The organism is Arthrobacter sp. NPDC057259, assembly GCF_042668995.1.
Classification (GTDB): domain Bacteria; phylum Actinomycetota; class Actinomycetes; order Actinomycetales; family Micrococcaceae; genus Arthrobacter.
The window spans coordinates 339,042-392,432 of sequence record NZ_JBHUYA010000001.1 but is presented as its reverse complement, the minus strand read 5'-3'; the positions used below and the strand labels follow the sequence as shown (position 1 = coordinate 392,432).

Sequence of the window (53,391 nt, the reverse complement as noted above, 5' to 3'; positions counted from 1 at the left end):
CCTCCGCCGCCCTGGTGCTGCCGATCGTGGACTCGCTGCGCCTGGGCGGGCCGCACGTCGTTGCCATGATGGCGCAGGTGGCCATCGCCGACATCGCCTGCATCGTCGCGTTGCCGCTGGCACTGGACCCGCCGAACGCGGCCCGCGGCGCGTTGGGGGCTCTCGCCGTGGCCGCGGCCGCCGTCGTCCTCTTCTTCGGCCTGCGCGCTCTGGAGCGCAGGGGCACCCGCCAGCGCGTTCACCGGCTCTCCGAGCAGCGGAAGTTCGCCCTGGAACTGCGGATACAACTGGCGCTGCTGTTCGCCCTCGCCGGTATCGCGAACCTGGGCCGGGTGTCGGTGATGCTGGCGGGCTTCTCCTTCGGTCTGGTGGTCGCGGCCGTCGGGGAACCACGGCGTCTGGCCCGCCAGCTGTTCGCCGTCAGCGACGGGTTCCTGGGGCCGGTGTTCTTCGTCTGGCTGGGTGCCACCCTGAACCTGCGCGACCTGGCCGGCCGGCCGGAGATGGTGGCTCTCGGACTGGCGTTGGGGCTGGGGACCGTCGCGCTGCACGCCGGGCTCAGGGCGGTGGGCCTGCCGTTGCCGCTGGGGGTCATGTCCGCGGCGCAGCTGGGCATCCCGGTGGCGGCGGCCAGCATCGGCACCCAGCTGCATGTCCTGCTTCCGGGCGAAGACGCGGCCCTGCTGCTGGGCGCGTTGGTCACGATCGGGGCAAGTGCGGTGGCCGGGTCCCGGGCCGCGGGGACGTTTGGCCCGCCGCCCGGGGCCGATACCCGGTAGGCGTCCGACGCCGTCAGTCGCGGAGGGCAATGACCTGGGCGGAGTCCGGGGTGTCGGCGATGACCAGCACCCGCGGAGCGCTGATCCCGGCGAGCGCGCCGGCGAGCGACCGCGGGGCGGCAACGTCGGCGACGGCGGCGACGGCGGGCAGCACCGCGCCGGACGGGAAGACGCCGGCCCGGCGCCACACGGTGACCGGGGCCCCGGCCTGTTCCTCGAGAATCCGGCGGAGCGGTTCGGGGTCCGCGGCGGTGACCAGGATGATCCTCCCGATGCGGGTACGGGCCGCTGGTGCCTCGGAGTCCTTGAGGGTCCTGTCCTGCCGCCAGACGGAGAAGTGGTAGCCGGAGGCCAGCCCCGCTGCCACCAGCCAGCCCAGCGGGGCGCGGATCCTGTCCACCACGCTGCCGCCGGTGATGTCCGCGAGCGCCAGTTCGAAGAGCCGGTAGCCGATCACCAGCAGGGCCGCCAGCGCCACCGCCGCACTGAGCCCGAAGACGGTCACCAGGTAGACCCGCCGGCCAGGCGTCACGCCCTGCGTTTCGTGTTGCTCCCGGGGCCGCCAGGTACGCCACCAGACCAGGCCGCCCACGGCGAGCGAACTGATCCCGCCCAGCAGCAGGGTCAGGGCACTCCCGCCGCCGGGTCCCTCGCCCGGTGGCGTCTCCGCCAACGGGGACACGGCCAGGGAGAGCGCGGCGTTGAGCACCACGCCGATCCCCGATGCGGCGGCCGCCAGCGCCACCCCCGAGGTGATCAGGGTCCCGGCCCGCCCGACCCGAAGCGAACGGCCGCGTGCCGCCGCCCGGTGGTACCGCCAGACGAGGGCGCCGACGGCGGTGGCGGCGAGCGCTGCGCCGAGGGGAGACAGCAGGCCGGTCAGCGTCTCGGTCCGGTCGAACGCGAGCCGCAGCAGCACGAACAGCACCGTCCCGGCGCCCCCGAGCGCCAGCAGCCCGGCGGCGAGGACGCCCGCCAGCAGCAGGGCCACGTCGGCGAAGCCGCCCCTGAGCCTGCGGGCCCCGCCGCGGAACCAGTGCCACCACCACAACAGCGCTCCCCCGGCGGCCCACACCGTATTCCCCAGGACGGCCCGCCACCACGGGTCCGCGGCGCCGGTCAGTTCCATCGAGCCGCGCAGGGCGACGTCGAACAGCCCGGAAAGGGCCGCCACCGCCGCGCCCGCCCCGATCGCCAGCCCCGCCGTCGTTCCGATGACCCCCGGTACCTGCGCGAGCGCCAGCGGCCCCTTGGCCGGGTGCCGCCACATCCACCGGTGCCACACCCACACCAGGAACCAGGTGACCCCCACCGCGAGGGGCGGGCGCCACTGCGGCTGGGGCTCCGTGACCAGCGACGACGCCGCGGCCAGGAGTGAGGTGGTGGAGATCAGCAGCGACAGCGTATAGAGGGCGCTGACATAGAGACCCCACGACGGCGCCGCACGTTCGGCCTCCGCACCCAGGCGGCGCCACACCAGCCACCAGAGCAACGCAGCCAGCGGCCCACCCACGAGTGCGAACGCCAGGGACAGCGCCAGCCCGGCGACCCCTTCACCGGCCAGGACCTGCCCGGCGGTCAGTGCGCGTTCCAGCAGGCCGCCGGCCCCGTTGGCGGCGATCACCACCAGGGCCGCCAGCAGCACGTACACCACCAGCCGGCGGACCTTGGCCTGGGCGGTACTTCCGGCGGGAACCCGGACCGGCGTTGTGGTCATTTGACCGGTGTCCCGCCGGTGCAGGCCTGCAGACTGTAGGGAAGGTCGTCGATGGACCAGCCCGTGCCGGAGCGCACCAGCACGAATACCCCGTCCTCGGTGAATTCGGAGGGACCGAAGGGGCCTTCCCCGGCGGGGTGGACGATGGAGACCCGCACGGTGGCGGTGGGCCCCCGTTCGGTGGAGCCCACCAGCACCACCCGGGCCGCCTGAACCGTCCCGAAGTAGCCCGTGCACCGGGACTTGGCGTTCTCGGTCAAGTAGCCCTGCGCCGCCGTCAGGTCGCCCTCCACCACGGCCTTGCTGTATTGCTGGACCACGCCGGAGGGAGTGCCCGGGTCCAGCGGACGCGGCTGTCCGCGCAGCAGCACGGCCACCAGGGCCGCGACGATCAGCAGCACGATGGCCGCGGCGATGCCCACGAGGACCCGGTCCGGCTTCGGCTGGCTCATGCCGACAGTATGCGAGGACCACCCGCACCGGTCATGGTGTCTTTGGACCCTTTCAGCCCGGCCGGTCCGCCGCGAGTCTGGGACAACACGCCTTCTGCAGATGGTGGGACCGATGGGGACCTTTACCGCCAGGTTTGCCGCGTTCCTGGCCCTCGCCGCGGCCCTCGCCCTGACGCTCATCCTGGGACCCGCCGCGACCGGAGCGACGGCCGCGGCACCGGCTGCGGCGATCGTCACGGGCACCATCACCGCCGCCGTCCCCACGGGAGAAGTCCGCACAGACCTAGTCCGCACCGGCACCACGCCCACCGACGTCGTCGTCGTAGACCGGGCGGGCGTCCTGGACCTCGCCACCCTCCTGCCGGCGGTCCGGCGGATCGAGTTCTACCAGCCCACCAAGGTCGCGGTCTACACCTACAACGGCACGGCCTCGGACAACCTGAATGAGGAGGTGTTGCGCTACGCCCGGGCGGAGCACCCGGACTGGATCAGTCCCGACGGTCAGAAGTGGGCGGACGGGCTGTTCATTTTCGCGCTGGACCCGGTGGGCCGCCACGTCGGCACCTACATGGGTGAGGACCGGAAGGTCTCCCCCGGGGCACGGACGGACATCCAGGACGCGTCCAAGGACCTGCTCCGCGACGCGCAGTGGACGGACGGGACCATCGCCGGCATCCGCCGCGGCGCGGAACTGATCAACCAGCCCTGGTACCGCAGCGCCGCGTTCCTCATTTCCCTGTGGATCGGCGCGGGACTCGCCGCCGCCGGGGCCGCCGCCTGGCTCCTGGTCCGCTGGCGCACCCGGGTGGGGTGCCGCCGGGAGACCGCAAAGGGAGATGCCGCCTACGCCCGGGTGAGCATGGACCTGCCGGTCACCGAACTCAATGCCGGCACCATCCCCGCCGCCTCCCGCTACGGCGGCACGGTGCTGGAAAAGCACCGCAGTTTCCTCGGCCGGTACGATGCAGCGACGGCGCTCTCCAACCGGGTCCACGCCCTCACCCGACGGCAGCAAGGGAAACGCTCGTCCCTGGCGCTGGCCCGGCAGTTCGCGGACGCGGCCGCGGAACTGGACGCCCTGGATGACGTCATCTCCGACGCGAACGCGCTGCTGAACCGGAGCCCGCTCTGGCCCACCGCATGGGACCGCCAACTCGCTCCCTTTCGGCGGGACCTGGCCGGCATCGAGGACCTCCTCCGCAAGAGCCACGGCGCGGGCGACTCGGCGACCGCCGCCGCGCTGCGGTCCTTCCGCGACCGCAGCCAGGGCGACATGGAGGGCTGGACCGCGGACCTCGCGGGCGGCACCCTCGGCCCGGAGGATGCGCTGGACCGGCTCCGGGACGCCCGCACGGAACTGACCGAACTGCTGAACCGGCACGCGGAGACCGTGATCGAGGGTTTCGCCCGCACCGAACGGGAGGCGCGGCTGATGCGCCGGGAGATGGAAGAGGCCCGGTCCGGCACGGGCGGCAGGAAGCGGCCCGGCTACGAGCCCAGCATCCTTGGCACGGTCTACCCGTCCACCTATTTCTTCTCCGTTCCCGCGTTCTCCTCCGGCTTCACCACCGGGGTGACCAGCATCAATTCGGCCCGGGGCGGCACCACGGGGTACGGAGTCAGCGGGGGCAGCTTTTCCGGCTCCGGAAGCTCCTCCAGCTTCTAGGAAAACCGTATCGACAACCCCTGCGCAAGCGAGGATCGTAGGCCTTGTCCGTAGTTACCATTCCCTAAGGAAAGAGGCAGAGCGATGCCTGCTGTTGCTGTTTCCCAGTTGCAGGTGAAGTCCCATGACATGCCGGACGAAAAACGCCGCCCGGACAAGACCGAGGTGGATATCGTCACCCTCGACGACTACACAATCGGCCGTTTCACGTTCCAGCCGGGCTGGCGCTGGTCCGACTGCATCAAACCGGTGGTCCACACCGAAATGTGCCAGCTAAGCCACGTCGGCTTCTGTGTTTCCGGCAGACTCACCGTCGAGACCACCGACGGCAACCGGGCGGAAATCGCCGGCGGCCACTCCTACACCATCCCGCCGGGGCACGACGCGTGGGTCGAGGGCGGGGATCCGTTCGTGGGGATCGAATTCGTCAGCGCCGCGGGCTACGCGAAGCCCGGCGGATAGGATGGATCCTTGCGGAAGATCATCCTGTCCTTCCAGGTCTCCCTCGACGGCTTCATGGAGGGCCCGCACGCGGACCTCAGCTGGCACCGGGTTGATGCCGAACTGCACGAGCACTTCAACGACCAGTTGCGCACCATGGGCGCCTTCCTCGACGGCCGGGTCACCTACGAGCTGATGGCCGGGTTCTGGCCCACGGCGGACCAGGACCCGGACTGCCCGCCCGCCGTCGCGGACTTCGCCGCCATCTGGCGGGAGATGCCCAAGTACGTCTACTCCCGCACCCTGCCGGAGGCCGGCTGGAACACCACGGTGGTGCGCGACGTCGACGCCGGGCAGGTGCGGGCGCTCAAGGCCGCCCCCGGCGGCGACCTGGCCCTGGGCGGGGCGGAGCTGGCCGATTCCTTCCGCCGGCTCGGGCTGATCGACGAGTACTGGATCTACGTCCACCCCGTGCTGGTGGGCCGGGGAACGCCGCTATTCAAGGCCGCCGCCGCGCCAACCGACCTGACGCTGCTGGAGACCCGGACGTTCCGCAACGGCGTGGTCCTCCTGCGGTACGCGGCGAATCCCGACGCGGCGGACCAGAGCGCAGACGACAAAACCTCAGACAACGAAACCGGCGCCCGGCAGCCGTGAGGGGCTGCCGGGCGCCGGCCCGGTACTACTGAACGTTACTGCTGAACGCGCGGGTTAGGCCCCGGCGCGGACGAAGGTCACGCCGCCGGTGGCGGTCAGCCAGGACAGCGGGTGGACGATCGTCTGGTTGGAGCCGTTCATGCCGCCGCTGATCGCCTGGCCGTTGCCGGCGTAGATGGCGACGTGGCCGGACTGGACGATCATGTCGCCCGGCTGCGGGTCGGAGACGACCTTGCCGTAGTTGAGGAACTGCTGCGGGCCGAGGTCGCCCACCGGGATGCCTGCGGCGCCGAGCGCCTTCTCCACCATGGCGGTGCAATCCTGCGTGATGCCGATCTGGCTGTACGCGGCGGAAAGCATGGCGGCGTTGACGCCACCGGCGGGGGCGGCGGCCGGAGCCGGCGCCGGTGCGGCGGCCTGGACGGTCACCTTCGCCACCGGGGCGGCCGGGACCTGGGCCACGGGGGCCTTGACGACGGCGGGCGCGGCGGCAGGTGCCGGAGCCGGGGCCTCTACGACGGGCGCCGGGGTGGTGGCCACGGCCGGGCGGTCAAAGCTGATCTGCACGGCGGAGTCGGCGGTCACCGGGGCGGTAACCTTGCCGGCGACGTCGGCGTGCGAGACGGGTGCGGACTCCCGTTCGGCGGGGACGTTGCCGGCGGCGTTGGCCGCCATGCCGCTGGTCAGGACCAGGCCGGAGGCTGCGAGGACGACGGCGGCCTGCCGGCCCACGGTGCCGGTCGCCGCGGCGAAGGCGGCACCCCGACCGGTAGTTGCGGTGGTGCCGGGGCGCGCGTCAGTAGAGCGTGAAGTCATGATGTACCTCTCCCAAAGCCTGCGAGGTGAGCTGTCGGATTCGGATGGGAGACACCCGGCCGCGGGTCCGTCTGGGCGGACACTGCGCGGCTTCACCCCAAGACCCGCCCGTGGGCAGGTCGCGATTGGTTTCCCCGTCTCTGCCAGCTGGTTGCGAGGATGCCCTGGACCGCGGCAGAGTTAGGCAATCGGTCCGGGGGTGCCCGTCTCGGAAACCAACGGGCACCCTTCCACGGTAACGGCCATCCTCCCGAATGTCACATTAAGGTAACGGCAGAGGCGTCCCGGCGGGGCTACGATGATCCCACCATGTCCCGAGCGGAGGATCCGATGAATCCCCATTGTGTCGCGATCTGCCAGCTGAGTGATCAGCCGCAGGAAGACTTCGACGTGAACACCGAGCTGCTGGTTCTCGAGGGGAAGGAGATCCACGTCGCCACCTGGGATGCCGAGCCGCGCGACGGCGGCTTCGACCTGCACGTGCTGAACGACCGGGTGGACGCGCTGGGCTTCATGGTGGTGACGGACTGGGAGTTCCTGGACGGCAAGGCCTACGCCGTCGTTGAGCGCCGCCCCGCCTGAGTCCCGCCGCTTCGCGCACCGGATATCACTAGGCTTCGCCGCCCGCTTCCCGTTCGACGCGCTCGACGGCGTCCCTCACGATCTCCGCCGCCCCGCCGTCCGCCGTACCGTCCGCAGTGCCGTTGGCCAGGGCCAGGGCCGCCCGGCGCCGGAACCGTGCCCAGTCCCCGGCGCCCTTTCGGAGTTCCCGCAGCGGTGCCAGCAGGGCCGCGCGGCGCAGCCAGGGGTCGGGGTCGCGCAGCCACCGGTCAAGGACGGCTTCGGCGCGGGTCCTGGCCTGCCCGTCGAGCCCAGCGATGAGCGGCCCCACCACGTCAACCGCCAGTGGGTCCGCGAGGTCGGGCAGGTGCGCGCCGCGGAGGAAGCCCTCGATCCGGGTCAGGTCCGAGTTGTCCAGGTGCCGCAGGGCCGACTGTAGGAGCACGACGGCGGCCAGGCGGCGCTCGAACACGGGCACGGCCCACAGTTCCGAACTGAGCGCGGTGAGACCGTCCCGGTCCAGTTCCCGGTGCCGGCGGAGCGCATCGCGGACGGTGCCCCGGACGGCGCCAACGGAGGCGCCGTAGACAGAGAGCCCGGGCCCGAAGCGGTCCTGTCCGGCTTCGGCGCGCTGCCAGGAACTCTCACGCTGCAGTGTCGCGTCTATGAAGTCACCGGCCTCGCTCACCGTCCCATTCTTCCGCACCGGCCGTGGGCCCCATGTCCGACTAGCGGTCCGGGCTGCGGTACTCCATCAGGACGGTGTCCCGCCACTGCCCGGCGAGCGGCCCGTAGGACATGAGGCCGATCCGGCGCCGGGTTCCCACCACGGTGAAGCCCAGGCGTTCGTGCAGGGCCAGGGAGGCGGTGTTCTCCGGGAAGATGGTCGACTGGATGGTCCAGATGCCGGCCTCTTCGCAGCGGCTGATGAGCGCAGCGAGGAGCCGCGCACCGTGGCCGCGGCCCCGCGCGGCGGCGGCGAGGTAGAGCGAGTGTTCCACCACGCCGCGGTAGACGGGACGGGAGGACACCGGCGAGACGGCGGCCCAGCCGAGCACGGCGCCGTCGTCCTCCATCACCAGACGGACGTCCGGGCGGCGTCCGGCGTCGAAGCGCTCCCACGATGGAGGTTCCGATTCGAAGGTCGCGTGGCCGGTGGCGATGCCCTCGGCCCAGATCTCCCGGACGGCGGGCCAGTCCGCGGCAGTCAGGTTCCTGATTCGGAGGCCCGCCCCGGCGCTCATCCGGCGTCCGCTAGGCCGCTGCGCCCGTGCAGCAGTCCCGTGGGAAAACCGAGGAGAACCGGCTCCGGGGCGGTGCAGCAGCCGCCGCCTGCCCCGGCTGCGGCGGGCGTCCCGGCAGTGGCGGGCGCATCGCAACTGCTGCCGATGTCCGTGGAGCAAACCCCGGTCTCCGGCAGCTCCAGGTGGACGGTGTCCGCCCCCTCCCGGTCGCCGGCCAGCGCCGCGGCCACGGAACGGACCTGTTCGTAGCCGGTGGCGAGCAGGAAGGTCGGGGCGCGGCCATAGGACTTCATGCCCACGATGTAGAAGTCTTCCTCCGGATGCGCCAGCATCCGCGCCCCGTGCGGTTCCACGGTGCCGCAGGAGTGGAACTCCGGGTCGATCAGCGGCGCGAGCTGCCGCGGCGCCTCCACGCCCGGGTCAAGGTCCAACCGGAGCTCCCGCAGCACGTCCAGGTCCGGGCGGAAGCCGGTCGCGGGGACCACGACGTCGGCGCTGAGCGTGCGCCCGTCGGTGGCCGTGAGTGTGACCTGGGTGCCGTTCAGGGAGACGGCGGCGATGCCGAACCGCGTGTGCAGCTGCACGGTCCCGTCCTGGACGAGGCCGCGGAGCCGGCTGCCGAGCAGGCCCCTGGCGGCGAGGCCGTCGGCGTCTCCGCCGCCGTAGACCTTGGCGGCGGAGGCGCCGCGGATTGCCCAGAGGATCCGGGTGCCGGGCTCCTGGGCCGCCAGGTCGGCGAGGTGGATCAGGGTGTTGGCGGCGGAGTGTCCGGAACCGACCACGACGGCGCTGCGGCCGGCGAAGGTTTCACGGTCGCGGCCCCGCACGTCCGGCAGCGGCGGAGAGATCCGGGCAGTGGCGGCCGGCTCGCCGCGGGCCGGCAGGCCGGAGGTGCCGAGCGGGTTGCGGGTGGACCAGGTGCCGGAGGCGTCGATGACGGCGGCGGCCCGCACCTCGCGGGTGCCGCCCCCGGACTCCTCGATCCGGAGCAGGAACGGCGTACCGGCGCGGTTCCGGCTGTGCGTCTTGTCCAGTCCCTCACGGGTGACGGCGGTGACCCGGGCACCGGCGTGCAGGCGCCCGGCGATGGCGGGCAGCGCGGCCAGCGGCTCCAGGTACCGGTCGATGAGATCCCCGCCGGTGGGCAGACCCGACGGCTTCGGCGCTTCCCAACCGGCGGCGTCGAGCAACCGCACGGCCGCCGGGTCGGTGTTGTACTGCCACGGCGAGAACAGCCGAATGTGGCGCCACTGCCGGATGGCATCGGCCGGGGCCGCCCCGGCCTCGAAAATCACGGGTTCGAGGCCCCTCTCGAGCAGGTGCGCCGCGGCGGCGAGTCCTACCGGACCGGCGCCGATGATGGCGACGGGAAGGGATCCGGTGACGGCCATGGTCAGTCCTCCTTCAGGGATGCGATGAGTTCCTCGATGCGGGCCTTGATCTCGTCGCGGATAGGCCGGACCGACTCCACGCCCTTGCCGGCCGGGTCGGCGAGTTCCCAGTCCTCGTAGCGCTTGCCGGGGAAGATCGGGCAGGTGTCGCCGCAGCCCATGGTGATGACGACGTCGGATTCCTTGACGGCCTCGGTGGTGAGGACCTTGGGGATCTCGGCCGACATGTCGATGCCGAGTTCGGCCATGGCCTCGACGGCGGAGGGGTTGACCTTGTCCGCGGGCGCTGATCCGGCGGAACGGACCTCGATCTCGCCCTTGCCCAGGGTGGTGAGGAAGGCGGCGGCCATCTGGGAGCGTCCGGCGTTGTGGACGCAGACGAACAGGACGGAGGGCTTCTTGGCCGTTTCGGTGCTCATGCGATTCTCCTGAGTGTGCGGGGTTAGGCGGAAAGGGTGCGGGGGGTGAAGTAACGCCGGCGGGCCCAGAGGGCGGCGTAGACAAGTGCCACCAGGACGGGAACTTCGATCAGGGGCCCGACGACGCCGGCGAGCGCTTGCCCGGAGGTGACGCCGAAGGTCCCGATTGCCACGGCGATGGCGAGTTCGAAGTTGTTGCCGGCGGCCGTGAACGCGAGCGTGGTGGTCTTGCCGTATCCCAGACCGAGGCCCTTGCCGATGGCCATCCCGGCGCCGAAGATCACCAGGAAATAGACCATCAGCGGCAGGGCAATCCGGAGAACGTCCAGCGGCCGGGAGGTAATGGTGCCGCCCTGAAGTGCGAACAGCAGGGTGATGGTGAAGAGCAGGCCGTACAACGCCCAGGGGCCCAGCTTCGGCAGGAACGCCCCCTCGTACCAGTCGCGGCCCTTGGCTTTTTCGCCGATGGTGCGGGTGAGGAATCCGGCCAGCAGCGGGATTCCGAGGAACACCAGCACCGAGCCGGTGATGGCCCAGAAGGAGAAGCCGGCGCTGGTGGTCGGCAGCCCCAGCCAGGACGGCAGGAGCTGGAGGTAGAACCAGCCCAGGGTGCCGAAGGCGATGACCTGGAAAACGGAGTTGATGGCCACCAGCACGGCCGCCGCCTCCCGGTCGCCGCAGGCGAGGTCGTTCCAGATCATCACCATGGCGATGCAGCGGGCCAGACCCACAATGATCAGCCCGGTGCGGTATTCGGGAAGGTCCGGAATGAAGATCCAGGCCAGGGCGAACATGAACGCCGGCGCCAGGATCCAGTTGAGCGCCAGGGACGTGACCATGAGCTTCCGGTCGCCGATGACGCGGTGCGCCTGGTCGTAGCGGACCTTCGCCAGCACCGGGTACATCATCACCAGCAGGCCGACGGCGATCGGCAGCGAGACTTCGCCGATCTTCACGGCGTCGAGCGCGGTGTTCAGGCCAGGGATGGCGCTTCCCAGCAGCAGGCCCAGAACCATCGCGACGATGATCCATACCGGCAGGAACCTGTCCAGGGTGGAAAGCCTGCCGACGACGGCGGCCTCACCTTCACGGGTGGGCGACGGGTCAGTCTGGGTGCTCACGGGGCTCCTGGCGGGTAAGGGATTCGCGATAGAGATCGAAACTTGTCGATATGAAGTATCGGCGGCTATATCGACGAATGTCAATCTATGGGCATAATGAGGGCATGACGTCGCTGGACATTCTTGATCAGGCCTCCACCGGGAGCTGCTGCACACCCTCTGCGACCCCGGCCCTGGCGCCGGAGGAGGCCCGGCGCAGGGCGTCCGTCTTCAAGGCGCTCGCCGATCCGAACCGGCTGCGGCTGCTCTCGATCGTCAAGGGCTCCGGCGGGGGCGAGGCGTGCGTCTGCGACCTGACAGAACCCCTCGGCCTGAGCCAGCCCACCGTTTCCCACCACCTGAAAATCCTTGTCGACGCAGGCCTCCTGCACCGTGAGAAGCGGGGCACCTGGGCCTACTATTCTCTTGTCCCGGGGGCGATCGCCGGAACCGCCGGACTCGTCGAATCCCTCTAGGGACCCACCGCCGGGAAACCGGGCTCCGCAAGCGCCGAGTCATCTTGTGTATAATACCCCTAGGGGTATCATTGGAGGGCGGGTATCCATTCGAAGTCCCGGCACCACAACTTTTGAGGAGAACACCATGTGCAGTCCCGTTCGATGCAACACCTGCGGAAAGATCACCTGGGCCGGCTGCGGCGAGCACGTTGACTCCGTGATGGCCAACGTTCCCGCTGAACAGCGCTGCACCTGCAAGTGACCCCCCGGCCGGCACGGGAGCACCCTCCGCGGCAGGCGTCGCAGCGCAAGGTGCTCTCCGTGCTGGTAGGCGGCCAGGTCCTCGGCGGAGTCGGCATGGGCGCCACCTTGTCCCTGGGATCGCTGCTCGCGGCCCAGCTGTCCGGGTCCCCGGCCTGGGCCGGCACCGCGGCGACCATGAGCACCCTCGGCGCCGCCCTGGCCGCCATCCCGCTCTCGCGCCTGGCCCTGGCGCGCGGCCGCCGGGTGTCCCTCTCCACCGGCGCCCTGATCGCCTGCCTGGGCGCCGCCACGGCTATCAGCTCCGCGGCGCTCGGCATCTTCCCGTTGCTGTTGCTGGGCCTGATGCTGCTGGGCTCGGGCTCGGCCGTCAACCTTCAGGCCCGGTTCGCGGCCACCGACCTCGCCACCACGGGCACCCGCGCCCGCGACCTGTCCGTCGTCGTCTGGTCCACCACCGTCGGCGCAGTCCTCGGCCCCAACCTCTTCGGCCCCGGCGAGGCCGTGGGTGCCGCCCTCGGCTTGCCGCCCATGACCGGAGCCTTCGCCTTCTCCGTCGCCGGCCAGCTAGCCGCCGCGGCGGTCTACCTCACCGGGCTCCGGCCCGACCCGCTGCTGCAGTCCCTCCGCGCCGGCGCCCGCACCGAGGCTCCGGAGCCGCCGCAGACCGGCCGGCAGATTCTCCGGCAGAACAACCGGGCGCGGTACGCCGTCGCCGTCGTCGCCCTCAGCCATGCCACCATGGTGGCGCTGATGTCCATGACGCCTATCCACCTGCGCGAGCACGGCGCCAGCCTGACCATTGTAGGCTTCACCATCAGCCTGCACATCGCCGGCATGTATGCGCTCTCCCCCGTCTTTGGCTGGTTCGCGGACCGCGTCGGCCGCCTGCCAGTGGTCCTGGCGGGACAGGCGACGCTGCTGGCCTCGCTGCTGATCGCCGGCCTCTACTCCGACTCGCAGGCCGGCGTCACGGTCAGCCTGATCCTGCTGGGCCTGGGCTGGTCCGCCTCCGTGGTGGCCGGCTCCGCGATGGTGGCCGAGTCCGTGGCAGGCCAGGACCGGCCCGCCCTGCAGGGGATCTCGGACCTGAGCATGAACGCCGCCGGCGCCCTGGGCGGTGCGCTGGCCGGGCCCGTGCTGACCGCGGCGGGCTACTCCGGCCTGGGCTTCCTGGCGATGGTGCTGGTAGCGATCGTGCTGGCCTGGACCGGACTGAGGGCCCGCGCGGACCGCACCGCTACCCCGGCGGTGCGGTAGCGTCGTTCCCAGGTCAGCCGCACCCCGCGGCCGCACGCAAGGGAGCCCCGATGCCAGACGCCACCACCCCTCCGCAGCCGTCCGGCCCCGCCGGCAGCGCCCGGCCCGTCCGCTGGGGCATCCTCGGGACCGGCCTCATCGCCGGCCTGCAGACCTCGGACCTGGTCGACCACGGCTTCAGCGTCCAGGCGGTCGGCTCCCGCGCCGCGGACACGGCCCGCGAGTTCGCGGACCGCTTCGGCGTGGCCACGGCGCACTCGAGCTACGAGGCGCTGGCCGCCGACCCCGACGTCGACGTCGTCTATGTTTCCTCGCCGCACCCGTTCCACTATGAGCACGCGATGCTGGCCCTCGACGCCGGCAAACACGTGCTGGTGGAGAAGCCGTTCGCCATGACCGCCCGGCAGGCCCGGCACGTCACCGAGGCGGCGGCATCGAAGGGGCTGGTGGCGCTGGAGGCGATGTGGACCCGCTACCTGCCGCACATGGTCCGGATCCGGGAGCTGATCGGCTCCGGCGCGCTCGGAGAGGTCCGGACCCTGCTGGCGGACCACACCCAGAACCTGCCCAAGGACCCGGCCCACCGGCTCAACGACCCCGCCCTCGGCGGCGGCGCCCTGCTGGACCTGGGGATCTACCCGGTGTCCTTTGCCTTCGACGTGCTGGGTGTGCCGGAGCGGATCCATGCCTCGGCCAGCATGACAGCCACCGGGGTGGACCGGCAGACCGCCATGATCTTTGACTACGCCCGGGGTCAGCAGGCCGTCCTGCACTGCGCCCTGGACACCGCGGGCCCCAACCGCGCCGCGGTCCTGGGCACCGGCGGCCGGATCGAGATCGACCCGGTCTGGTACACCCCCACGGGCTTTAGCCGCTACGACGACGCCGGCGCGCTGGTGGAGCGTTTCGAGGAACCGGTCACGGGGCGCGGCATGCAGTACCAGGCGTGGGAGATGGAGCGCCTGATCGCCGCCGGCGCAACCGGAAACGACATCCTCCCGCCGGAGGAAACCGTGGGCATCATGGCGGCCCTGGACACGGTGCGGGAGCGGATCGGGCTCCGGTACGACGCCGACGGCGAGTAGGACAGGCCCACCCCCGGACAGACACCGCCTCGGGGCCGGCTGCCGGAACCACCGGTAGCCGGCGGTCAGCCCCGGAGGGACAGCTTCCCCCGGGCCAGGCTGTCCGCGGAGTGGGCCGGATCGCCGTCGTAGGGTTCGTCGGAGACATCCAGCACCGGATACGCCGTCAGGTCCAACCCGCCGGGCACGACGAAGGCCTGGCTCCCCTGCCCCAGGACGCCCAGGCTGACCATCCTGGACAGGTCCGCGGAGCCCAGCCACACCTCGCGGTAGCCCGCGAGCTGCTGCTCCGGGAGGGTGACCACAACCTGCCGCGTACCGTCGGGCAGTTGCTCCACCAAGGCGCTGCCGCGGGCGGAGTGCCCGCCCAGCGGCGTCAGGACGGCCTCACCGATCACGGCCGCGGTGGGGCCGGCGCCCGGGGCCGGAGCGGTGCTGGGAGCGGGACCGGCGGCCGGCGGGGTGGACTGGCCGAGGACGCTCCAGGCCGTCCAGGCGCCGGCGGCGCCGAGCAGGATTCCGGCCGCCGCGCCGAGGAGCCAGGGGGCCCGGCGGGGCAGCCGGCCCGCTGTACCAGTCCGGGGCGGATCCTCCGGGGCCGGCGCCTCGGGCCGCCGCCGGCTGGCTGACGGCCGCAACGGCGCCGGAGCGGGCGGAGCCGGTGCGGCCAACGGGTCGACCGCCAACGGAGCGGCCGCCGGGGGGTCGGCGGCGAGCGGATCGGCGGCGAGTGCCGGCGCCAGGCCCAGCGTCCCGTGGATCGCGGCCCAGTTGTGCCCGCCCGGCGCGACCAGCTCCGCCCCGGCGGGGTCCACCCTTGCCGCTACGACAGCCCGCCGGAACCCGTCCAGGAGGTCCCGGCATACCCCGCAGCCGTCCAGGTGGAGGGTTTCCTCCGCGGTGGCGTCCCGCTCGCCGAGAGCCAGCAGGGCCAGGAGGTCCTCGTCACAATGCGCCATGTTCCACCTCCAGCCGGGAACGAAGCCGCGCCAGGCTGCGGCGTATGTGGCTCTTGACCGTGCCGAGCGGGAGATTCAGCCGGGACGAGATCTGGTCGTGGGTCAGGTCCTCGTAGAAGGCCAGCCGCATGATCCGGGCTTGCGGGTCTCCCAGGCGGTCCAGCTCATCCTCTAGAGTGAGCCGGTCCGCTAGCGCCTCGGGAGTGGGCCTGCCGGCGACTTCGCCCGGCACCGACACCAGCTGCCGGGCAGACTGTTCGAGGTCGCGGCGGTGGGCCCGGGCCGAGAGCGCGTCGGAGATCTTGTTCCGCGTGATCCCGATCAGCCACGCCGGTAACCGGGCGGCCTCGGGGCGGTAGCTGGTCCTGGACTTCCACGCGCGGATGAAAACCTCCTGGGTGACGTCATCGGCGGCCCCGTGTTCGCACAGTGCCCGGAGCGCGAGCGTGTGGATCAGCGGTGCCAGCAGGCGGTAGGCCTCGGCGAGGGCCCACTCCTCCCCCTGCGCGAAGGCATGGTCGATGCCGGCGTCCCATTCGCGAACGGCAGTCTCCACGGTGTGCCCCTTCGAGCGACAGTGAGACCGTGGAACGTCATTATTCCGACTCGGCGGAGGCGCGGCAACGGTCTTAAGGTCCGGGCGGGCCGCTACATGCGGCCCGCCCGGCGCCTGTCTGGCCGGTCCTAGTTGTCGTGGTTCTGGGACTTGACCACCTGGACCGCCAGGGCCAGGTTGTTGTCCGCGAGGCTGCCCCAGGCGTAGACGATGGTGTTCTCTCCCGCGGTGACTGTCACGGGTGCCGGTCCGATCAGCGCCTCGGTGCTGCCGGCGGCGGCCACGGACGCCTCCACTGTTCCGGCGTCGAGCGTGAGCTTCTTCTGGTCGGGGTTCTCCAGGCCCTCGATCACTGCGGTTCCCCCGGCGAGGACGTCGACGGCGGGTGCGGCGGCCACGTGCCGGACCGTCAGTTTGCCCTTGCCCTCCGGCGCGGGCTTCGTGTCGTTCCGGAACAGCGTGGCGGTGGGTTCGCCGTCGGCGTTCAGGTGTGCCACGGCGGTGTAGTCGCGGCCGGCCTTGAGGTCGACCTTGACCGGACCGATGACGGGGTTGTCGGCGCTGGTGGCGTCCGCTCCCGTGATGGCGATCTTGTGGTCGCCGGCGCTGACGTCCAGCGGACCGGCCAGCGTACCGGGGGTGAAATTGTCCAGGGTGAGCTTGCCGTCAACCCAGACGTCCACGGTCAGGCCCGGGACGCCGTGGAGGACCGAGAGTTTCGCCGTGCCGGGGTCCGGGCAGTAGCCGCCCGCCTGGGCGGGGGCGGCGAACGCGAGGCTGCCGAGCAGTGCCATGGCACCGACGGCTGCGGAGAGTGATTTCTTGTACATGTGGAGCTCCTCATTGAGGCCCGTGCGGGCGGGTGATGCGCTGACACCTTTACTACCGGCCCAAAGGTCCGCCCGGATGCACCCGCACCAAACTTTTTTCCGCACGTGGGCCCCGAACGCAGAGCGGCCCGGCGGATGAGACCGCCGGGCCGCGCCGTGAGGATTCGAGGTACCTCTCGAAGGAGGGTCAGCCAACCTTGCCGGAGAGAGCCACCAGGACGCCCGCCGTGGCGAAGTACTTGTTGCTGCCCAGGTCCTTGAGGGTCTTGATACCCATGCCGGCCAGCAGTTCGTCGTGCTTTTCCGTCAGGCCGGCGAGGGCCGACGGGGGTGCCGCCAAAACCTCATCCAGCGTGGCATTCTCATATGCCTTATCGAGGGCCTTGCCCAATTCGATGGAAACTGCCATGGTCATTTCCTTTCATCGGTGGGGTGGAAAAATTGGTGGGAACTGCGGCGTTCAGGGCCTGCGGTCGGCCTGCAACGCGTCGCGGATTTCGGTGAGCAGGGCGATTTGCGGGTCTTCGGCCGCCTCGTCCTTGACGTCCGGGTGAATGCCGAGGCGCCGGTTGCGGCGTTCGATCATCTTGTTCATGGGGAGGACGATGATGAAGTAGATCGCGGCCGCCACCAGGAGGAAATTGACGATGGCGGTGAGGAGGACGCCGAATTTAATGTCGTTGCCGTTGAGGGTGACGACGGCAAAGCTATCGAAATTCGGCGAGCGTACGAGAGCCGCGATGAAGGGCATCAGGACGCTCTGGACGAGGGCAGTGACCACGGCGCCAAAGGCTGCGCCAATCACGACGGCGACGGCAAGGTCCACGACGTTGCCTTTGAGAATGAAATTCTTGAATCCGGTCAACATGTTTACCAAGCTACTCTCCGGAAATACACCAGCAGATACCTTGGGGTAAATTTCCGGAATTATTTTTGACGGGAACGGGAATCACCGCTTGGCGGCACGGACCCGCTTCCGGTCTAGAATCAGCGACGCCGCGATCCCCAGCATCCAGATGTCCTTGGCCAGGCCTGTGCCCTGCTGGGTGGGGCGGATCCCGTCCGCCTCGGTCATCCCCGGGGTCTTCAGGTACATGGTGACGAGGGAACCGGAGAAGGCGGCCAGGCCCAGGCCCACCAGCCGGCTTGGGATGAACGGGGCCAGCAGCGCCGCGCCGAGGGACATCTCGGCGTAGCTCAGCATCTTCCCGAAGGTCACCGGGTCCATGCTGGCGACGGGGGGAAGCGCCCGCGCGGCCATGGCCTGGACTCCGGCGGCGCTCTCGGCGTCGAGGTTCCGTTTACCCCAACCCGAGTTGAGGATGAAGGCTCCGGTGGTCAGGCGCAGTGGAAGATGGCTCAGTCTCATGGCGGTCCCCTTGGCTGTGTGGTTGTGGGTGGTGCCGGATACGCAAGAGCCTAGTGACCCCCGGCCCGCCTCCGCCAGACCCCGGTGCGGTTCGCGGGGCCGGGTGCCCCTCCCCTCACGCGCCGTGTTCTGTCAGCATGGGAGCGGCACCGGAGCCCGCGGCACAGGAACCGCGCATTCGGCGGTCTATCCAACGGGCCCATCCATCGGACCTTTCCAACGAGGAGCGGAGGAAGCATGGCAGGAGACGGGAAGTTCAGGATCGTGGTGGGGGTGGACGGCTCGCCGCAGTCGCAGGCGGCGCTGGACTGGGCCGTCGAGGAGGCCGGCCTGCGTTCGGGAGAGGTGCTGGCGATCGCCGCCTGGCACTATCCCTTCGTCAGCGACGCGCTAGGCCAGGCCTGGGATTACGAGGTCTTCCAGCGCGACGCCGAGACCATCCTGGAATCGGAACTGGCCCGGGCCGGGAACCGGGGCGTGGCGTTGACCGGCCGGGCGGTGCAGGGCAACCCGGCGTCGGCCCTCATCGAAGCCTCCCGGGACGCCGACCTCGTGGCCGTCGGGTCCCGCGGGCACGGCGGATTCACGGGAATGCTGCTGGGCTCCGTGTCCTCGCAGACGGTCCACCACGCCCACTGCCCGGTGCTGGTGATCCGCGAACCCGACGCCTAGGGTGATCCCATGCCCAGCCGTATCGCAGGAATAGCGCTCGACGCCGCCAACCCCGGACTCCTCGCCGCCTTCTGGTGCGCCGTCCTGGACTGGGAGGTGGTGCCCGAGGACGGTGACGGCGAAGAATTGGTAAGCATCGCCGCGCGGGACCGCTCCGGGCCGTGCATGGACATCATCGCCGTCCCGGAGGCCAAGGCGGGCAAGAACCGGCTGCACCTGGACCTGCGCGCCGACGGCAACTCCACCGCCGCGGAACTGCAGCGCCTTCTCGATCTCGGCGCCACCCGTGCCGACGTCGGCCAGGGCCCGGACGTCAGCTGGGTGGTCCTTGCCGACCCGGAGGGCAACGAATTCTGCCTGCTCTCCCGCACGGTGCAGGACGTCACGCGGGACGACGAGCAGGCCCGGCAGCAGATGCAGGCCTAGCCGCGTCCGCAACCGGGCACCGCCGGCTACAGCTCAGTACCGGTAGAAGCCCTCGCCCGATGCCACGCCCAGCTTGCCGTGATCGATGTAGTTCTCCTTCAGGTAGCGCGCGAAGGCCTGCGACCCGGCGTCGGGCGCGTTCGAGGAGATGTTGTACGCAGTCGTGAGGCCGACCACGTCGAAGATCTGGAAGGGCCCGCTGGGGGCGCCGGTGGCGATCCGCCACGTCTTGTCGATGGTCTGTGGATCCGCGACGCCCTGCAGCAGCAGGCCCGCGGCGGCGTTCAGCAGCGGCACCAGCAGCGAGTTCAGCACGTACCCGGCCTTCTCCTTCCGGATTTCCACCGGCTCCAGGCCGCTCTCCCGCGCGAAGGCGACGACGGCGTCGAACGACTCGGGGCTGGTCTCCGCGGTGCCCATCACCTCGGCGATGTTCTGCGCCCAGATGTTGTTGGCGTAGTGCAGTGCCAGGAAGCGGTCCGGCCGGCCGGTGGATTCCTTGAGGTCGCTGGGCAGCAGGGTGGAGGAGTTGGTGGCGAAGATGGTCCGCTCCGGGGCCAGGGCCGCGAGGGAGCGGTACACCTCCCGTTTGAGCCCCAGCACCTCGGGCACCGCCTCGATCACCAGGTCCGCGTCGGCCACAGCGTCGCCCAGGTCCGAGGTGAGCCGCAGCCGGGTGAGTGCCTCTTCAGCCTTGCCGTCGGCGGCGCCGGGCACCTGGCTGCGGTAGATCGCGGCGAGCCGGTCGAAGCGAACCCGTGCCGCGCTGAGGGCGTCGTCGTCGACGTCGTAGGCGGTGACGGCGAACCCGTGGAAGGCGGCCTGGTAGGCGATCTGCGAGCCGAGCACGCCGGTGCCTAGGACCGTCAGGTTGTGGATCGGGGCCATGCGGGTACTTCCTTTCCGTCCGGCTACGCGCCGGGGTTGGTGGTGCCGTAGATACTGCGGATCCAGATGGTGGACAGGACATCCAGGGCGCGGGACTCCTCCAGTGCCGGGATTTCCCGGTTGAGTACGGCAGTGATGACCCGCTCGTTCATCAGGTTGAGGCTGACGGCCAGGTCGTGGGGATCGGCTCCGCCCGTCGCCGCGCCGCGGTCCTGTTCGGCCGCGATGACGTCGCTGGAGAAGTCCACCCAGGACTGCATGGACCGGGACCAGAGCGCGCGGACCTCCTCGTTCCGGGCGCGGGCGGCGATGGCGGCGGTGGCAACGCCGCGGTGGTCGGTGAACACGTCGACGAAGACGCCGATCGAGCGGGTCCAGGCGGCCACCGCGTCCCGGCCGAAGTCCCGCGGCAGGGCCCCCACCCGGTGCTCCACTTCGGTGATGACCCTGTCCAGGAGCGCCAGCAGCACCGCGTCCTTGGAGGGGAAGTAGAAGTAGAAGGAGGGCCGGGAGATGCCGGCACCGCGGGCCAGGTCCTCGATCGAGACGTCGTCGAAGGACCGCTCGGCGAGCAGCGCCTCGGCGGTGATGAGGATTGCGTCCTGGCGTTCGTCGCCCGAAATCCGGGCGCTTCGCCTGCCTCGTTCAGCCATGCGCCCATCGTAGCGCCTCTTCTCAACAGACTGTTGACTCTTTCGACACCGAGTCGATAACTTGGCCGTATGAGCGAACACGTGGATGTGTTGATTGTCGGAGCGGGCCTGAGCGGCATCGGATTTGCCAGCCGGTTGAAGCGCGAGCTGCCGGGGAAGAGTTTTGCGGTGCTGGAGTCCCGCGGGGCGGTCGGGGGGACCTGGGACCTCTTCCGGTACCCGGGCATCCGCTCTGACAGTGACATGTACACCCTCGGGTATTCGTTCCGGCCCTGGGAGGGCGCCAAGGCGATCGCGGACGGCGACTCCATCCGCGACTACATCCGGTCCACGGTTGCCGACGAGGGGCTCGAGCCCGCCATCCGGCTCAACACCCGGGTAGTCTCGGCCGACTGGTCCAGCAAAACCGCGCAGTGGACCGTCACCGTGGTCCGGACCGGCGACGGCGAATACCGGCCCGACGAGGCTCAGGACGGTCAGCGGCAGACACTGACGTGTTCGTTCCTCTCGGTCTGCTCCGGCTACTACCGCTACGACGAGGGCTTCAGCCCGGCCATCGAGGGTGCGGAAGACTTCGCCGGCACCATCGTGCACCCGCAGCACTGGCCCGCGGACCTGGACTACTCCGGCAAGCAGGTGGTGGTGGTCGGCAGCGGCGCCACGGCCGTGACCCTGGTGCCGTCCATGGCGAAGACGGCGGCGCGGGTCACCATGCTGCAGCGCTCCCCCACCTACATTGCCCCGGTCCCCGCCCGCGACCACCTGGCGGACCGGCTGCGCGGCAAGCTGCCGGCCCAGCTGGCCTACGACGTCGTGCGCGTGAAGAACATCCTGTTCTCGATGTTCACGTACCAGCTCAGCCGGCGGCGCCCGGAGACCATGAAGGCCATCCTGCGGAAGTCGGCGGTGGCAAAGTTGCCGTCCGGGTTCGCGGTGGACACGCACCTGGCGCCCACCTACCAGCCGTGGGACCAGCGGGTCTGCGCCATCCCCAACGGCGACCTGTACCGCGCCATCAGCGCCGGTACCGCGGACATCGTCACGGACCGGATCGCGCGGATCACCCCCGAAGGCATCGAACTGGCCTCAGGCGGCTTCCTGCCGGCCGATGTGATTGTCACGGCCACCGGGCTGAACCTGCTGGTGATCGGCGGGATGTCGCTCACCGTCGACGGGGAGCCGGTGGACGTGGGCCGGACGCTGACCTACAAGGGCATGATGCTCGACGGCGTCCCCAACTTTGCGCTGACCATCGGCTACACCAACGCCTCCTGGACCCTGAAGGCTGACCTCGTGGCCGGCTACGTGGTCCGGCTCCTGAAGCACATGGATCGGCGGGACCGGCAGTGGGTGGCTCCGGCCGCACCGGCCGAGGTTTCCCAGGGTGAGCTGACGTCGCTGATCGACCTGAAGGCCGGGTACATCTTCCGCGGTTCGGACCTGTTGCCGCGCCAGGGGGCCGGCTCGCCGTGGCGGCTGCACCAGAATTATCTCCGCGACTTCGCCCTGCTGCGCGCCGGCCGGCTGACCGACCGGGTCCGCTTCGGGCGCCGCGGCCAGCGCGTCCGCGCAGGGGCGCCGGCGGCCCCGGCCCCGAAGGACCCGCTGGAGCTGCCGGGCACCGGATACGTCCAAGTGGGCGGCACGCGGCTGCGCTACCGCGAGACCGGCAGCGGCAGCCCGGTGCTGCTGCTGCACGGAATCGGGCAGAGCCTGGAGGACTGGAACGAACAGCATGAGCTGCTGGCCGGACGGCACACCGTGTACAGCGTCGACCTGCCGGGCTTCGCCTACTCTGAGCGGCTGCCCGGCACCGCGACGCTGGCCCGGCTCGCCGGCATCCTCCCCGGCTTCCTCGACGCCGTCGGGGTGCGGGAGCCGCTCCCGGTCATGGGCAATTCACTCGGGGGCGCCGTGGCCATGAAGCTGGCGGCGGACCACCCGGAGCGGGTCGCCGCCCTGGTGCTGGCCAACAGCGCCGGCTTCGGCAAGGAGGTCACCCTGGTGCTGCGGCTCTTGGCGCTCCGGCCCGTGGCCGCGCTGCTGATGCGCCCGGCGGAGGCCTCGTCGCTGCGGACCGTGCAGTCGCTGTTCTACGACAAGTCGCTGGTGACGCGGGACCGGGTGGGGCATGCCCTGGCCCTGTCCCGGCGCGCCCCGCACCGGAAGACGCTGGTGGATGTCGCCCGGGACCTGGGGACCATTGCCGGCGTGCGCGCCGAGTGGCGAAGCGAGCTGCTCGCCGCCCTGGCGCGCAGGGATGTTCCGGCGCTCGTGGTCTGGGGAGACCATGACCACATCCTGCCGTTCAGCCACCTCAAGGCCGCGCTCGCGGCCCTCCCGGGGGCGGAGTCGCACGTCTTCGCCAACACCGGCCACATGCCCCAGATCGAGCGCCCGGACGAGTTCGCCGCCGTGGTTGAGGACTTCCTCGAACGCCGCACCAGCCCGGCAAAGGAGTCCCCCGCCACGCAGGCAGGGGCCGAACTGCAGCCGGACCCGGCCTAGGTCAGGGTCCAGGACCGCTTCGACAGTCCGAACCAGAAGCCGTCGATCGCGGTCCTGGCGTTGAGGTCGCCGGATTCGTAGGCGGCACCCAGCGCCACGTATAGCGGCGCCCAGTGCTCGCTGCGCGGGTGCGCCTCCCGGGCCGCCGGGGCCTTGTGCAGGAAGTCCAGGATGGAGTCGACGTCGCCGCGGGCCATGGCTTCCTCGGCCCAGTGGTCGAACTCGCGCGAGACCGAGGGCGGCGTGCTGTCGGGGCCGCCCGCGGGGTTGAACCAGCGCAGGTTGTGGGTGGTGAACCCGGATCCGACAATCAGGGTGCCACGGTCGCGCAGCGGGGCCAGGGACCGGCCCAGGGTGAACAGGCCTTCCGGGTCCAGGGTGGGCATGGACATCTGCACCACCGGGACGTCAGCCTCGGGGAACATCTCCTTCAGGGGCACATACGCGCCGTGGTCCAGGCCGCGGCTCTCGTCCCGCTCCACGTGGTGGCCGTGGTCCGCCACCAGCCTGGCCACCTCGGCGGCCAGCTCCGGGGCCTGCGGCGCGTCGTAGGTGACCTCGTAGTACTTCTGGGCGAACCCGCCGAAGTCGTAGACCAGGCCCGGGTTGCGGGTGGTGGCGCTGAGCGTGACCGGAGCGTTCTCCCAATGAGCGGAAATCATCAGCACATCCTTGGGCTTCGCGAAGGTGCCGGACCAGTCGCTGAGTTCCCGGGTCCAGGTGGCGTCATCCGCGAGCGGCGGGGCGCCGTGGCTGAGGAAGAGGACGGGTGAGCGGTCAGCTGTCGATGTCATGCCTCGAGTTTATGAGGTTTTAGTTGAAGTTTCAAGTGTTGTTTAAACTGCTTTGCGGCAGACTGATCGCGTGACCGGAAACCCCTGGGTGCTTCACGTCGACCTGGACCAGTTCATCGCCGCCGTCGAAGTCCTGCGGCGGCCCGAGCTTGCCGGCAGGCCGGTGATCGTCGGCGGTCGCGGCGATCCCGCCGAGCGCGCGGTTGTCTCCACGGCGTCCTACGAGGCCCGGGCCTTCGGCGTCGGCTCCGGGATGCCGCTGCGGGTCGCCGCCCGCAAGGTGCCCGACGCCGTCATCCTCCCCGTCGACCGGGACGCCTACCTTGCTGCCTCCGAAACGGTGATGGCGGTGCTGCGGGACCAGCCCGGCGCCACCGTCCAGGTACTCGGCTGGGACGAAGCATTCGTCGGCATCACGACGGCGGACCCGGAAGCCTACGCCCGGGCCATCCAGGCCGCCGTCCTGGAAGAGACCCGGCTGCACTGCAGCGTGGGCATCGGCGACACGCTGGTCCGGGCCAAGGTGGCCACCGGCTTCGGCAAACCGGCGGGCATCTTCCGGCTGACCGCGGAGAACTGGCTGGAGGTCATGGGCGCCAGGCCCACCCGGGAGCTGTGGGGCATCGGCGCCAAGGTCTCCGCCCGGCTGGCCGCGCTGGGCATCACCACCGTGTCCGAACTGGCCGCGGCGGACCCGGCCGCCCTGGTCCCGGAGTTCGGGCCAAAGATGGGCCCCTGGTACGCGGAACTCGGCCGCGGCGACGGTTCCGCCACCGTGGACAGCACCCCCTGGGTTGCGCGCGGGCACAGCCGCGAGACCACCTTCCAACAGGACCTCACCAGCCCCGGCCAGGTCGAATCCGCCCTGCGCGAGCTGGTGGCGCAGGTCCTGGGCGACGTCGCCGCCGAGGGCCGGCCCGTCGTCGGACTCACCCTCAAGGTCCGCTACGCGCCGTTCACCACCAAAACCCTGGCCCGCAAAATTCCGCAGACCTCGGACGGCGCGGACATCCTGGCCCGCACCCTGGCCATCGCCGCGGAAATCGACCCCGGGCGGCCCATCCGGCTGCTGGGGCTGCGGGCCGAGATGACCATGCCCGACGATGCGCGGCAGGGGCACACACCTACCCGCGGAGGCTGGTGAGGACGGCCGGCGCAGTACCTGTTTTTTCCCCGGCGCTGCTTGGAAATTACGTGTTTACAGCCCACGGAGGCGGCCGTAGGGTGCTCGGTTAACAAGGGTTTAGACAACCTTGGGAAGGGATCGATGCACCATGCAAACCACCCGAAACACTACAAGAAAGAGCATTCTCATCAAGGCGCTGGTCACCGCGGGTCTGGTGGTGGCGGCGCTTCTGGGCGGCCCCGCGGCGGTCGCCCGGGCGGAGGACAAGCCCCTGATTGGCCTGACCTTCGACGACGGGCCCTCACCGCAGCGAACGGCCTTCGTCCTCGACGTCCTGAAGCAGAAAGGCGTGAAGGCGACCTTCTTCCTGCAGGGCGTGAACGCCCAGCAGTACCCGGACCTGGTCCGACGGATCAAGGCCGAGGGGCACGTAATCGGCAATCACTCCTGGAACCACCCCAATTTCCCGGAGCTGAGCAACGCCCAGCAGAAGGACCAGATCGACAGCACCAACGCCGCCATCTCGGCCGTTACCGGATCCACCCCGAAACTGCTGCGCTTCCCGTTCGGCAACAGCACCACCTATGCGGCCGGCTACCTCAAGACGCTCGGCATGAGCGGCGGGGTCCTCTGGCACTGGGACGTCGGTAATCCCGGCGACTTCGAGTGCCCCGGCGCCACGGGCGTGCAGAACTACGTCATGGCCGAGGCCGCCCCCGGAGCGATCATCCTGCTCCACGACGCCGAAGACGTCCTGAACTGCCCGGCGTCGCAGTGGACCTACCTGTCGTCCACCATCGACGCCCTGCGCGCCGAGGGCTACGACTTCGGGGTGGTGGCGCCGTCGTCGTCCGCCAACCCGGTCAACCAGGGTTCGCCCGCCGTCGTCGTGGCACCCGCGGGTTAGCCTGCTGGGACCGATCCGGGCTGCTCCATGGCGGCCCGGATCAGGTCCGCCAGTCCGGCCAGGTCCACGGCGGTCTCCGTGTTGACCCGAACGGTCGTCCCCAGCTCAAGCGGGGCGCCGCGCTCCGACCACTCCGCCCAGGTCGCGTCGGCCGTCGCCGGGTCCATCGTGTGGATGGCGTGGCGCACCCGCCGTTCATAGCGCGCCCGGGCGGTCTCCGCGCGGACGTCGCACCAAATCTCCGTAATGGCGGGGGCGCCGGACAGGGCGGCCCCTCGCCTCGCGTGCTCCAGGTCGCGGGGCCGGTACCACCAGGATTCGACGACGGCGGTGCCGGGCACCGCGGCCGCCAGTTGCCACATGGTGTCGGACGCGATCTGCCCCAGCCGGCCGCCGGAAACGCAGCCGCCGGTGGTGTCCGCGAGCGCCTCCTTGAGTACGTCCTTGGAGATGACGGGGAGTTGCAGCATGCCGCCGAGCTGGCGGCTGAGTGTGGTCTTACCGGACCCCGGCAGCCCGTTGACCAGAATCAGGGAGGCGGCCATGGGTCAGGACCCACCCTTTGCATGGGCGTCCCTGCGGCCGCGCACGTGACCCTCCTGCAGCGCTCCCCCGGTGCTCTCCAGCACCGACGAGGCGACGCGGCACAGCTCGTCGCCGGAGCGTTCGGCGGACCGCGCCCACCCGACGAGATCCGTGGCCTCGGGGCGGTCAACGCTACCCAGCCGTCGGACCAGCCACTTTCCGGTTCCGAGCCAGCTGTTGTTGGCGAGCAGCAGCAGTTCCCCGCTGCGGACGAAGACGTCGGCCATGACGGCCAGCGCCTCCCCCGGGTCCGTGTTGCCCCGGAGATCGTCGATGGCGGCCGTGAGCCCGTACCGCAGGTCGTCCCCCTGGTGGGGGTCCAGGGGCGTGGGACCGGCGTCCAGGATGGCCCTGGCTGCGTCTCTGAGCTGGTTTGCGGCGTCCTCGCCCATCAGGGGAAGTCCGGTCGCCCACATGTCGAGCGCCACCGGCCGACGCAGCCCGGCTTCCTTGGCGAACCACTCCTCGATTCCCTCCGGGCCATAGACGAACGATTCCACCAGCCAACCGTCGTAGCGCAGCGTCTCGGCGTAATTCGCCGTCCGGTCTGCGTAGTAGATGACCACGTCCAGATCGGAGGTGTCGGTCCCACGCCCCGCGGGGATGCTGCCCGCCAGAGCCGCCGCAGCCGCCTCCGGATGGAATTCGCTGACGAAGGCCCGGGCCGAAGCCACCGCCCGCTCCAGAATTGTCGGGTTCATAGGCTCAGCACTTTCTCTGCGATGCGGCGGGCGGCCAATTCCGGCAAAGTCCGGGTTGTGTCGATAACCTCCGCCTCAGCGTGCAGCCACGTTTCTGCGGCGTCAGCATACGGTTCAACATAAGCCATGCGGAACGACGACGGGCCAAGGACCTTATCCTTCTGGATTCGGTCCCGGAGCGTCTGTTCGTCTGCATGCAGGACGAAGTGCTGAACCGGGATGCCATAGCCGTCCAGTCCGGCGCTGATTTCCCGCCAGTAGCTCTCTACCAGCACTGTCATCGGGATGACCAGCGTGCCGCCGGTGTAGTCGAGGACGCGGCGGGCGGTCTCCACCACCAGCGGCCGCCAGGGATCCCAATGCTGAAAGTTCCCTAGGTCGGGCAGGGCGGGCGCGATGTCCATGAGGACCTCCCCCACTTTCTCCGCGTCGAAGACCCGGGAATTCGGCAAGAGCTCCTGCACCAAGGCACTCGTCGTCGTCTTGCCCGCCCCGTGGGTTCCGTTGATCCACACAATCATGGCTGCACTCTAACCCGGGCCCTTTGCTAGGATCGGCCGGACCGTCCCAGGCAGCAGTGACATCCACGAAGGCGAGGATCCATGAAGGCAGCTCTCTACGACGGCTTTGCCGCGAGGTACGCCGCGGAGAACGAGTCCAGTCTCCTCAACGCGCACTACGAGCGGCCCGCGATGCTGGACCTAGCCGGCGACGTCCAGGGCAAGCGGATCCTGGATGCCGGCTGCGGGGCCGGCCCGCTGGCGGAGGCGCTGCTGACCAGGGGCGCCTCGGTGACCGGGATCGATGTCAGCCCGGCCATGATCGACCTCGCGCGGCGGCGCCTGGGACCGGACGCGGACCTCCACGTCGCTGACCTAGCCGAAGTACTGCCGTTCCCGGACAACACCTTCGACGACGTCGTCTGCTCGCTGGCCCTTCACTACCTTAAGGACTGGTCGGCACCCCTGGCCGAGCTTCGCCGCATCCTGGTCCCGGGCGGCCGCCTGATGCTGTCGGTGAACCATCCGACGGTCAGCGTCGTCAACTATCCCGGCGAGGACTACTTCGCGACCCGGGAGTACTCCGAGGAATTCGAGTTCGACGGCGAGCCCGCAGTGCTCACCTTCTGGCACCGGCCGCTGCACGCCATGTTTGATGCGTTCTCCGCGGCCGGCTACCGAGTGGTCCGGGTCGCCGAACCGGCCCCCTCGCCGACCACACCCTCGGAGCTGCTTCCACGCCGCATCGCCGCCGGCGAACGCTCCGCGTTCCTGTCGTTCATCTTCTTCGTCCTCGACGCTGGCTGAAGACGCCGTCGATGCACCAAAGACCCACGGTCACCCTCCTTCATCCGGAAGGGCTGAGCAACGCGGCCCAATACGCCTACGCGGCGTCCGTCGCTCCCGGCGCACGAATGATCTTCCTGGCGGGAGCGTGCCCCCTGAATGTGGACGGCACGACGGCGGAGGTCGGGAACGTCGCCGGCCAGGCGAGGAAGGCACTCGACAACATGCGGGTAGCCCTGGAAGCCGCCGGCGCGGGCATCCAGGACGTCGTCTTCACGCGGGTCCTCGTGGCGTCCAGCGACCGCGCCGATCTTCACAGTGCGTGGGAGGTGGTCCGGGAGGCTTTCGGAGATCACGACGTGCCAAGCACCCTGCTGGGCGTCACGGTTCTTGGGTACGCTGACCAGCTTGTCGAAATCGAGGCCGTCGCCGCGGTAGTACCCTGACGCGCCGCCGCAGCTGCCCCCCGATCCCCTGCTGGGCGTCCGCTGAACGAAGAATGGGCTCCCGGCGCATGGCAGCTGGTGGTGCGCCGTGCGCCGTCGTCCGGCCCTCCCTTGTTACGATCGAGGGGTCCGCGGAAACCGCGGGGACCGGCGGAGCGCCCAGCGGCGTCCGGCGCGCAGTGCACGTCCACCAGTCTGAGGTTGATAGATGGTCCTTCAGGATCGCGCAAAAGCTACCCGAGCGGCGGTCATCGCCGGTGCCGCAGCGGTTTTCGAGGAACAGGGCTACGGCAGCACCAGCCTGACCCAGGTGGCGGAGCGGGCCCAGGTGACCAAGGGCGCCATGTACTTCCACTATCCCTCCAAGGAAGCCCTCGCCCGGGCGGTCATTGCCGAACAGCACCGCTTGGCGGAGGCAGAGGGCCAGCGGGTCCTGGCCAAAGGCCTGCCACCCCTCGAGTCGATGATTCTCATCTGCGCCACCTTCGGGCGCCAGTTGCTTGAGGAACCCGTGGTCCGCGCCGGGACGCGCCTTACGTTCGAGGCCACCTCATTCGGGCCACCGGTCCGGGAGCCCTACGTGGACTGGATCGCCACCATTGAAGAGCTGACCGCCCAGGCCCGGGCCGCGCATCAGCTGCGGGCCTCCGTCGACGCGGAAGCTTTCGCTCATTACCTGGTGGCCTCTTTCACCGGCGTGCAGATGGTCTCCTGCGTCTTGACCGAACGCCAGGATGTCATGCAGCGCATCGAGCAGATGTGGGACATCATGCTGCCCGGAATCCTGCACGAAGACCTGCTGGAACAGGCCAAGAAGCTGTCCGCGCTCATTCCCCAGGCTGTCCTGAAACCCGCCCCGGCAACGGATTAGACAAAAACCGGACGCCCGTCTTGTTTATGGGACTGCCGTGCCCTAAGGTTGTGACATATCCATTAGGAACCGCACTTTTGCGGTAGCTGTGTCGGCGCACAAGTTTTTGGGGGGCGCCGACACGGCTTTTTCCGTTTCCGGACGTCCCGACGCATTCAGCGGCCCTTTTTCTGGCCCACGCTATAGCGGAAGGAAAAGCGGGGCGGCTACTCGCCGTCGTCCGGCCGGCCCGCCTCGCGGTGCAGCCGGGAACGGGCGCTGTTTTCCACCAGGGTAGGGACGTAGATCCTGATCCGGCCCGTGTCCAGGGAGTGGTATTCCTCCCCCACGATGCTCTCGATGCGGTGCCGGGGAGCCTCGGGAAAGCGTGCCGCGAGGCGCTCGGTAACCTGGCTGATGGTCGATTCCTGCTCAGCGTCGCTCATGCTGTCATTGTGAGCCAGCGGATATTCGCCGTCAATGAATCCACTGCCGTTCCGGACGGCGTCACCCGGCATTCATCTTCCTGCCGCACAGTTTCCTCCAACCCCGCATCCCCGGGGCGTTGTTGAGGAAAGGTCACCATGGTGCGTCTCCCCCGCCGGCTGCCCGTTCTGGTGACCCACAACGGCCGGTTTGCACTCTCGCCCTTCGCCGCCGCCGACGTCGACCCCCTGGCCCGCCTGCTGACGCACGACTCGGTGTGGTCGCAGGGCTACGGCGACGGCGGCCCCCGGCCTGCCACCTACGGCCAACTCATCGAATTCATCCACCGGCGCTACGACGGACTGGCGGTCTTCGCCATCCACCACCACAGGATGCCCGGATCGCCGCTGTTCGCCGGCACCACCGGCATCACCGGCGTCTCGGACGGCAGGGTCAGGGTGGGCCGCACCGTGATCGACCCGGCGCTGTGGGGCACGGGCGCCAACCACGAGGCGAAGGTCGCCGTCTTCGATTGGCTGTTCGCGGCCGGAGCCGACGGGATCGAGTGCGACGTGGACCCCCGCAACGTCCGCTCGCTGAAGTCGCTGACAACCCTGGGGTTCGCCGTCGAGGGCTTCCGCAGGATCCCGTCGCCCGCCACGGACTCCGGCTGGCGGGACATGGCCGTCCTCGTCCTCCCCGCGAAGTCCTGGCCCGAAGCCCGGGCACGGGCGGTGCGGACGATTGATGCCGGACGGCCCGCCCTGGGCGCTCCCGCCTAGCGCTGCCGGAGGCGAATAATCGTGTGTTTTGCCGGGCGACGCCCCGTCCCGGGGTACCTTTAGGGAGTTGCCGAACATTTCGGCTTGGGTCTTGGAAGGTAAGGGGACATGGCACCGGTTATTGTCGACGGCGGCAAGGGCAGCGTTGAGCTCGACGACGGCGGTTACGTGCACCTGCGCTGGCTGCCCAAGGTGGACATCCAGGTCGAGGACGCCCGGGCCGCGATGGCCACCGTGAACGATGTCTGCCAGGACCAGCCCCATCCCATGCTCGTGGACATGGCCTCGGTCGCGTCGGTGAGCCGCGAGGCTCGGGCCATCTGGTCCATCCCCTGCAGCGCCTCGCGCATCGCGTTGCTGGGCCGGTCGCCGGTAGACCGTGTCCTGGCGAACTTCTTCCTCGGCGTGCACATCCCGCCGTGTCCCACCCGGTTCTTCACCTCCCGTGACGACGCCCTGGCGTGGCTCACTACCGGACAAGCTGGTCCCACGGCGTGAGCCCTGACGGGGAGACCGCCGATCCACGGCTGCAGGAACTCGTCGAAGGAATTGTCCGCCTGGCCGCCGGCGACCTCGAGGCACGGCTCGTCGCCTCCGAGAACGGTGACGAGATCGATGCGGTGATAACCGGCATCAACCTGCTGGCGGAGGAACTCGGCCACATCCACGCGGAACTGGAGGAGCGCGTGGCCGCCCGGACGGCCATGCTGCGCCGGACCCAGGTGGAACTGGAACTGATGGCCAAGACGGATGCCCTGACAGGCCTGGCCAACCGGCACCTGCTCAGCGAACGGATCCGAGACGCCATCGCGGCCACCTCAGACGCAGCCAGGGTCCCCGCCGTGCTGGTGCTGGACCTCGACTCCTTCAAAGCCATCAATGACACCCTCGGCCACAGTGCCGGCGACGCGGTGCTGGTGGAGGTCTCCCGACGCCTGCTCTCGGTGGTCCGGGCCGAGGACACCGTAGCGCGCCTCGGCGGCGACGAGTTTGCCGTCCTCATCGACGGCGCCACGGAGGAAGAGACCCTCGCCATCGCCCAGCGCGCCCGCGACGCGCTGCAGGAAAGCGTGAAGATTGGCTCCGAGACCGTCTGGACCACGGCCAGCATCGGCGTGTGCATCCAACGCGCCGGCTACTCGCCCGAGGACCTCATCCGCGACGCGGACATCGCCATGTACCAGGCCAAGTCCGAGGGCCGGAATAAGGTCCGCCGTTTCCATCCGGACATGCTCGACGCCGTCCTGGAACGGTCGCGGATCACCTCCGAGCTGCGCAGCGCCGCCGCCGGCGGGGAACTCGCCCTGCTGTACCAGCCGGTGGTGGAACTCGCCACCGGGCGGATCGCCGGCGTCGAGGCCCTGGTCCGGTGGCACCACCCCGTCCACGGCACGATCATGCCGGAGCTGTTCATCGGCATCGCCGAGGAGACCGGGCTGATCCTGGAACTGGGCCGATGGGTGCTCCAGGAAGGCATCGCCCAGCTGGGCCGCTGGAAGGCCGAGGCCCCGGATCTGGCCAACTTCGGACTCCATGTGAACCTCTCCGCCGCGGAACTCCTGCGCAGCGACCTGGTCGACGACGTCCGGGAAACCCTGGCACGCCACGGCGTGGAGCCCCGCCGGCTGGTCCTCGAGATCACCGAGACCGTCCTCATGTCCCGCGGCGCCGGTGAGGAGCAAATCCTGCACCGGCTGCGGGACCTCGGCGTCGGACTGCAGATCGACGATTTCGGAACCGGGTACTCCTCGATCAGCTACCTGCGCTCCCTCCCGGCGGACACCGTCAAGGTGGACCAGTCCCTGATCCGCAACCTCGAATCGGACCCCCGGCAGCACAAGTTCGTCGCCGCCGTGCTGCAGCTGATCTCGGCCGCCGAGCTGAACGCCATCGTCGAAGGCATCGAAACCGAGGGCCAGGCGTCCCGGCTGCAGGCCATGGGCTGCCAGTACGGCCAGGGCTACCTGTACGGGCGCCCGGTCGACGCCGCGCAGGTGCTCGAACGGCTCCGCGGCGCGGTCCAGCCCCGGTAGAGTAAGCGGATGTCCAAGCTCTGGCAGCAGCTGCTCCTTGTCCCGACGGTGGTGCGCCTGACCTCCAAGGCCCCGCGGGACCCGCACACGGCGTGGGACCGGTATTGGACCGGCGTCCGCGCGACCGGCAGCGACGGCGATGTCCTCTGGGATTCGGATTCCGCTGCGGAACACGCCCAGTACGCCCGTGTCCTGCTGGACGCCTTCGATCCGGCCCTGCCCGTCATCGACGTCGGCTGCGGCAACGGCACGCACACCCGCTGGCTGGCCGGGCTCTTCCCGCAGGTCCTCGGCATCGACGTCTCCCCCGGGGCCGTCGCCCGCGCGGCCCACGAGGCCCGAAACATCCCCAACGCCGACTTCCTGGCCGTCGACGCCACCGGCGAAGGCGCCGGAGCGCAGCTCCTGGACCGGCTCGGTCCGGCGAACGTCTTTGTCCGGGGCGTCTTCCACGTGTTGGATCCCGCGCACCAGGCCGCACTGGCCGCGAACCTTCGCACGCTTGTGGCCGGCCAGGGCCAGGTGTTCCTGGCCGAAACCAACTTCCCCGGATCGAGCCTGGACTACCTCACCGCGCTCGGCGCCAGCCACCACCACGTCCCCCGCCAACTGGAACGCGCCCTCCAGCACCTCCCCCGGCCGGGACGGTTCGGCGGGGCGGAACGGCAGCGTGCCTTCCCGGCCTCTGAGTGGGAGCTCCGCTCCGAGGGGCCGATCAACATCGAAGTCGTTCCCATGAAGCCGGAGGGGCTCCCCCAGCAGGTTCCCGGCTACTTCGCCCTACTCAAGGGAGTTTAGGGCCGGTGCCGGCGCGTGCCGAGGTGGTCCTGGTTCACGGCCTGTGGCACCAGCCCCGGCACTTCGCCAAGCTCGTCGAGGAACTGCGTTCGCGGGGCCTGACGGTTCATACGCCGCACCTGCACCGCGGCTCACTCGCCGCCGACACCGATGCCGTCCAATCCGTCGTCGATTCCTGCGCATCCCCGCCGCTGGTCCTGGGGCACTCCTATGGCGGGTCCGTCGTAACGGGGCTTGAAAGGATCAGCCACCTCCTCTACGTCGCGGCCTTCGTCCCGGCGACTGGAGAGAGCGGCGCCTCCCTCGGCGGACGGGCGGCCCTCATCAACAGCATCGTCGAGCACCACGACGACGGGACCTCACGCCTGCGGCCGGAGTTAGCCGGAGACCTCCTTTATGCCGACTGCAGTCCCGAAGACCGAGCCAGGGCCACGTCCCTGCTCCTTCCCCAGCGTTCGGGGCACGGCCGCGGTGTCCCGGCACGGACCGCCTGGCTGACGACGCCGAGCACGTACATCGTCTGCCGGCAGGACAAGGCCTTCGACCCCACGCTCCAGTTGCGGATGGCCCGCCGGTGCACCACGTACGAGGCCCTGGATTCGGGCCACTCCCCGTTCCTTAGCCAGCCCGGCGCCGTCGCGGACGCCGTCGTCGCAATCCTCTCCTCCATTGACTGTGCGTTCCTCGCAATTTGTCAGACTCGTCGCCTAACGTGGGGCGAAGGCCGCACCGGCGGCCGTGGGATTTTCGACGGAAGGCAGACGTGGACTACATCAAACTCGGCAACACCGGCATGGACATCTCACCGCTGGCCCTGGGCTGCATGACGTACGGGGACCCGGAGCGTGGCCCGCACCCGTGGACCCTGCCCGAGGAGGAAAGCCGACCGCTGATCCGGCAGGCCGTGGATGCTGGAATCAACTTCTTCGACACGGCGAACGTCTACTCCAACGGCTCCAGCGAGGAGATTGTGGGCCGCGCCCTGGCGGAGTTCACCCGCCGCGAGGACACCGTCATAGCCACGAAGGTCCACGGCGTCATGCGCCCCGGCCCCAACGGGCGCGGACTCTCTCGCAAGGCCATCTTCGCGGAACTGGACGCCAGCCTGACCCGCCTTGGCACCGACTACATCGACCTTTACCAGATCCACCGCTGGGACCCTTCGACGCCGATCGAGGAGACGCTCGAGGCACTGCACGACGTCGTCAAGGCCGGCAAGGTGCGCTACATCGGCGCGTCCTCGATGGCCGCCTGGCAGTTCAGCAAGGCGCTCTACCTGCAGCAGCTCAACGGTTGGACCCGGTTCGTCACCATGCAGGACCACTACAACCTGGTCTACCGCGAGGAGGAACGCGAGATGTTCCCGCTCTGCGCGGACCAGAAGATCGCGGTGCTGCCCTGGAGCCCGCTGGCCCGCGGCAAGCTCACCCGGGACTGGGACGAGAAGACCAACCGCTCGGAAAAGGATGAGTTCGGCAAGACCCTCTACAGCGCCGAGAGCAGCGACCGGGCCGTTGCCGACGCCGTGCGCACCATCGCCGAGCGCCGCGGCGTGCCCCGCGCCCAGGTTGCCTTGGCGTGGGTACGCGCCAACAGCGTGGTCAGCGCCCCGATCGTGGGCGCCAGCAAGGCCCAGCACCTGGAGGACGCCCTCGCCTCGCTGGAGCTGACGCTGACGCCGGAGGAGATGGCGGAGCTGGAGAGCCCGTACGTCCCGCACGAGGTCGCGGGCTACTAGGAACCGGCCCCGGTGCACTGGCCGCCGGACGCCAGCGGCCGGACGCCGGATGCAGCAGCGGGCGCGGCCCCTGGGTGCGGCCCGCCGGTGCCGCGCCCGGCCGCCGGGCTGCCCCGCGCTTAGCGTGTGGTAGGACGGCGTGGGACAATAGAAAGGATGACTTCCTCAACTTCCCCCTCCGACGCCCCCGACCGTACCCGCGCGAAGGGCGGCGACGCCGTCGGCAGCGCACGCCCGCAGGTCCGCCCGACGGCGGAAGGCTGGGAGCAGGCGCGCACCTCGGAGGGCCGGCCGGTCCTCCAGTTCGCCTCGCCGCGGGTGAAGCAGCCGCCGGCGCACCTCGCTGACCTCACGCTGGAGGAGCGCGCCGCGAAGCTCAAGGAGATGGGTGCTCCCGCGTTCCGCGCGAAGCAGCTCTCCACGCACTACTTCCAGCACTGGACCACGGATCCGGCGGCGATGAGCGACCTGCCCAAGGCCGGCCGCGAGGAGCTCGTGGCCGAGATGTTCCCGCCGCTGCTGACCGAGGTCCGCCGCCTCCGCACGGACAACGGGGACACCATCAAGTTCCTCTGGCGGTTGTTCGACGGCGCCCTGGTCGAGTCCGTGCTGATGCGCTACCCCGGCCGGATCACGCTCTGCGTGTCCTCGCAGGCCGGCTGCGGCATGAACTGCCCGTTCTGCGCCACCGGCCAGGCGGGGCTGACCCGCAACATGTCCACCGCGGAGATCGTGGACCAAGTGGTCGCCGCGAACCGTGCCATCGCAGCGGGCGAGCTGGGCCCCAAGGAGCACGACGACGAGCGCGTCACCAACATTGTCTTCATGGGCATGGGTGAACCGCTGGCCAACTACAAGCGTGTCATGGCGGCGCTGCACCGCTTCGTGGACCCGTCCCCCGAGGGGCTGGGGATGTCGGCCCGCAACATCACCGTCTCCACCGTGGGCCTGGTCCCGGCCATCCGCAAGCTGGCCGACGAGGAAATTCCGGTCACCTTCGCACTGTCACTGCACGCGCCCGACGACGAGCTCCGCGACGAGCTGATCCCGGTGAACAACCGCTGGAAGGTCGACGAGGCGATCGACGCCGCGTACGAGTACTACCGGAAGACCGGCCGGCGCGTCAGCATCGAGTACGCGCTGATCAAGGACATGAACGACCACCCGTGGCGTGCCGACCTGCTGGCCAAGAAGCTGAACCAGCGCGGCCGGGGCTGGGTGCACGTCAACCCGATCCCGCTGAACCCGACGCCGGGTTCCATCTGGACCGCCTCGGAGAAGCCGGTGGCCCAGGAGTTCATCGCCCGGCTGCGCGCCGCCGGGGTCCCCTGCACCCTCCGCGACACCCGTGGCAAGGAGATCGACGGCGCCTGCGGCCAGCTCGCCGCCGCCGACGAGTAGTCCCCGGGCCCGCAGGGGAACGGAATCGTGGAGTTCAACCGCCTGCTACAAATCCGGCGCATCTATGCCCAGCCTGCGGCACTGGAACTACCCCGGGGCAGGGAAATCGTCGCACGCTGGCCGGACGCTTACGTCGTCCTTGTCGATAGCCACTGGAACATCCCGGAAGTCCACGGGGATGAAACGAACGTGCCACGCTGGTCCAGGATCAAGACGGAGGCACTGGTCCTCGGCGTCAAGAAGTCGCTGACCGTCAAACCCAACGGCCGGTCGGCGGATTTCATTGCACCCTCGACGGCGAACGGCTGCGCCATGGCTTGCGCCTACTGCTATGTGCCCCGGCACAAGGGGTACAGCAACCCGGTCGCCGTGTTTGCGAACATCCACGACATCGCCCGGACGCTGGAGCGGCATGCCACGCGGCAGGGCATCAAGCTGGAGCCCAACCAGTGCGACCCGGAACTCTGGGTTTACGACATCGGCGAGAACAGCGACTGCTCCGTCGACGCCCTCATCAGCGACAACGTGGAAGAGTTGGTCACACTTTTCCGGGACCTTCCCACCGCGAAGCTGTCTTTTGCCACCAAGTACGTGAACCCGGCGATGCTCGCGTGGGACCACGGCGGCCATACCAGGATCCGCTTCTCCCTGATGCCCGCGGCCTTGGCCAAGTCCGTCGACGTCCGGACCTCGCCGATGGCTGAACGGATGGCCGCCATCAACGATTTCGTCGAGGCCGGCTACGAGGTGCACGTGAACTTCTCCCCCGTCATCATCACGGACACCTGGCTGCACGATTGGGAGGAGCTGCTGCGTCAGCTGGATGCCACCCTGACTGGCGCCGCGAAGGCCCAACTCGCGGCGGAGGTCATCTTCCTGACGCACAACGAGGGGCTCCACGAGGTAAATCTGGGCTGGCACCCGCAGGCTGAGAAGGCACTCTGGCGCCCGGACCTGCAGGAGTCAAAGGTCTCGTCGAACGGATTCACGAACGCCCGCTACCGGTCGGGAACCAAGGCTGGCTACGTGCGGCAACTGACGCAGCTCATCGCAGACATCGCGCCCTATTGTCGGATCCGCTACGCGTTCTGAGGGAGGCTTGGAGCTGGTTGGCAGTCCCCGGTCTTACGCGCAGGCGTGCTATCTCTCGCCGGTCCCGGACACGGATGAGCCTGCGTCCGGGTTTAAATGTCGGTGCTCCGCCCTAGTGTTGAGTCATGGAGAGCGGAGAGGCTTTCGATTATGGCGTCAATGCAGGCATCAGGGCGGCGGTAGCGGCCCTGACGCAGTCCGCCGCCGCGCTTGAGCGGCTGCTCTCCTGCCCCGTGGCTGGCCCTGCGCTCGGGCCCGAGGCCGATCCCGCCCGGCTGCTCGCCGACACCTGCCTGGATGGACTGGCGGAAGTTGCGCGTCTGGAATCCCGTACGGCGGCGCTGAAGGTGCACCTGGCCGGCGAGTACGTTCGGCTCGCGGATGTGCTTGCCGGACCTGCCACAACGCCTCAGAAATGCACCGCACGGGAGATGGGCACCGTCGCGGAAATTGCCGGTGTCCTCAAGATCAGTGAACGGTCCGCCGCGGCGCTAATTTCCGAAGCTTTGGCCCTGACGTCGTCGCTTCCCCTGACGCTGGGCGCGCTGCGTGCCGGCGAGGTTTCCTGGCAGCACGCCCGGATCATGGTGGACGAAGCTTCGAGTCTCTCCCCCGCCGGTGCTGCGGCTCTGGAGCAGCATTTTCTCGACCCGAACGCCTCCTCACCGGCTCGCGCCTGTTACGCGGGTGAACTCATCCCCGCACGGTTCCGGGCGAAGGCCAGAACGTGGCGCGAGCGGCACCATCCGGCCAGCATCGAGGCCCGGCACACCCGCGGCACGGCCGACCGGCGGGTGGAGTTTCACCCCGACCGGGACGGCATGGCCTGGCTGAGTGCCTATCTACCGGCGGTGGAAGCGGCCGGAATCTTCGACCGGCTCACCTCCGCCTCCCGTGCTTTGCAGGAACCGGACGAGCCGCGGACACTGGCCCAGCTCCGTGCGGACGTGGCCGTTACCCTGTTGCTGGCCGACCGTTCCGATGGCTACGTCGACGGCGACGCCGGACCTGGTCTTGAGGGGACCGCCTCCGCGTCCACCATTGGCCGGGCGCCGGTCCCGCGGGCGCAGGTGCTGGTCACCGTCCCGGTGCTGTCGCTGCTGGGGCTGACCGATGAGCCGGCGATGCTGGATGGCTTCGGACCGATCCCGCCGTCGACGGCCAGGAGGCTGGTGGCGGACGGGGCGGACTCGTTCTACCGGGTGCTGGTAGATCCCCGGGATGGTGCGCCACTGGAGATCGGCCGCACCAGCTACCGGATCCCCAAGGCAATGCGGCAATGGCTTCGGCTGCGGGACGCCAAGTGCTCCTTCCCAGGTTGTAACAACTCATCCCTCGATACGGATGCAGATCACCTGCTGGCCTGGGCGAAGGGCGGGACCACCGGGATTAGCAACCTCGGCCAGCCCTGCCGGAAGCACCACCGACTCAGACACACCACGGCTTGGCAGCCGACGCCGGCTACGCCTCAGGAGCCGCCGGAATGGGTCTCCCCCACCGGACGCCGCTACCGCAGCGAACAGCAGGATTGGGAACCGCCGCTTTGGCCGGATTCCCTCTCAGCCCTGCCCGGATACTCCGGTGAACCGAGCCTCGAAGACGCTGCCGGCTTCTGAATAGTTTCGGTATTCCCTTCCGTCCGCGACGGGAGCAAGATTCCACTGCGCAGACCTGCGCCTCAACCAGCACTTAGGAGGGCATTCCAATGTCCAGCATCGAATCCTTCAGCGGAATTGGCGTCTACGAGATGCAAAGCGCGGCGGCCAGGGAGGTGCAGCGCATCATGGCCGAGGCCAAAGGCGACCGCCTGAAGGCCGACAAGATCGTGCTCAGCAAACTGCACGAGCTGAACTTCATCACCGAGGCAGAGCTGCCGGTACTGACCCACATCTGCGAGCTCGGCCACAAGGCCACCGGAGGCAAGCACGACGCCGCCAAGGCCTACCACGAGGTCAAAAAGGCGTACGAGGAACTCATGATGAAGGGCAACGCCAGCCCGGTCGCCCTGGCCTACGCCTCCGGCGCCGTCGGATCCTACGTCTCCGACGACGGCGGCGGCGGAGGATCAACCACCGTGGTCTACAAGAAGTCCGGAGGCAACTGGCAGGGCACCCTGGCCGGCGCGGGCGGAGTGATCGGCGGCTACTTCGGTGGCGCCGGTGGTGCGGCCCTGGGTGCCGCCGTCGGCAGCGTGGTCGGCAAGATCATCGACGAGTGTTGATCCGGCGCGACCATCCCACCGTGACCCACTACCAAGACAGAACGGCCCCGCACAGAAGGTGCGGGGCCGTTCTCACATGCGATGCTGGCTGAGGAACCTAGAAGTCCCAGTCCTCATCCTCAGTATTGACAGCCTTGCCAATGACGTACGACGAGCCCGACCCGGAGAAGAAGTCGTGGTTCTCGTCGGCGTTCGGGGACAGGGCCGAGAGGATCGCCGGGTTCACGTCGGTGACGGAGGCCGGGAACATGGCCTCGTAGCCCAGGTTCATCAGTGCCTTGTTGGCGTTGTAGTGCAGGAACTTCTTGACATCCTCGGCCAGGCCGACGCCGTCGTAGAGATCGTGGGTGTACTGGACCTCGTTCTCGTACAGCTCGAAGAGCAGCTCGAAGGTGTAGTCCTTGATCTCCTGGCGCTTCTCCTCGGAGACCTTCTCCAGGCCCTTCTGGAACTTGTAGCCGATGTAGTAACCGTGGACGGCCTCATCGCGGATGATCAGGCGGATCAGGTCGGCCGTGTTCGTCAGCTTGGCCCGCGAGGACCAGTACATCGGCAGGTAGAAGCCGGAGTAGAACAGGAAGCTCTCCAGCAGGGTGGAGGCCACCTTGCGCTTCAGCGGGTCGTCACCCTGGTAGTAGTCCATGACGATCTGGGCCTTCTTCTGAAGGTTCTCGTTCTCGGTGGACCAGCGGAACGCCTCGTCGATCTCCTTGGTGGAGGCCAGCGTGGAGAAGATCGAGGAGTAGCTCTTGGCGTGCACGGACTCCATGAACGCGATGTTCGTGTAGACGGCTTCCTCGTGCGGGGTGACCGCGTCCGGGATCAGCGAGACGGCGCCGACGGTGCCCTGGATGGTGTCCAGCAGGGTCAGGCCGGTGAACACCCGCATGGTGAGCTGCTGCTCGGCCGGCGTCAGGGTGTTCCACGACTGGACGTCGTTGGACAGCGGCACCTTCTCCGGCAGCCAGAAGTTGTTGACCAGGCGGTTCCAGACGTCCACGTCCTTGTCGTCCTGGATACGGTTCCAGTTGATCGCCTCGACGTGGCTCAGCAGCTTGACCTTCTCGGTCATGTCATCCCCTCAATGTTGGGTTGGTTCTCTAAGTTAAAGCGTACGACGGCGGGCGGGCGCCCGCCGTCGTACTCGCATGCCTCAGTCGGAGGCTAGAGCATGCAGGAGACGCAGCCCTCTACCTCGGTCCCTTCCAGCGCGAGCTGGCGGAGACGGATGTAGTAGATGGTCTTGATGCCCTTCTTCCAGGCGTAGATCTGGGCCTTGTTGATGTCACGCGTGGTGGCGGTGTCCTTGAAGAACAGGGTCAGGGACAGGCCCTGGTCCACGTGCTGCGTGGCGGCGGCGTAGGTGTCGATGACCTTCTCGTAGCCGATCTCGTACGCGTCCTGGTAGTACTCCAGGTTGTCGTTCGTCAGGTACGGCGCCGGGTAGTACACGCGGCCCAGCTTGCCTTCCTTGCGGATCTCGATCTTGGACGCCACCGGGTGGATCGAGGAGGTGGAGTTGTTGATGTAGGAGATCGAGCCGGTCGGCGGGACGGCCTGCAGGTTCTGGTTGTAGATGCCGTGCTCCATGACGGAGGCCTTCAGCTCGCGCCAGTCATCCTGGGTGGGGATGTGGATGTTCTGGAACAGCTCGGCAACCTTCGCCGTCTCCGGGACCCACTCGCGGTTGATGTACTTCTCGAAGAACTCGCCGGAGGCGTACTTGGACTTCTCGAAGCCGCCGAAGGTCTGGCCGGTCTGGATGGACAGCTTGTTGGAGGCGCGGACCGCGTGGAACAGCACCGTGTAGAAGTAGATGTTCGTGAAGTCCAGGCCCTCTTCGGAGCCGTAGTGGACCCGCTCGCGGGCCAGGTAGCCGTGCAGGTTCATCTGGCCGAGGCCGATCGCGTGGCTCTGGTCGTTGCCGCGGGCAATCGAGGGCACCGAGGTGATGTTGGACATGTCGGAGACCGCGGAGAGGGACCGGATGGCCGTCTCGATGGTCAGGCCGAAGTCCGGCGAGTCCATGGTCTTCGCGATGTTCAGCGAGCCCAGGTTGCAGGAGATGTCCTTGCCGGTGGCGTCGTAGGACAGGTCATCGTGGTACGTCGTGGGCTGGGAGACCTGGAGGATCTCGGAGCACAGGTTGGACATGATGATCTTGCCGTCGATCGGGTTTTCCCGGTTTACGGTGTCCTCGAACATGATGTACGGGTAGCCGGATTCGAACTGGATCTCGGCGAGGGTCTGGAAGAACTCGCGCGCCTTGATCTTGGTCTTCTTGATCCGGGAGTCGTCCACCATCTCGTAGTACTTCTCAGTGACCGAGACGTCGGAGAACGGCATGCCGTAGACCTTTTCGACGTCGTACGGGGAGAACAGGTACATGTCCTCGTCCCGCTTGGCGAGCTCGAAGGTGATGTCCGGGATCACGACGCCGAGGGAGAGGGTCTTGATGCGGATCTTCTCGTCCGCGTTCTCGCGCTTGGTGTCGAGGAAGCGGTAGATGTCCGGGTGGTGCGCGTGCAGGTACACGGCACCGGCACCCTGGCGGGCACCGAGCTGGTTGGCGTAGGAGAAGCTGTCTTCGAGGAGCTTCATCACGGGGATGACGCCGGAGGACTGGTTCTCGATCTGCTTGATCGGGGCGCCCACCTCGCGGATGTTGGTGAGGGCGAACGCCACGCCGCCGCCACGCTTGGACAGTTGCAGTGCGGAGTTGATGGAGCGGCCGATCGACTCCATGTTGTCTTCGATGCGGAGCAGGAAGCAGGAGACCAGCTCGCCGCGCTGCTTCTTGCCGGCGTTCAGGAACGTCGGAGTGGCCGGCTGGAAGCGGCCCTCGATGATCTCGTCGACCATCTGGGTGGCCAGCTGCTCGTCGCCGCGGGCCAGGTGCAGGGCCACCATGCAGACGCGGTCCTCGTAACGCTCCAGGAAGCGCTTTCCGTCGAACGTCTTCAGCGTGTAGGAGGTGTAGAACTTGAAGGCGCCGAGGAAGGTCTCGAAGCGGAACTTCTTCTTGTAGGCGCGGTTGAAGAGCTCGCGGATGAAGTTCATCGTGTACTGGTCGAGGGTTTCCCGCTCGTAGTACTCGTTCTTCACCAGGTAGTCGAGCTTTTCCTCGAGGTCATGGAAGAACACGGTGTTGTTGTTCACGTGCTGCAGGAAGTACTGGTGAGCGGCCTCGCGGTCGGCTTCGAACTGGATCTCGCCGTTCGGACCGTAGAGGTTCAGCATGGCGTTGAGCTCGTGGTAGCCCAGGCCCTGGTAGGCGGCCGGCAGCGCCGGCTTCTCGCCCGCCACGGTGTGCTTTTCGACGGCGTGAGCCCCGGTCACTTCGTCTGCGACAGTCGTGTCCAAAATTCTTCCAATCCTTGTTGTACTCGGCCGACGTCTTCCGGCGTCCCCATGAGTTCGAATCGATATAGGTGCGGGACGTTGCATTTGGCGGCGATGATGTCGCCGGCCATGCAGTAGTTGTCCCCGAAATTCGTGTTGCCCGCCCCGATCACTCCACGGAGCTGTTGCCGGTTCCTCGGGTCGTTCAGAAAGCGGATGACCTGCTTCGGAACGGATCCCTCTCCCCCGGTCCCGCCGTAGGTGGGAACCACCAGGACATACGGCTCGGTGGCCACGAGCGCCGGTTCCCTCGCCAGGAGGGGAATGCGGGCGGCGTCGACGCCGAGCTTCCGGACGAAGCGACGGGTGTTTTCCGACGTAGAGGAGAAGTAGATGAGGTGGCTGCCGGTGGTCTGCACTGGCTGTGAATCCGTGGCTGAGTCCACGGTCGTCGCTGCCAGCGGCGGCCCGGCGGTTGCCGGTGCGGCCATGGTCGTCACCTCATCCGGTGTGGTGCTGCTGTGGGAAGGCTTTCAGGCGACCGCGACGGCGGAGGCCTGGGCCAGTTCCTCGATCTTGTCCGGGCGGAAGCCGGACCAGTGGTCCTGGTCGGTCACGACGACCGGGGCCTGCATGTAGCCCAGGGACTTGAGGCGCTCGAGGGCCTCGGCATCCTGGGAGATGTCGACGCTCTGGTAGGCGATGCCCTTCTTGTCGAGCGCGCGGTAGGTTGCGTTGCACTGCACGCAGGCCGGCTTCGTGTAAACCGTAACGGTCATGTCCTGGTCCCCTTAGTTGAAGTCTGTGGTTCGGGTCCGGTGGGGCCTGCCCGGTATTGCTTTCGCGTCCCGGAACCCGCCTCGCCTTGCGGCCTGTAACCGCTCCGCTCGAACTGTATGTCGATACTACATGTAGTGCAAGAGCCCGGCGCGGACCCCAAGATGATGTATTACAAGTATGTCATTTAACCCACCGTTAATCCACAAGCAGAGGGTCTCAAAATGTCCGGAATCGCGGCTTTTTTCGCGGCCCCGTCCACACCCTGTGGACAGGTTAGCCACAATTAACCACCCCGCGTGTCGCACATTCACGGCGTGTCGCGGGGCGCGTCCCTGGTGGCCCCGAGTGGGCGGCGGCACTAGATGTAGTGCTCCGCGGCACGGGTATGTGTGCTCGGCGGCACGGGCGCCTGTGGGTGACGGCACGCGTTCCTGTGCGCGAGGCCACGGGCTCGCGTGGGTGAGGGCACGTCCCGGAGTGGGTGACGGCACGCCCCCGGGTGGACGAAAAGCAGGGTGGCCGGCACGACAGAAGGCGGCCACCCTCCGGTGGCCGCCTTCTGTATTTAGTGTGGAGCGCTCCTACTCGGGGCGGCTGCTGAGGATCTGGTCCACGCCCATCCGGCCCTCGGCGAAGCTGCGCAGCGCGCCCACCAGGTAGAGCCGCCAGACGCGGACGATCTCCTCGCCCATCATGGCGACGGCGGCGTCGTGGTTCTCCTCGAACCGCTCGTACCAGGCCTCCAGGGTGTAGACGTAGTGCCGGCGCATGCCCTGGACGCCCTCAATCTCCAGCCCGGCGTCCTCCAGGAAGCCCAGCGTCTCCCCCACCGGACGCATGTGCATGTCCGGCGCGATGAAGGATTCGATGAAGGGGCCTCCGCCGGGGTGCTTGCCGTGGCGGGACATCTGCTGGATCAGGACCTTGCCGCCGGGCTTGACGGTGTTGAACAGCGCGGCCGCGTAGACCGGGTAGTTCTTCTGGCCCACGTGCTCGCCCATCTCCAGGGAGGCGACGGCGTCGAACGGGCCGTCCGGGATTTCCCGGTAGTCCTGAACGCGGATGTCGACGCGCCCCTCGAGCCCGCGTTCCTTGATCCGGCGGTCGATGAACGCCTTCTGCTCCACGGAGAGGGTGACGCCCACGACGTCGACGCCGTAGTGCTGGGCCGCGTGCAGGCTCAGCGAACCCCAGCCGCAGCCAATGTCCAGCATCCGCATGCCGGGCTTGAGCCCGATCTTGCGGCAGACCAGGTCCAGCTTGTCCCGCTGCGCGTCCTCGAGGCCGTAGCCTTCGGCGGCGTGGCTGTCCTCGAGGTGGTTGGTCCAATACCCGCTGGAATAAGCCATCTGCGGGTCGAGGATCAGCTCGTAGTAGTCGTTGCTGAGGTCGTAATGGTGGCTGATCGCGGCACGATCCCGGAGCAGGCTGTGCAGCCGGCCCTTGACCTTGGCCTGGCTGGCCGGCGGCTCGGGCGGGGCGCCCAGGGCACCGGCCTCCTTGGCGATCCTGGCCACGCCGGCCAGCAGCGCCGGGGTGGGGCGGATACCGGCAAGGTTGCGGTCCCGGACCACCTTCCAGATGTGGGCCAGGGCCGAGTTGAGGTCGCCATCGAGATCTAGTTCGCCGGTGACGTAGGCCTGCGCGGCGCCCAGCTCACCGGGCGCCCAGAGCAGACGCCGGATCGCGGCGGGCGAGTTCAGCCGCACCGTGGGGGCGCCGGCCGGACCGGCCTCGCTGCCGTCCCAGACGACCAGCCGGACGGGCAGTTCGCCGCGGACCACCGGGCGCAGGACCTCGGCAATGGTGCCGGCCAGTCCCCCGCTCACTTGGTGCCCCGCTCGTGAGCCGAGGCCTGGGTGGCAGCGGCCTTGGCGGCGGAGGCCCGGGTGGAGACCTTGTCCAGCACGATCTGCTGCACGTTCAGGTATCCGGTTTCGAACCCGGCCCGCGAGTAGCAGAGGTAGAACAGCCACATCCGCTGGAAGATCTCGTCGAAGCCCAGGGCACGGACGTCGCCGCCCCGGGCCATGAACCGCTCCTCCCAGAGGCGCAGGGTCTGCGCGTAGTGCTCGCCCATGGCGAGGCGTTCGCGGACCCGGAGGCCGGTCTGCTTCTCGGTGATCTCCTCGATGGCACGGACCGACGGGATCACACCGCCCGGGAAGATGTACTTGTGCACCCAGGTGTAGCTGGTGCGGGTGGCGATCAGCCTGTCGTGGCCGATGGTGATGGCCTGGATTGCCACCTTGCCGCCGGGCGCCAGAACCCGCTCGATCGTTTTGAAGTAGGTTGCCCAGTACTCGTAGCCCACGGCCTCGATCATCTCGACCGAGACCACGGCGTCGTACTGCCCCTGCACGGCGCGGTAGTCCTTGAGGTCGATGGTGACGGCGTCGGCGTACCCGGCCTCGGCCACCCGCTTCCGGGCCAGCTCCTGCTGTTCGCTGGAGAGCGTGACGGAGTAGACGGTGGCCCCCCGGGCAGCCGCGCGCAGGGCCAGCTCGCCCCAGCCGGTGCCGATTTCGAGGACCCGGGTGCCCGCGGTGACGCCGGCCTTGTCCAGCAGCCGGTCGATCTTGGCCTGCTGTGCCGCGGCGAGATCGTCCCAGACCACGGCGCGCAGGGCGTCGCCGCTTTCGGGGAACAGCGCGCTGGAGTAGGTCATGGTGCTGTCGAGGAAGGTCGCGAACAGGTCGTTCGAGAGGTCGTAGTGCCGGGAGATGTTCGAGCGGGTGTTCTGCTCGGTGTTCTTCTCGGTGCGGGGCGTGCGGGGCAGGTAGAGCCCGCGGAGCTTCTGCAGGGGTTCGGGCACCAGCTTCCCCACCCGGGCGGCGAAGACCTCCATCACGGCGGTGAGGTCGTCGGCGTCCCAGTCGCCGGCCATGTAGGACTCGCCCAGGCCGATCAGTCCGCCGTCGCCCAGGCGGGCCGCGAAGTCGTCGGGACGGTGCATGGTCATGACCGGGTGACCCTGGCCGGCCTCGCCCAAGACGGAGCCGTCCGGGTAGCGGACCTCCAGGGGCAGCCGCTGCACGGCGGTGCGGAAGATGGCGTCGGCCACGCGGCCGGCCACCTTGGCCTTGATCCCGGCGGGGACGGTGGCGATGCTCGGCCAGATGGCGGCGTCGACGACGGCGGGTGCCGGGGGCACGGTGTACGGCACCGGGGATCCGGCGGGGGCCGGAGCGAAGTCGCGTTCCTGGGATCCCTGCGGGGATCCGGTCGCTTCGGTCATGGTCACTGGACTGCCTCCTGTGAGGGGTGGTGTGGTCTTTTGATGATGGGCAGGCGTCGCGCCCAAAGTTTGATGCCCTGCCAGCGGATCTGGGCCGCTACCCGCAGCGGGGCCAGCGGGACAGCGATCGCCGCGGCGAGGATGTTGGCTGTGGTGGCCGGGCTGCGGGTGCCGTCCATGGTGGCGATGAAGGGCTTCTGCCCCTCGCGTTCCAGGACGATTGAGACCGCCAGCCGGTCGCCGGGTTCGGGGACCTTCATCCGGTACCGGCCGTCGACGTCGTTGAACGGTGAGACGTAGAACGCCTTCGGCACGGTGGCCCGGCCGGCGCCGTCGGTCTCCAGCAGGTAGCAGTGCCGCTCCCCGTAGGTGTTGTGCACCTCGGCGACGACGCAGCGCAGCTCCCCGGCGGCGTCGTGGCACCAGAACAGGCTCAGCGGGTTGAACACGTGGCCGAAGACGCGGGCACTGGCCAGCATGGTAATCCGGCCGCCGCCCAGGTCTATGCCCTGGGTGGCGAGGTAGCGTTCGACGTTGCCGCGGAGTGTCCCGTCGGGGTCACCCAGATGGTCCGCGGCGGTAAAGCCCGCCAGCGGCCGGAGCGGCCGGGGCAGCTCCGGGAGGGCGTCGACGTCGACGTACCAGCTGTAGCTGCGGTAGGTGAAGGCGTTGTGCAGCGGGGTGCGACGGACATGCGAGATGGACGTCCGGTAGATGGCGGCACCGCTGTTCACAGGACCCCGGCTCACAGGCCCTCCGCGGCCGGGGACAGTTCGGCGTTGCGGGTGCCCTGACCGTCGGCCTTCCAGTCGCGGCCCAGCCGGGCGGCGGCCCGGACGCCGGAAAGCGCGCCGTCCTCGTGGAAACCCCAGCCGTGGTAGGCGCCCGCGAACGCCAGCCGGTCATCGCCCAGGCCCAGGATGCGTTCCTGCGCCCGGAGCGAGTCCGGCGTGTATTGCGGGTGTTCGTAGACCATCTGCTCCAGCACCGTGCCGTCCCCGATCAGTTCGGATTCGCCCAGGCTGACAATGTAGCGCTTGCCGTCCACCGGCTCCAGCCGCTGCAGGCGGGTCATGTCGTAGCTGACCAGCACACGGTCCGGCCGGGCGTCGCAGGCCGGGAGCCGGTAGTTCCAGGAGGCCTTGGCGTTGTCGCTGGCGGGGAGCACGGCGTCGTCGCGGTGGAAGACGGTCTGGTTGATCGAGTAGGGCATGCCGCCCAGGGCGTCGCGTTCTTCGTCCGTGGCGTCGGCCAGCATGGCCAGGGCCTGCGCCGGGTGTGTGGCGATGACGACGGCGTCGAAGTTCTCCGCCGTCTCGGCACCGGCCGCGTCGTGGGTGGTGACCTCCAGGCCGCCGGGGTGGCGCCGGACGCGCAGGACCGGGCTGCCGGTGCGGACGTCCGGCAGGACGGCGGCGACCTTGTCCACGTAGCTGCGGGAGCCGCCGGTGACCGTGCGCCACTGCGGGGATCCCTTGATGCCGAGCAGGCCGTGGTGGCCGAGGAAGGTGAAGAGGTAGCGCGCCGGGTAGGCCAGGGCGGTCGACGGGTCGCAGGACCAGACGGCGCTGACCACGGGCGTCATGAAGTGGGCGATGAAGTAGTCGCTGAATTTCTCCCGGGCCAGGAACTCGCCGAGGGTCAGTTCGGGGGCGCCGCCGTGGGTGGTTTCCGCCTCCGCCAGCAGGGCCCGGGCGCGGCGGTAGAAGCGGGTGACTTCCAGCAGCATCCGCAGGTAGCGCCCGCGCAGCAGGGTGGAGGGCCGGGGAATGATGCCGCGGGCACCGCCCCGGGCCCCCGCGTACTCCAGGCCGCAGCCGTCGCAACGGATGGACATGCTCATTTCGGAGTCCTGGGTCTGGACGCCGAGTTCCCGGAAGAGCCGCAACAGGGTGGGGTAGGTCCGTTCGTTGTGGACGATGAAGCCGGTGTCGATGCCCAGCACGGAGCCGTCCGCCTGGCGCACGTCATGGGTGTGGGCGTGCCCGCCGAGCCGGGTATCGGCCTCGAAGAGCGTGACCTGGTCGCGCCGGTTCAGCACGTAGGCCGCCGTCAGGCCGGCCACGCCACTGCCGATCACGGCAACCCGGCGTCCGTCCGGGATGCTTGCTGCTTGCTGCACTGGTTGCTCCTGTTGCTTCGCCTGAATCGTCCTGGTGGAACTTGCTAAGGGCAATTCGTCACCGCGAGGCAGCCGGATGAGTCTTACTTTTCCGGCGGACGCCTAGGACCAATGTGCCAGAATGAAGCGGGATTTCGCTCCCGCCCCACCGCAAACACCGAAGGGCAATTCCGTGATCAACCCCGTTCACCTCAGGACGCTCGTCGAAGTGGTCCGGTTGGGGTCCTTTGCGGCGGCCGCCACCCGGCTGGGCTACACCTCCTCGGCGGTCTCCCAGCAGATGTCCGCCCTGGAACGGGACACCGGGGTGGAGCTGTTCCAGCGGTCGGCCCGGAGCATCCAGCCCACCGACGCCGCCGTCACCATGACCCGGCACGCGGCGAAGGTGCTGACCGACATCGACGCGCTCATGGCGGCCGCGGCCCGCACGAACGAGAGCCCCCGCCAGGAGCTGCGGCTGGGCATCTTCCCGTCCCTGGCCACCTACGTGCTGCCCCGGATCCTGCAGAACCCGGCGTGGAAGAAGCTGGGCATCGAGCTGCGGGTTTCCGTCGCCGAACCCGGACAGACCATCCAGGGCCTGCGCACCGGCGGCGAGCTCGACGTCGCCCTGGTCTACCAGGTGGGCCAGTCCGGCCTGGCCTGGCCGCACACGGTCAACCGGCAGTGGATCGGCGACGACGACTTCCGCGTGGTGCTGCCCGCCGGCTGGGGCATCGGCCCGGAATCAAGGGTCGCCGCGGACCACCTCTCGAACATGCCGTGGATCATGCACCACCCGGGCACCTCGGACGCCACCGTGATCGAGCGGCTCTTCGCCAGCTGCAACCTGCACCCCCGGGTGGTGGCTTACAGCGACGACTTCCACGCCAGCCTGGAGATGGCCGCCGCCGGCCTGGGCGCGGCGCTTGTCCCGGAACTGGCCCTGCTGCACCGGCCCGACGGCGTCGTGGTCCTGGACGTCCCCGAGATCAGGCTCGCGCGCAACGTCTTCGCGTTGCTGCCGAAGGAGAAGCAGACCGCCCAGGTCCAGCTGTTCGTCGAGCTGCTGGCCGACACCCTGCAGAGACTGGGCACCACGCGCCGCGACTAGACCGCCACCGATGCGACTGCCCCGCGGCTAGCTGCTCTGGTTCCTGCCGGGGTTCATGCCCGGATTCCTTCCGGCCGGGGACACGAAGCTGCTGATCAGCCGGTGCTTGAGGCGGGTGTACGGCGGGAAGATCAGGCCGAGGGTTTCCGGCCACAGCGGCTTGGACAGGCTGGCCCGCTCGTGCGAGAAGGTCTTCAGGGAGTGCTCGCCGTGGTAGGCGCCCATCCCGCTGCCGCCCACGCCGCCGAACGGCAGGCCGGGCACGGTCAGGTGCGCCACGGGGACGTCGAAGCAAAGCGCCCCGGCGGAGGTCTGCTCGGAGAACGCCCGGCGGGTGCCGGCGTCGTCGCTGAAGACGTAGAGCGCCAGTGGCTTGGGCCGGGCGTTGATGGCGCTGATCGCCTCACCGGGGCCGCTGACCTCCAGCAGCGGCAGCAGCGGACCGAAGATCTCCTCCCCCATCACCGCGTCGCCGGGCGCCGGCCGGAGCAGTGTTGGCTCGAAGTAGCGCGTGGCCGCGTCCCGGGCGCCGCCGTGCACCACGGTGCTGCCGTCCGCGAGCGCGGCGAGCCGGTCGAAGTGCCGGTCGTTGATGATCCGGCCGTAGGAGTCGCTCGCGGCCGCATCCTTGCCGAACAGGGCCGTGACCGCCGTGGCAAGTTCCCGTTGCAGCGGCTCGATCACCTCGGCGGTGGCCAGCACGTAGTCAGGGGCCACGCAGGTCTGGCCGGCGTTCATGAACCGGCCCCAGGCAAGCCGCCGGGCCGCCTTGGCCAGGTCCGTGGTGGCGTCCACGTAGGCCGGGGACTTCCCGCCGAGTTCCAGCGTGACCGGGGTCAGGTGGTCCGCCGCGGCACGCAGCACCGCCTTGGCCGCCACCTCCCCGCCGGTGAAGAAGATGTGGTCGAAGGGGACGGCCAGCAGTTCCGTGGTTTCCGGGATGCCGCCCTCCACCACCTGCACGGCGCCGGCCAGGTACTCCGGGACCCACCGGGCCAGGGCCGCGGAGGTGGCGGGGGCGTGCTCGCTGGGCTTGAGGATCACCGTGTTGCCCGCGGCGAGGGCGCCGGCCAGTGGGGCAAGCAGCAGCTGCAGCGGGTAGTTCCACGGCCCGATCACCAGCACCACCCCAAGCGGGGTCAGCTCGGTCCAGGCCCTGGCCGGCTGCACGGAGAGCGGGACGGGCACCTGCCGCGGGCGCAGCCAGGCCGCGAGGTGTTTTTCCAGGTGAGCGGCCTCGGCGGTGACGAAGCCGATCTCCGTCATCTGCGATTCGGTCTCGTGCTTGCCCAGGTCCGCGGAGAGGGCCTGCGCGAACTCGGCCCGGCGTTCCACCAGCATGCGGCGCAGGGCGGCGAGCTGCTGGAGCCGCCACTGCAACGGCCGGGTCACCCCACTGTCGAACTCTTCACGGGCGCGGGCGACGGCGGCGGCTACGGTCTGCATCCGATCAATGTACCGTCACCGCACCCGTCCCGGACTGCGGTTTCAGGTAAATTCCGCTAAATCCCGGTGATGCTGGAACAGCCACCGGTTCAGGGCTATGTTGAAGACATGAGCAAGGTATCCAGCCGGCATTTTGGAGAAATCGAGCTCAACCACGGGCGCGACCATAACTTCGCCGCCACCCATGAACTGGCCGGCCACCCGCTGGAACTGGACCTGAACGTCAACGCCCATGACCACTTCGACGAGGCGGCCCTGCACAAGGTGGACTACCGCTTGCGCTTCCTGCCCGAGGTGGTGGACCAGGTGCGGGAAATGATCGCCGAGGAGCTGGACCAGGAGGGCAGCAGCCCGCAGGAGTACCTGCGCTTCCACTGCAACGCCCTCAAGCCCGAACACCTGCGGCAGGTCTTCGGCGTCGAGGACAAGTCCCAGCTGACCAACCAGGTCTTCCTCAAGGCCCTCAAGCTAGGCCACGTGGGCATCTATCCCGGCCAGCCCGAACGCTACTTCGTCCTCGACTTCACCCTGGGCGCGCACTTCACCGATGAGGTACTGGTGGCCTCCACGGACGAGGACGGGGTCGTCGACGACGAGATCCTCTGGGAGTCCTGAGCAGGCCCCCGGCCGGAAGCCCCTCCCCCGCGGACGCGGCGGGGTCTATCCTGCTGGCATGATCCAGCTTCCAGCCAGTTACCAGGAGTACCTCGCAGGCAAGAGCGAGGGCATTGTGAACACCGTCCGGCCGGTCCTCATGCAGTCCGCGGCGGACAGGTCCCACGGGGTGCGGGTGGTGGTCCACCCGCACGATCATCAGGCCCACATCGACGAAACCCTGCCGTTCGGCACGGTCCTGGAGGACATCGACTGACGCCGTTCACCGGCGGCAGGTCCTCAGTGGGCGTCAGCCCTCCAGCAGCAGCCGCTGGGAACGCGGCGCGAGCATGTGCTCCAAGACCAGGCAGGCGGCCCCGACGGCGCCGACGTCGTCGCCCACGCCCGTGCTGACCACCTCC

At 69.0% G+C, this 53,391-nt stretch carries 60 protein-coding genes and 1 riboswitch (2 of these 61 running past the window's edge); of the genes, 29 read left to right on the top strand and 31 right to left on the bottom strand.

All coding sequences use genetic code 11. The annotated features are described in order from the left end of the window. Positions 1-779 carry the 3' portion of a cation:proton antiporter gene (locus tag ACFUCU_RS01885; protein WP_377970300.1) on the top strand. It extends 373 nt beyond the left edge of the window, so only the last 779 of its 1,152 coding nucleotides appear in the window; its start codon lies off the left edge, out of view; it ends in the stop codon at positions 777-779. Positions 780-792: 13 nt separating this feature from the next. On the opposite strand, the gene ACFUCU_RS01880 is transcribed toward ACFUCU_RS01885, so the two are convergent. Both ACFUCU_RS01880 and ACFUCU_RS01875 read right to left on the bottom strand, forming a co-directional pair. Continuing rightward, positions 793-2,496 (bottom strand): DUF5671 domain-containing protein, encoded by a 1,704-nt coding sequence (locus ACFUCU_RS01880; protein WP_377970298.1) that lies wholly within the window; start codon positions 2,494-2,496, stop codon positions 793-795. Further along, positions 2,493-2,948 (bottom strand): hypothetical protein, encoded by a 456-nt coding sequence (locus ACFUCU_RS01875; RefSeq protein WP_290257682.1) that lies wholly within the window; start codon positions 2,946-2,948, stop codon positions 2,493-2,495. The genes ACFUCU_RS01880 and ACFUCU_RS01875 overlap by 4 nt, the downstream gene beginning before the upstream one ends. Positions 2,949-3,060: 112 nt before the next feature. On the opposite strand from ACFUCU_RS01875, the gene ACFUCU_RS01870 reads away from it, so the two are divergent. From ACFUCU_RS01870 to ACFUCU_RS01860, 3 genes are all read left to right on the top strand, one after another. Beyond that, the gene (locus tag ACFUCU_RS01870; RefSeq protein ID WP_377970296.1) at positions 3,061-4,614 is read left to right on the top strand and encodes a DUF5129 domain-containing protein; all 1,554 of its coding nucleotides are present in this window, start codon (positions 3,061-3,063) and stop codon (positions 4,612-4,614) included. A gap of 84 nt (positions 4,615-4,698) precedes the next feature. Continuing rightward, positions 4,699-5,076, top strand: coding sequence for a cupin domain-containing protein (locus tag ACFUCU_RS01865; protein WP_290257681.1), 378 nt, complete (start codon positions 4,699-4,701; stop codon positions 5,074-5,076). Positions 5,077-5,085: 9 nt separating this feature from the next. Further along, positions 5,086-5,712, top strand: coding sequence for a dihydrofolate reductase family protein (locus ACFUCU_RS01860; RefSeq protein ID WP_377970295.1), 627 nt, complete (start codon positions 5,086-5,088; stop codon positions 5,710-5,712). Positions 5,713-5,766: 54 nt separating this feature from the next. Here the strand turns inward: ACFUCU_RS01860 and ACFUCU_RS01855 are convergent, their stop codons facing one another. Next, on the bottom strand, positions 5,767-6,528 hold the full coding sequence (locus tag ACFUCU_RS01855; RefSeq protein WP_377970293.1) for an NlpC/P60 family protein: 762 nt from the start codon (positions 6,526-6,528) through the stop codon (positions 5,767-5,769). Positions 6,529-6,530: 2 nt separating this feature from the next. Then, positions 6,531-6,725: riboswitch (cyclic di-AMP (ydaO/yuaA leader) on the bottom strand. Positions 6,726-6,837: 112 nt separating this feature from the next. Here ACFUCU_RS01855 and ACFUCU_RS01850 point away from each other — a divergent pair. Further along, positions 6,838-7,110 (top strand): hypothetical protein, encoded by a 273-nt coding sequence (locus ACFUCU_RS01850; RefSeq protein ID WP_377970291.1) that lies wholly within the window; start codon positions 6,838-6,840, stop codon positions 7,108-7,110. 28 nt (positions 7,111-7,138) lie between these two features. Here ACFUCU_RS01850 and ACFUCU_RS01845 read toward each other — a convergent pair whose 3' ends face one another. From ACFUCU_RS01845 to arsB, 5 genes are read right to left on the bottom strand one after another with little or no spacing between them, the layout of a single operon-like run. Further along, positions 7,139-7,777 carry a DNA alkylation repair protein gene (locus ACFUCU_RS01845; RefSeq protein WP_377970289.1) on the bottom strand — a complete coding sequence of 213 codons (639 nt, stop codon included), beginning with the start codon at positions 7,775-7,777 and terminating at the stop codon, positions 7,139-7,141. A 40-nt stretch (positions 7,778-7,817) separates the two neighbouring features. Next, positions 7,818-8,333: a GNAT family N-acetyltransferase gene (locus tag ACFUCU_RS01840; protein ID WP_377970287.1), complete on the bottom strand. Its 516-nt coding sequence runs from the start codon at positions 8,331-8,333 to the stop codon at positions 7,818-7,820. Then, on the bottom strand, positions 8,330-9,724 hold the full coding sequence (locus tag ACFUCU_RS01835; RefSeq protein ID WP_377970285.1) for an FAD-dependent oxidoreductase: 1,395 nt from the start codon (positions 9,722-9,724) through the stop codon (positions 8,330-8,332). The genes ACFUCU_RS01840 and ACFUCU_RS01835 overlap by 4 nt, the downstream gene beginning before the upstream one ends. Positions 9,725-9,726: 2 nt before the next feature. Continuing rightward, positions 9,727-10,143 (bottom strand): arsenate reductase ArsC, encoded by a 417-nt coding sequence (locus ACFUCU_RS01830; protein WP_290257674.1) that lies wholly within the window; start codon positions 10,141-10,143, stop codon positions 9,727-9,729. Between the two features lie 23 nt (positions 10,144-10,166). Continuing rightward, positions 10,167-11,264: an ACR3 family arsenite efflux transporter gene (gene arsB / locus ACFUCU_RS01825; RefSeq protein WP_377970283.1), complete on the bottom strand. Its 1,098-nt coding sequence runs from the start codon at positions 11,262-11,264 to the stop codon at positions 10,167-10,169. Positions 11,265-11,368: 104 nt separating this feature from the next. Between arsB and ACFUCU_RS01820 the strand changes: the two genes are divergently transcribed. The 3 genes from ACFUCU_RS01820 to ACFUCU_RS01810 all read left to right on the top strand — a co-directional run bounded on the left by ACFUCU_RS01820 (position 11,369) and on the right by ACFUCU_RS01810 (position 14,307). Further along, positions 11,369-11,719, top strand: coding sequence for an ArsR/SmtB family transcription factor (locus ACFUCU_RS01820; RefSeq protein ID WP_377970281.1), 351 nt, complete (start codon positions 11,369-11,371; stop codon positions 11,717-11,719). Between the two features lie 303 nt (positions 11,720-12,022). After that, entirely contained in the window at positions 12,023-13,222 is a 1,200-nt protein-coding gene (locus ACFUCU_RS01815; protein WP_377970280.1) for an MFS transporter, read from the top strand. A 50-nt stretch (positions 13,223-13,272) separates the two neighbouring features. Further along, positions 13,273-14,307 (top strand): Gfo/Idh/MocA family protein, encoded by a 1,035-nt coding sequence (locus ACFUCU_RS01810; RefSeq protein ID WP_377970279.1) that lies wholly within the window; start codon positions 13,273-13,275, stop codon positions 14,305-14,307. Positions 14,308-14,372: 65 nt separating this feature from the next. On the opposite strand, the gene ACFUCU_RS01805 is transcribed toward ACFUCU_RS01810, so the two are convergent. The 6 genes from ACFUCU_RS01805 to ACFUCU_RS01780 all read right to left on the bottom strand — a co-directional run bounded on the left by ACFUCU_RS01805 (position 14,373) and on the right by ACFUCU_RS01780 (position 18,021). Further along, on the bottom strand, positions 14,373-15,266 hold the full coding sequence (locus ACFUCU_RS01805; protein WP_377970277.1) for an anti-sigma factor: 894 nt from the start codon (positions 15,264-15,266) through the stop codon (positions 14,373-14,375). Then, entirely contained in the window at positions 15,253-15,822 is a 570-nt protein-coding gene (locus ACFUCU_RS01800; RefSeq protein ID WP_290257668.1) for an RNA polymerase sigma factor, read from the bottom strand. Before ACFUCU_RS01800 ends, ACFUCU_RS01805 begins: the two co-directional genes overlap by 14 nt. Before the next feature lie 128 nt (positions 15,823-15,950). Next, a complete protein-coding gene (locus tag ACFUCU_RS01795; protein WP_377970275.1) occupies positions 15,951-16,652 on the bottom strand; it encodes a DUF4397 domain-containing protein in 702 nt (233 codons plus the stop codon). Positions 16,653-16,839: 187 nt separating this feature from the next. Next, complete coding sequence (locus ACFUCU_RS01790) at positions 16,840-17,061, bottom strand: hypothetical protein (RefSeq protein WP_290257666.1); 222 nt, start codon at positions 17,059-17,061, stop codon at positions 16,840-16,842. Positions 17,062-17,112: 51 nt separating this feature from the next. Further along, on the bottom strand, positions 17,113-17,520 hold the full coding sequence (gene mscL / locus ACFUCU_RS01785) for a large conductance mechanosensitive channel protein MscL (RefSeq protein ID WP_377970273.1): 408 nt from the start codon (positions 17,518-17,520) through the stop codon (positions 17,113-17,115). 81 nt (positions 17,521-17,601) lie between these two features. Next, entirely contained in the window at positions 17,602-18,021 is a 420-nt protein-coding gene (locus ACFUCU_RS01780) for a hypothetical protein (protein WP_377970271.1), read from the bottom strand. Positions 18,022-18,258: 237 nt separating this feature from the next. Between ACFUCU_RS01780 and ACFUCU_RS01775 the strand changes: the two genes are divergently transcribed. Together ACFUCU_RS01775 and ACFUCU_RS01770 are read left to right on the top strand one after the other, a co-directional pair. Further along, positions 18,259-18,693 carry a universal stress protein gene (locus tag ACFUCU_RS01775; protein WP_377970269.1) on the top strand — a complete coding sequence of 145 codons (435 nt, stop codon included), beginning with the start codon at positions 18,259-18,261 and terminating at the stop codon, positions 18,691-18,693. Positions 18,694-18,702: 9 nt separating this feature from the next. Then, positions 18,703-19,119 carry a VOC family protein gene (locus tag ACFUCU_RS01770; RefSeq protein WP_377970267.1) on the top strand — a complete coding sequence of 139 codons (417 nt, stop codon included), beginning with the start codon at positions 18,703-18,705 and terminating at the stop codon, positions 19,117-19,119. A gap of 33 nt (positions 19,120-19,152) precedes the next feature. On the opposite strand, the gene ACFUCU_RS01765 is transcribed toward ACFUCU_RS01770, so the two are convergent. Together ACFUCU_RS01765 and ACFUCU_RS01760 are read right to left on the bottom strand one after the other, a co-directional pair. After that, on the bottom strand, positions 19,153-20,007 hold the full coding sequence (locus ACFUCU_RS01765) for a 3-hydroxyacyl-CoA dehydrogenase (protein WP_377970266.1): 855 nt from the start codon (positions 20,005-20,007) through the stop codon (positions 19,153-19,155). A 23-nt stretch (positions 20,008-20,030) separates the two neighbouring features. Beyond that, complete coding sequence (locus tag ACFUCU_RS01760; RefSeq protein WP_377970265.1) at positions 20,031-20,660, bottom strand: TetR/AcrR family transcriptional regulator; 630 nt, start codon at positions 20,658-20,660, stop codon at positions 20,031-20,033. A gap of 69 nt (positions 20,661-20,729) precedes the next feature. Between ACFUCU_RS01760 and ACFUCU_RS01755 the strand changes: the two genes are divergently transcribed. Next, positions 20,730-23,168, top strand: coding sequence for an alpha/beta fold hydrolase (locus ACFUCU_RS01755; RefSeq protein ID WP_377970264.1), 2,439 nt, complete (start codon positions 20,730-20,732; stop codon positions 23,166-23,168). On the opposite strand, the gene ACFUCU_RS01750 is transcribed toward ACFUCU_RS01755, so the two are convergent. Beyond that, the gene (locus ACFUCU_RS01750) at positions 23,165-23,962 is read right to left on the bottom strand and encodes a dioxygenase (RefSeq protein WP_377970262.1); all 798 of its coding nucleotides are present in this window, start codon (positions 23,960-23,962) and stop codon (positions 23,165-23,167) included. The genes ACFUCU_RS01755 and ACFUCU_RS01750 overlap by 4 nt on opposite strands. An 88-nt stretch (positions 23,963-24,050) precedes the next feature. On the opposite strand from ACFUCU_RS01750, the gene ACFUCU_RS01745 reads away from it, so the two are divergent. Next, on the top strand, positions 24,051-25,106 hold the full coding sequence (locus ACFUCU_RS01745; protein WP_377970786.1) for a DNA polymerase IV: 1,056 nt from the start codon (positions 24,051-24,053) through the stop codon (positions 25,104-25,106). Positions 25,107-25,236: 130 nt separating this feature from the next. Continuing rightward, positions 25,237-25,995 (top strand): polysaccharide deacetylase family protein, encoded by a 759-nt coding sequence (locus tag ACFUCU_RS01740; protein ID WP_290257657.1) that lies wholly within the window; start codon positions 25,237-25,239, stop codon positions 25,993-25,995. Here the strand turns inward: ACFUCU_RS01740 and ACFUCU_RS01735 are convergent. Genes ACFUCU_RS01735 through ACFUCU_RS01725 form a run of 3 tightly spaced genes read right to left on the bottom strand, consistent with a single transcriptional unit; the run spans position 25,992 to position 27,802 of the window. Continuing rightward, complete coding sequence (locus ACFUCU_RS01735) at positions 25,992-26,540, bottom strand: AAA family ATPase (RefSeq protein ID WP_377970260.1); 549 nt, start codon at positions 26,538-26,540, stop codon at positions 25,992-25,994. The genes ACFUCU_RS01740 and ACFUCU_RS01735 overlap by 4 nt on opposite strands. Positions 26,541-26,543: 3 nt before the next feature. Beyond that, positions 26,544-27,281, bottom strand: coding sequence for a hypothetical protein (locus tag ACFUCU_RS01730; protein WP_377970258.1), 738 nt, complete (start codon positions 27,279-27,281; stop codon positions 26,544-26,546). Further along, positions 27,278-27,802 carry an AAA family ATPase gene (locus tag ACFUCU_RS01725; protein WP_377970257.1) on the bottom strand — a complete coding sequence of 175 codons (525 nt, stop codon included), beginning with the start codon at positions 27,800-27,802 and terminating at the stop codon, positions 27,278-27,280. The genes ACFUCU_RS01730 and ACFUCU_RS01725 overlap by 4 nt, the downstream gene beginning before the upstream one ends. Before the next feature lie 81 nt (positions 27,803-27,883). Here ACFUCU_RS01725 and ACFUCU_RS01720 point away from each other — a divergent pair, with 81 nt between their 5' ends. The 3 genes from ACFUCU_RS01720 to ACFUCU_RS01710 all read left to right on the top strand — a co-directional run bounded on the left by ACFUCU_RS01720 (position 27,884) and on the right by ACFUCU_RS01710 (position 29,884). Beyond that, positions 27,884-28,588: a class I SAM-dependent methyltransferase gene (locus ACFUCU_RS01720; protein ID WP_377970255.1), complete on the top strand. Its 705-nt coding sequence runs from the start codon at positions 27,884-27,886 to the stop codon at positions 28,586-28,588. 11 nt (positions 28,589-28,599) lie between these two features. Next, a complete protein-coding gene (locus ACFUCU_RS01715; RefSeq protein ID WP_377970253.1) occupies positions 28,600-29,013 on the top strand; it encodes a RidA family protein in 414 nt (137 codons plus the stop codon). 208 nt (positions 29,014-29,221) lie between these two features. After that, positions 29,222-29,884, top strand: a complete 663-nt coding sequence (locus ACFUCU_RS01710) for a ScbR family autoregulator-binding transcription factor (RefSeq protein ID WP_377970251.1) — start codon at positions 29,222-29,224, stop codon at positions 29,882-29,884. Positions 29,885-30,090: 206 nt separating this feature from the next. On the opposite strand, the gene ACFUCU_RS01705 is transcribed toward ACFUCU_RS01710, so the two are convergent. Continuing rightward, positions 30,091-30,309, bottom strand: coding sequence for a three-helix bundle dimerization domain-containing protein (locus ACFUCU_RS01705; protein WP_364135274.1), 219 nt, complete (start codon positions 30,307-30,309; stop codon positions 30,091-30,093). Between the two features lie 138 nt (positions 30,310-30,447). Between ACFUCU_RS01705 and ACFUCU_RS01700 the strand changes: the two genes are divergently transcribed. The 10 genes from ACFUCU_RS01700 (at position 30,448) to ACFUCU_RS01655 (ending at position 40,354) form a co-directional block, all read left to right on the top strand. Further along, complete coding sequence (locus ACFUCU_RS01700; RefSeq protein WP_377970249.1) at positions 30,448-31,071, top strand: GNAT family N-acetyltransferase; 624 nt, start codon at positions 30,448-30,450, stop codon at positions 31,069-31,071. 108 nt (positions 31,072-31,179) lie between these two features. Next, positions 31,180-31,569 (top strand): STAS/SEC14 domain-containing protein, encoded by a 390-nt coding sequence (locus ACFUCU_RS01695; RefSeq protein ID WP_377970247.1) that lies wholly within the window; start codon positions 31,180-31,182, stop codon positions 31,567-31,569. Beyond that, a complete protein-coding gene (locus tag ACFUCU_RS01690; protein ID WP_377970245.1) occupies positions 31,566-33,104 on the top strand; it encodes a putative bifunctional diguanylate cyclase/phosphodiesterase in 1,539 nt (512 codons plus the stop codon). The genes ACFUCU_RS01695 and ACFUCU_RS01690 overlap by 4 nt, the downstream gene beginning before the upstream one ends. Before the next feature lie 9 nt (positions 33,105-33,113). Continuing rightward, positions 33,114-33,902, top strand: coding sequence for a class I SAM-dependent methyltransferase (locus tag ACFUCU_RS01685; protein WP_377970243.1), 789 nt, complete (start codon positions 33,114-33,116; stop codon positions 33,900-33,902). A 5-nt stretch (positions 33,903-33,907) separates the two neighbouring features. After that, positions 33,908-34,729, top strand: a complete 822-nt coding sequence (locus ACFUCU_RS01680; RefSeq protein WP_377970241.1) for an alpha/beta hydrolase — start codon at positions 33,908-33,910, stop codon at positions 34,727-34,729. Further along, entirely contained in the window at positions 34,666-35,640 is a 975-nt protein-coding gene (locus tag ACFUCU_RS01675) for an aldo/keto reductase (RefSeq protein WP_377970240.1), read from the top strand. Before ACFUCU_RS01680 ends, ACFUCU_RS01675 begins: the two co-directional genes overlap by 64 nt. A gap of 156 nt (positions 35,641-35,796) precedes the next feature. Beyond that, positions 35,797-37,041: a 23S rRNA (adenine(2503)-C(2))-methyltransferase RlmN gene (rlmN, locus tag ACFUCU_RS01670; protein WP_377970239.1), complete on the top strand. Its 1,245-nt coding sequence runs from the start codon at positions 35,797-35,799 to the stop codon at positions 37,039-37,041. Between the two features lie 27 nt (positions 37,042-37,068). Beyond that, positions 37,069-38,133 carry a spore photoproduct lyase family protein gene (locus ACFUCU_RS01665; protein WP_377970237.1) on the top strand — a complete coding sequence of 355 codons (1,065 nt, stop codon included), beginning with the start codon at positions 37,069-37,071 and terminating at the stop codon, positions 38,131-38,133. A gap of 125 nt (positions 38,134-38,258) precedes the next feature. After that, positions 38,259-39,749: a DUF222 domain-containing protein gene (locus tag ACFUCU_RS01660; RefSeq protein ID WP_377970236.1), complete on the top strand. Its 1,491-nt coding sequence runs from the start codon at positions 38,259-38,261 to the stop codon at positions 39,747-39,749. Between the two features lie 89 nt (positions 39,750-39,838). Beyond that, positions 39,839-40,354: a hypothetical protein gene (locus ACFUCU_RS01655; RefSeq protein ID WP_377970234.1), complete on the top strand. Its 516-nt coding sequence runs from the start codon at positions 39,839-39,841 to the stop codon at positions 40,352-40,354. 97 nt (positions 40,355-40,451) lie between these two features. On the opposite strand, the gene nrdF is transcribed toward ACFUCU_RS01655, so the two are convergent. The 8 genes from nrdF to ACFUCU_RS01615 all read right to left on the bottom strand — a co-directional run bounded on the left by nrdF (position 40,452) and on the right by ACFUCU_RS01615 (position 49,836). Then, positions 40,452-41,426, bottom strand: coding sequence for a class 1b ribonucleoside-diphosphate reductase subunit beta (nrdF, locus tag ACFUCU_RS01650; protein WP_290257638.1), 975 nt, complete (start codon positions 41,424-41,426; stop codon positions 40,452-40,454). Positions 41,427-41,518: 92 nt separating this feature from the next. Beyond that, positions 41,519-43,639 (bottom strand): class 1b ribonucleoside-diphosphate reductase subunit alpha, encoded by a 2,121-nt coding sequence (nrdE, locus tag ACFUCU_RS01645; RefSeq protein WP_377970784.1) that lies wholly within the window; start codon positions 43,637-43,639, stop codon positions 41,519-41,521. A 50-nt stretch (positions 43,640-43,689) separates the two neighbouring features. Beyond that, positions 43,690-44,187 carry a class Ib ribonucleoside-diphosphate reductase assembly flavoprotein NrdI gene (gene nrdI, locus ACFUCU_RS01640; protein ID WP_290257637.1) on the bottom strand — a complete coding sequence of 166 codons (498 nt, stop codon included), beginning with the start codon at positions 44,185-44,187 and terminating at the stop codon, positions 43,690-43,692. A gap of 42 nt (positions 44,188-44,229) precedes the next feature. After that, complete coding sequence (nrdH, locus tag ACFUCU_RS01635; RefSeq protein WP_120949950.1) at positions 44,230-44,475, bottom strand: glutaredoxin-like protein NrdH; 246 nt, start codon at positions 44,473-44,475, stop codon at positions 44,230-44,232. Between the two features lie 582 nt (positions 44,476-45,057). Beyond that, positions 45,058-46,305 carry a class I SAM-dependent methyltransferase gene (locus ACFUCU_RS01630; RefSeq protein WP_377970232.1) on the bottom strand — a complete coding sequence of 416 codons (1,248 nt, stop codon included), beginning with the start codon at positions 46,303-46,305 and terminating at the stop codon, positions 45,058-45,060. Further along, the gene (locus tag ACFUCU_RS01625; protein WP_377970230.1) at positions 46,302-47,720 is read right to left on the bottom strand and encodes a class I SAM-dependent methyltransferase; all 1,419 of its coding nucleotides are present in this window, start codon (positions 47,718-47,720) and stop codon (positions 46,302-46,304) included. Before ACFUCU_RS01625 ends, ACFUCU_RS01630 begins: the two co-directional genes overlap by 4 nt. Next, a complete protein-coding gene (locus ACFUCU_RS01620) occupies positions 47,717-48,448 on the bottom strand; it encodes a DUF1365 domain-containing protein (RefSeq protein ID WP_364135233.1) in 732 nt (243 codons plus the stop codon). The genes ACFUCU_RS01625 and ACFUCU_RS01620 overlap by 4 nt, the downstream gene beginning before the upstream one ends. Positions 48,449-48,459: 11 nt before the next feature. Then, the gene (locus ACFUCU_RS01615) at positions 48,460-49,836 is read right to left on the bottom strand and encodes an NAD(P)/FAD-dependent oxidoreductase (protein WP_377970228.1); all 1,377 of its coding nucleotides are present in this window, start codon (positions 49,834-49,836) and stop codon (positions 48,460-48,462) included. Between the two features lie 172 nt (positions 49,837-50,008). On the opposite strand from ACFUCU_RS01615, the gene ACFUCU_RS01610 reads away from it, so the two are divergent. Next, complete coding sequence (locus tag ACFUCU_RS01610) at positions 50,009-50,929, top strand: LysR family transcriptional regulator (protein WP_377970226.1); 921 nt, start codon at positions 50,009-50,011, stop codon at positions 50,927-50,929. Between the two features lie 27 nt (positions 50,930-50,956). Here ACFUCU_RS01610 and ACFUCU_RS01605 read toward each other — a convergent pair whose 3' ends face one another. Then, positions 50,957-52,375 carry an aldehyde dehydrogenase family protein gene (locus ACFUCU_RS01605; RefSeq protein WP_377970225.1) on the bottom strand — a complete coding sequence of 473 codons (1,419 nt, stop codon included), beginning with the start codon at positions 52,373-52,375 and terminating at the stop codon, positions 50,957-50,959. A 108-nt stretch (positions 52,376-52,483) separates the two neighbouring features. On the opposite strand from ACFUCU_RS01605, the gene ACFUCU_RS01600 reads away from it, so the two are divergent. After that, complete coding sequence (locus ACFUCU_RS01600) at positions 52,484-52,990, top strand: DUF2004 domain-containing protein (RefSeq protein WP_290257632.1); 507 nt, start codon at positions 52,484-52,486, stop codon at positions 52,988-52,990. A gap of 58 nt (positions 52,991-53,048) precedes the next feature. Further along, on the top strand, positions 53,049-53,246 hold the full coding sequence (locus ACFUCU_RS01595) for a hypothetical protein (RefSeq protein WP_290257631.1): 198 nt from the start codon (positions 53,049-53,051) through the stop codon (positions 53,244-53,246). A 33-nt stretch (positions 53,247-53,279) separates the two neighbouring features. On the opposite strand, the gene ACFUCU_RS01590 is transcribed toward ACFUCU_RS01595, so the two are convergent. Then, positions 53,280-53,391 carry the end of an ROK family transcriptional regulator gene (locus ACFUCU_RS01590; RefSeq protein WP_377970223.1) on the bottom strand. Its footprint extends 1,142 nt past the window's final position, so 112 of the gene's 1,254 nt are visible here — the last part of the coding sequence; its start codon lies beyond the right edge, outside the window; its stop codon occupies positions 53,280-53,282.

Excerpts from the sequence above, each read along its gene's own strand:
- ACFUCU_RS01880 (WP_377970298.1), bottom strand. The coding sequence starts at position 2,496 with ATGACCACAACGCCGGTCCGGGTTCCCGCCGGAAGTACCGCCCAGGCC.
- ACFUCU_RS01875 (WP_290257682.1), bottom strand. The coding sequence starts at position 2,948 with ATGAGCCAGCCGAAGCCGGACCGGGTCCTCGTGGGCATCGCCGCGGCC.
- ACFUCU_RS01870 (WP_377970296.1), top strand. The coding sequence starts at position 3,061 with ATGGGGACCTTTACCGCCAGGTTTGCCGCGTTCCTGGCCCTCGCCGCG.
- ACFUCU_RS01865 (WP_290257681.1), top strand. The coding sequence starts at position 4,699 with ATGCCTGCTGTTGCTGTTTCCCAGTTGCAGGTGAAGTCCCATGACATG.
- ACFUCU_RS01855 (WP_377970293.1), bottom strand. The coding sequence starts at position 6,528 with ATGACTTCACGCTCTACTGACGCGCGCCCCGGCACCACCGCAACTACC.
- ACFUCU_RS01850 (WP_377970291.1), top strand. The coding sequence starts at position 6,838 with ATGTCCCGAGCGGAGGATCCGATGAATCCCCATTGTGTCGCGATCTGC.
- ACFUCU_RS01840 (WP_377970287.1), bottom strand. The coding sequence starts at position 8,333 with ATGAGCGCCGGGGCGGGCCTCCGAATCAGGAACCTGACTGCCGCGGAC.
- ACFUCU_RS01835 (WP_377970285.1), bottom strand. The coding sequence starts at position 9,724 with ATGGCCGTCACCGGATCCCTTCCCGTCGCCATCATCGGCGCCGGTCCG.
- ACFUCU_RS01830 (WP_290257674.1), bottom strand. The coding sequence starts at position 10,143 with ATGAGCACCGAAACGGCCAAGAAGCCCTCCGTCCTGTTCGTCTGCGTC.
- ACFUCU_RS01820 (WP_377970281.1), top strand. The coding sequence starts at position 11,369 with ATGACGTCGCTGGACATTCTTGATCAGGCCTCCACCGGGAGCTGCTGC.
- ACFUCU_RS01810 (WP_377970279.1), top strand. The coding sequence starts at position 13,273 with ATGCCAGACGCCACCACCCCTCCGCAGCCGTCCGGCCCCGCCGGCAGC.
- ACFUCU_RS01805 (WP_377970277.1), bottom strand. The coding sequence starts at position 15,266 with ATGGCGCATTGTGACGAGGACCTCCTGGCCCTGCTGGCTCTCGGCGAG.
- ACFUCU_RS01795 (WP_377970275.1), bottom strand. The coding sequence starts at position 16,652 with ATGTACAAGAAATCACTCTCCGCAGCCGTCGGTGCCATGGCACTGCTC.
- ACFUCU_RS01790 (WP_290257666.1), bottom strand. The coding sequence starts at position 17,061 with ATGGCAGTTTCCATCGAATTGGGCAAGGCCCTCGATAAGGCATATGAG.
- mscL (WP_377970273.1), bottom strand. The coding sequence starts at position 17,520 with ATGTTGACCGGATTCAAGAATTTCATTCTCAAAGGCAACGTCGTGGAC.
- ACFUCU_RS01780 (WP_377970271.1), bottom strand. The coding sequence starts at position 18,021 with ATGAGACTGAGCCATCTTCCACTGCGCCTGACCACCGGAGCCTTCATC.
- ACFUCU_RS01775 (WP_377970269.1), top strand. The coding sequence starts at position 18,259 with ATGGCAGGAGACGGGAAGTTCAGGATCGTGGTGGGGGTGGACGGCTCG.
- ACFUCU_RS01770 (WP_377970267.1), top strand. The coding sequence starts at position 18,703 with ATGCCCAGCCGTATCGCAGGAATAGCGCTCGACGCCGCCAACCCCGGA.
- ACFUCU_RS01765 (WP_377970266.1), bottom strand. The coding sequence starts at position 20,007 with ATGGCCCCGATCCACAACCTGACGGTCCTAGGCACCGGCGTGCTCGGC.
- ACFUCU_RS01760 (WP_377970265.1), bottom strand. The coding sequence starts at position 20,660 with ATGGCTGAACGAGGCAGGCGAAGCGCCCGGATTTCGGGCGACGAACGC.
- ACFUCU_RS01755 (WP_377970264.1), top strand. The coding sequence starts at position 20,730 with ATGAGCGAACACGTGGATGTGTTGATTGTCGGAGCGGGCCTGAGCGGC.
- ACFUCU_RS01750 (WP_377970262.1), bottom strand. The coding sequence starts at position 23,962 with ATGACATCGACAGCTGACCGCTCACCCGTCCTCTTCCTCAGCCACGGC.
- ACFUCU_RS01740 (WP_290257657.1), top strand. The coding sequence starts at position 25,237 with ATGCAAACCACCCGAAACACTACAAGAAAGAGCATTCTCATCAAGGCG.
- ACFUCU_RS01735 (WP_377970260.1), bottom strand. The coding sequence starts at position 26,540 with ATGGCCGCCTCCCTGATTCTGGTCAACGGGCTGCCGGGGTCCGGTAAG.
- ACFUCU_RS01730 (WP_377970258.1), bottom strand. The coding sequence starts at position 27,281 with ATGAACCCGACAATTCTGGAGCGGGCGGTGGCTTCGGCCCGGGCCTTC.
- ACFUCU_RS01725 (WP_377970257.1), bottom strand. The coding sequence starts at position 27,802 with ATGATTGTGTGGATCAACGGAACCCACGGGGCGGGCAAGACGACGACG.
- ACFUCU_RS01720 (WP_377970255.1), top strand. The coding sequence starts at position 27,884 with ATGAAGGCAGCTCTCTACGACGGCTTTGCCGCGAGGTACGCCGCGGAG.
- ACFUCU_RS01715 (WP_377970253.1), top strand. The coding sequence starts at position 28,600 with ATGCACCAAAGACCCACGGTCACCCTCCTTCATCCGGAAGGGCTGAGC.
- ACFUCU_RS01710 (WP_377970251.1), top strand. The coding sequence starts at position 29,222 with ATGGTCCTTCAGGATCGCGCAAAAGCTACCCGAGCGGCGGTCATCGCC.
- ACFUCU_RS01705 (WP_364135274.1), bottom strand. The coding sequence starts at position 30,309 with ATGAGCGACGCTGAGCAGGAATCGACCATCAGCCAGGTTACCGAGCGC.
- ACFUCU_RS01700 (WP_377970249.1), top strand. The coding sequence starts at position 30,448 with ATGGTGCGTCTCCCCCGCCGGCTGCCCGTTCTGGTGACCCACAACGGC.
- ACFUCU_RS01695 (WP_377970247.1), top strand. The coding sequence starts at position 31,180 with ATGGCACCGGTTATTGTCGACGGCGGCAAGGGCAGCGTTGAGCTCGAC.
- ACFUCU_RS01685 (WP_377970243.1), top strand. The coding sequence starts at position 33,114 with ATGTCCAAGCTCTGGCAGCAGCTGCTCCTTGTCCCGACGGTGGTGCGC.
- rlmN (WP_377970239.1), top strand. The coding sequence starts at position 35,797 with ATGACTTCCTCAACTTCCCCCTCCGACGCCCCCGACCGTACCCGCGCG.
- ACFUCU_RS01660 (WP_377970236.1), top strand. The coding sequence starts at position 38,259 with ATGGAGAGCGGAGAGGCTTTCGATTATGGCGTCAATGCAGGCATCAGG.
- ACFUCU_RS01655 (WP_377970234.1), top strand. The coding sequence starts at position 39,839 with ATGTCCAGCATCGAATCCTTCAGCGGAATTGGCGTCTACGAGATGCAA.
- nrdF (WP_290257638.1), bottom strand. The coding sequence starts at position 41,426 with ATGACCGAGAAGGTCAAGCTGCTGAGCCACGTCGAGGCGATCAACTGG.
- nrdI (WP_290257637.1), bottom strand. The coding sequence starts at position 44,187 with ATGGCCGCACCGGCAACCGCCGGGCCGCCGCTGGCAGCGACGACCGTG.
- nrdH (WP_120949950.1), bottom strand. The coding sequence starts at position 44,475 with ATGACCGTTACGGTTTACACGAAGCCGGCCTGCGTGCAGTGCAACGCA.
- ACFUCU_RS01605 (WP_377970225.1), bottom strand. The coding sequence starts at position 52,375 with ATGCAGACCGTAGCCGCCGCCGTCGCCCGCGCCCGTGAAGAGTTCGAC.
- ACFUCU_RS01600 (WP_290257632.1), top strand. The coding sequence starts at position 52,484 with ATGAGCAAGGTATCCAGCCGGCATTTTGGAGAAATCGAGCTCAACCAC.
- ACFUCU_RS01595 (WP_290257631.1), top strand. The coding sequence starts at position 53,049 with ATGATCCAGCTTCCAGCCAGTTACCAGGAGTACCTCGCAGGCAAGAGC.